The sequence below is a fragment of the Methylobacter psychrophilus genome, assembly GCF_025583945.1.
Lineage (GTDB): Bacteria > Pseudomonadota > Gammaproteobacteria > Methylococcales > Methylomonadaceae > Methylobacter_C > Methylobacter_C psychrophilus.
Genome location: NZ_JAOEGU010000029.1, coordinates 1 through 49772 on the forward strand (window position 1 = coordinate 1; position 49772 = coordinate 49772).

Consider the following 49772-nt stretch of genomic DNA (forward strand, 5'->3'; position numbering starts at 1 on the left):
TTGCACTTTTAGTTTTTACAGGATAAAAACCACACACAAAATAGTCGGCAAATAGTAACCCCAGAACTTGGCAGATAGCCTTATGAAGGCCATATTTTGCATAAATTGGAGTTTTCACACAGTCTGGACCCCAAGGAGACATTGGAGCCAGATTTCCTAATGGCAACTTTCTAACAAAAAGCGGCCAGTCAATTTTAGTGAGCAAACTGGCACTAATGACCAAGAATGACAATGAAAGGGTCGGTATTCTTAATGTGTTTTTAACATGTTTAAAATCGTCAACAGACTTTGGAATACTAAACCCACTTGTTTTTCAAGTTAGTGCTTATAGGTATTTATACGGATTGATTTTTTTGTTTTAAATATTATAATTTTCTAAAAAGTTTGTGGCACTTATGGATGTTTTAAATCTTCACATTGACCTTTGTTATCGTTTTGCAACCCCTTGCAGACACAACTGACCAAAAACAGTGGGTGAAATTAAGTTCTAAATTTTTTTAAAGTCGTCAAACCTTTAGGTTCTTAGATTATTTTAGAATTTTTCTCTGTGAAGTAATATATAAAATCGATCGATGTGTTTTTTGAGAGTCTACGTTATTTGCTTCTGATCTGATAGCCTAGGAGTCTGCCGGTCTTTCAGTGCTCCCATATTTATTGGGATAGAATAGCGTAGGATTAGCAATTACGGAAAAGGTAGCAAACCCATTAGCAATCTCTAATTAGATTTTTAAGTCCAAAAATATTAAGGAAAAAATATGAAATATTTCGCAGCTTTAATTATTCCATTTTTGTTTATTACGGGTTGCAATGGTATATCTGTAGAACCAGAAAAAGGATGCTATATTCCTGAACAAATCTCTGAGGAAGACAAGAATATGGCTATCGATTTAAGTGCAGAAATAAAAGATACAACACAAAAAATAGGCTCTGCAGGAATTAAAGCAGTTGTAACCGATAAGACTAAGTCTAAATTTGTTCGATCAGGAGATGTTAACTGTATTTATGCTATGACATACGCAGCTTGTTTAACCTGCAAGTTAACTAATGATAAAAAAGAATGTGCAGATGGATTCAGGGATGCTCGAACAAAATGCATAACTCACGAGTCAGGAAAAAAATCAGTAGTTCAAGCTATAGAATACAGTGACAAAATTCTAAATGACATAGAAAAATAATTACTAAATAAATGTGCCTCATAGTCGTTATCATATTTAGAAAAATTGAATGAAAAGTACCAGATAAATCTGCCAATTTCAAACCGGTTCAAAGTGACTATGAGGCACATTTAGAATATTCAAATTTGCATTCTGGAGGTTTAAGTGAATATGATAAGGTTCGTATTTTGTCTGTCTTTAATGATAATTTCTTATTCAACTTTAGCTGGTAGTTGCAATAACAATAAAAATGAATCTGCTCCACTTATCGAAAAGTCTATAACATTTTTAAGAGGGATGCATAGTGAAAACGCAGTAGAATTATTTAGTCAACTGTATAATTTAGAATTATTACCATGCAAGAGTTTAACTTTAAATGAAGATGAGTTATTGGCTGATGCTCTTGATAATCACCACATTTTTCCTCATTGGGGATACCCTCATGTCCCAGCAGACAAACTATTATGCTCTCTTAATCCCCAAGTCAAATGTAAAGATAATAAACTACCATACTATAAAAAAGGCAGTACTTTTATAGTACCGAATATCACCTTTCAAACAACCACTAGAATTCAACCAATTCCTGCTTCTAAAATGGCAGGTGCGACAGATTCAAACTTATTAAAAACTCTGGATAAAGCAGGGGCTATTGCGCTTAAGGCAACTGATGAAGAAAGAACCACTATTTTAAGAAAAACACGAGCGCGAAATAACAACTTTCAGGTTCCTTTTTATGCAGAGGACGGCACGGAAATTATTTTTGCATACTTCACCTCTGCAAGAACAACCCTAAAGCTGTCTAAAGAAAATTGGGAACGCGTAGAAGAAAAATTAAAAAAAGTAATAACACCAGAATTTATAATTATCAATTCTTTAAATATTACACCTCCAAATGGCACAGGATTACAGCAAGTATCACCTCAAAATCAGCAGACGTTAGAGCAGCTACATGTACGTTGGAAAGATGTTCTACAAGAAATTGGACTAGAGGAGACATGGATTAATGAGTGGAATACAAAATATCCCCAATCCCCTAATCCGTATGAAGTATTAGTTGTAGACAAGGGGTTTTCTCCTGAACATAAATTATTTAAAAAAAAACCAGACCCCAATTTAAAACTTAGTGCTCTAAATTCTTGTGATACACATGGAACTCATTTAGAAGGAATAATAAATTCTCCCCAAAATGAAGTATTCAAAGGCATTGCATATCCAACCAACTTAAATCATTGGGATTTTGAAAAAAATAATGTTACGCAGGAAAATTGTACCGACAAAGAAACGCATTGTGACTTGAGTCAATATCTTGAGTTACATGAAGAATTAGGGGTTGCGAACTTTAGTTTTGATTATGACCAAATAAAAAAATCTGCTTTTTTTGAAAGTCTTGAACGAAGTATTAAATTTTCACCTGCGACACTATATGTAATAGCCGCAGGAAATAATCGAGGGCCTTTAAAAAAAACAAATGATTTACTAAATAGCCCACCTTTGTCATTTTATGGAATGCAAAATACTATAGTAGTTACAGCATTCGATAAAAACAGACAACTCCTGGAACAGTCGAACTATAATTACAGTAATCTCGACTCAATAATAGATGTTGCAGCTCCGGGGGATACAATTCCAAGTACATGCAAGCAAACTGATATAGGTGTCATAAGTGGAACATCTCCAGCGGCAGCTTTAGTATCTGGAATTGCAAGTATTTTGAATAAAGAACAATTAACTGATGGGCGACTTGTGAAGTTGCGGCTATTGTATACAAGTGACTTAAATTCAAACTTGGTACCAAAAGCAACATATGGGATTATTAACGCAAAACATGCACTTTACCATAATCTAGATAAATATTGTTTAAATGGTGGGAAATGCAAATTTGCAAAAAGAATTACACTTGGATGGAAGGATGAAGCCGAAAATATACATCGCTCGCAAACTATCATTTTTTATACCTCTGACGCAAATTCTAGACCATATCCCATTAGGACTAAAACAATTAAACGAATAACTTGTAAAACACCACTTGGGAACAATGGAGTTGATTGCACACTAGCTTATCTTCAGCGGGACCAAAAAAATGTTTTAAACCTAATTGTTGTTTATGGGATAAATCGAATTGTAGATGACGCAGAAAAAAAACTACTGTCAGTAATTGTCGAGTCTACAGAGGGTAGGAGCACATTGTATCCATTAGGTAGGGATTTAGTAGATTATATAAAAAGAATAGATGGGGCTGAGCAATCAAGAAACTAAAAAATAAACTTATGTTTAAAATAAACTATTCGGCTTTGCTAATTTTTTTTTCATTCAATATCTGCGCTGAAAATTCAGCTAGTATAGCTATATCCAAACTCCATACAACCCTACCCAAAGAAGCAACCGTAATATCTAAAGAGGTTTTTCCTATTTATCATGATCCTGATGATAGGGGTGTTGTTTTTTTTCATAAGTTTACTGGCAAAAGTGAGTCTACTTTTATTGCTGTTCACTTTGTAATCAATCAACTTCCAGCTGATAAGCATTGGTCAATAATTTTAAGAAGCAATAACGGAGCCGAGTTGCAGCGAGTTGATGTAAATACAATAAATTCTAAAGGAAAATTGCCCTTAACTTTTTGGTCTAAAGACCTTGAAGATAATCAAGTAGCATTAGAAGTTATCTCAGATCATGTGCCGGATGATCTTAAATTCACAATTGATAAGTATTTATATGAAGATCGTGACATAGTTCCACTTCAAATTTTTGATAGAAGCCATCCCCACTTTGAATATATTACTAATTCTACGCCTGAGAAATATTTATTGCCTTCTAAAAATGTTGCTAGACTTTCTATTGTAGATAAAGACGAAAGATACCCATGCACTGGATTTCGAGTAGGTAGAGAATATATGTTAACAGCTGCACATTGCATGCCTGTAAATACTGTAGATGGAAATGATTGCAATGATAGTTTTAGTGTTTCTTTGAATCACACGTTCTATCCGTTTTCACCAGTTAGACAAGTTGAATGCAATAAAATTGTTCATGTTTCTCATGACTATGATTATGCGATTTTATCGATACATGTTAATAAAAAAAATAGCAATGAACATACACTTGAACTATCTGCCTCTAATTATAAAGATTTATCTAGGCTTTTTATAGTTCACCACCCTGCGGGCAGAGCCAAGACACTTACACAAGCTAAATGTGGTATTGCTAGTGCCCCGCCCAAGGCAGAATCGATTCCCTGCGGGGGCGAAAGCAATTTTCTTTATCACACTTGCGACACAGAAGGAGGTAGTTCCGGTGCCCCCATATTTGATTCGGATTCGGGAAAAATAGTAGGATTACATACAGATGGTTTTGTTCAAGGAGCAGATATTAAAGTTAACTGTGGCATCTTTATTAACAATATTTTGAACGAAGCCAAACAATTTATTGATTTACATTAGCGTTATCAAACTAAGACAAAGAAACAAATGATGTTAATTAATACGACAAGTGTACAACTTGAATTAGTTTGAGACCTAGCCAAAGAGTAATTGTCATACTTGGTATATAGCTATTCGTCAGTCGGGTCGCATACTCTGCTTAAAATTAATATCTTTATGCAACAACCTAAAATGTTAGTTATTTTTAGCTTTCCTTATTAATCGAATACAAATAGTTGTTAACATCCCTGCAACCCGCATTGCCTCTTAACTCGCTTCATTTGAAGCTAGATGAGCATAAATCTTAGTGGTTGTAATTGAAGCGTGGCCTAAACGTTTTGAAGCTTTTTAACCAACCGAGTTGCGAACGTTTGCCGTAAAGTGGATTGCCACCTTTTCCTTTTTTCAGCGACAAACTTCAGGTTCATTTACTTCAGAATGATCTATGGCCTTCTTGATAGCTTTGTAGATATAACACTCTTGAATTACCGCTATTGCCTTTAAGTATTTATCGTGATTTTTCAATGAGGTCTTGATAGTGAGGTTTTTGTGAAGACTCAATGACAGCTATGGGTAGTGGCTGCCGATCACTGGCGGTCACTGAATGACCGCTTTTCAATATTAAGCAGCCATATCGTGGAAATCTGCGTATGTCTCCTCCTGGCCGATAGTGACTATTCATTTCGTACCGGAAATAATTTCGGATAGCTACCGTTCAAAATCAGCTATACAAAAGTAAGTCCATCGGCTCCACCCGACCCATTGCTGACATTGGTATATGGATTTAGGCTTCTCTGAACCAGACATTCGTGGCGAATTGCAGTTCGGAAATAATACACCTTATCAATAAGTGTCGGAGCTTTCTTTAGCCAGTGACTGATAGTCCTTGTCTCGCCAATCCATGCCGATTCTTAATGTCAACACAAAAACAGTAACCTCTCAAGGTTCCGTGTTTGCGCAGACGTTGGAGCAGAGGACTGGAAATCCTCATGTCGAAAAAGTCAGTTATTACACCGGTCAACATGGTTCCTGAAGACTCCGCTCTGATCGGGGATTTTTTATGTTCGATGGTTTTGCTTTGCGGGGATATTCCTGTCTTCATTTTGACCTAAGTGGAATTATCGATAGGGGTTTTGGACATGAACTGATTACGAAGGATAGCATCTGACGCTATAAGGTCGGTAACTCAACATTCAATATCAGTTGACTTCCAACCAAGCACCACACTTCACTATACCATACTAACAGTAAAGTTTTCCCCAATCCCCCACCAATAGAAACAATACCCCAAAAAATAGAACAAACGTATATGAAAGTAACCAGTAAACGACAACTCATTTCAGCCATGCTTATGGCTCTGGTGCTAGCATCCCCGATGGCCATTGCGGCACCAGGAGCACCAGTACAGGATCCTGTTTCGTGGCTATTCGTTAAAGAGGCAGGCGGTGGGACACTAACAAATAACAGGGCCTGATGACAATTTCACCCTGACACTGGCGCATTGTGATGTCACCGCATTCACCGATCGCCCGATCCACTTCGACATGATCGAAAATTCAATACGATTAATACAAGGAAATTAGTTTACTATGTTGCACAAATTGGATGTTTAAATAGCTTAAAGAAAAACATGAACCTTAACCGTTACCTGTCTCCAGTGTTTCTAAATTTTACTGCAAGATTATTGATAATGCTGGTTTTATGGGGACTGCAAGGATGCCTTTCACCGATGGCACTAGATCATGCAGTCATCGAATACGACAAGACAACGACTGATATTTTGTCAAAATTGATACTGTTAAACATTGCCCGCTCCCACCAGCATCAACCCATGCATTTCACTGGCGTATCCAATATTGCCGCGACCTTTAACTTTCAATTAAACGCAGGGGCAACGCCTGCTTTTACTGGTGAGAATGGTTCATTATTAACGCCGGTGTTTGGTGGCACGATATCCGAGAATCCGACTATCAGCATTGTGCCGGTCGAAGGTGAGGAATTCACTCGTCGAATGCTGACGCCGTTTCAGGAAAACAAACTGACCATGCTACTGCGACAGGGCGCTGATGTGGATTTGATTCTGCGTCTTGTTGCTGGCGAGTTACGGATTAACGGAGGAAAGCAAGAAGGTATTTATTATAACAAGCCTAACGATGTCAAAGGCTATCGGATGTTCCGACAAGCCGTGCTACATATGTCGTCGATCCAGGATAGAAACAAGCTGTTTGTCGAACCGCTTATGTTCGAGCAGCACTGGACTATGCCGGCTGAATCATTGACGGCGGAACAAATGGCTGCATTGCAAAAAGACTTTAAAATTGACTATCAGACCCAAAGTAAGCAAGTCACGCTTGGGAAGCGAGTAACCGGGCGTATTGTTATAACTAATTACGATCCGGCAACTCTGAGCAATGACGAGCGCATTCGTTTGCAGGAAGAAGCCGATCAAGGTGCCGGCAATGATGTTATGGTGGATATTCGTCCCGGATATCCGGGTGGAGAGTGGCCGATACACGGTGTTTTCCGCTTGCGCAGTTTTCATAACATTCTGAATTTTATTGGTCAGTCTATCGGCGACAATCCGGAATACGATGTTGCCAAATATCTGCTAACCCCTAATGTCAGCCAGAACCCGGCAAACACCCTGGCTATGGTGATCAGTGATGACAAACCAGGTAATAGCGATATCAGCGTCCAGTATGGCGATGGGTATTACGCAATAAAGCCTGACGAAGGTTATCCTTGGAATCGCGAAGCCTTTCGATTGTTATGCCAACTTTTTCAAATGACTATGACCGATCTGGCTCGGCAAGGTGCACCGGAAATTACTATTTCTAAATAATAGGAAGCTATTTTGACAAAAATAATCGATAACCGCATGATTATGAAATGCGTAGCCTATCAAAATGGCGTCAGTATCGGCGATGTGACAATCGAGGATATCAGTGAAGTGCTTAAGCAGGAAAACACCTTCGTCTGGTTAGGTTTGCTTGAGGCCAATAGTGAGCTGTTGACCCAAATTCAGGAGGAATTCGGCTTACATGACTTGGCTATCGAAGATGCTTGCTCGGCGCATCAGCGTCCGAAGATTGATGAATTTGGCGAGTCGTTGTTTATGGTGTTGCATACCGCATATCTTGCAGGAGAACAGGTTAAGTTTGGGGAAACTCATATTTTTCTCGGTGCACGTTTTTTGGTGACGATCAGGCACGGCTATTCATGCAGTCACAGCAAAATTAGAGAGCGCTGTGAAGCCATGCCGAAGCAATTGGCTCAAGGGCCAGGATTTGCCTTGTATTCAATTATGGATTTTATCGTTGATAACTATATGCCGGTTATCGACGGTTTGCAGGCGCGTTTTGATAGCTTAGAGTCGGCGATTTTTAAATATCAACCTAGCCGGCAAACCATGGAGGGCCTCTACGAACTGAAGCGAGAGTTGATGTTACTGGAAGGAGCCATTACACCGGTGATAGATATCTGCAACGAGTTGATGCGTTTGCATAATGAGCTTATTCCCAAGGAGGTGCGGGTCTATTTTCGCGATATTGTGGATCACATCAAACGCATAGATCAGAAGATTCACGGTATGCGAGAAATGTTGGTAGCGGCAATGCAGGTGCATTTGACCTTTGAAACGGTGAGGCAGAACGAAGTTGTCAAACGATTGGCCGGTTGGGGCGCTATCTTGGCAATACCCACCATGGTTTTCAGTTGGTACGGTATGAACTTCAAATACATGCCTGAGTTGGATTGGCAATACAGTTATCCGGTGGTAGTGGTCGGTGTTGTTCTGGGTAGTCTTTTTCTGTATTGGCGACTGAAAAAATCTGACTGGCTGTAAGGCAAAATAAAGACATGAAAAATCAATAGCTACAGCTCAAATTGATGCCTTTGCTGGCATAACTGCGTAGCCACGTTAGCGGTGAGCGCCTTTTTTCGCGCTGGCTGGTTTTATGGTGCTTCAAAATAAGATTTTGACTAATGTTTTAACTACCCATTTAATGTACTAAATGACTAGACTGAAAAGAACTGTGATCAGACACAGCTACTAATAATCATACAAGAGAACATAATTTTTTTTGGGGATAAATGAATAGCAAATTATTAAAGTTTTTAACCTTTGTGTCATTGCTGCTTCCAGTTGGAGCATTTGCCGGCCAAGCTTTGGATACATTAAGTGCGACCCAATCATTAGATTTAACCCATCACATCATTGGCTATCTGTCTATCGGGGTTACCGTTATGGCCTACATAGCAGCAATGTCAGAAGAAGTCATTGCACTACGAAAATCCAAACCAATGGTCTTGGGTTCGGCGCTCGTCTGGTTTGCCATTTGTATTTACTACGCCTGGCACGGTGAAGCCAAAGTGGCAGCAGTCGCATTTGAAAGCAATTTACTGGCTTATATCGAATTATTTCTATTTATCCCGATCTTCCACCCGGCCAATGGCTGCTGTTAACCCTAACCCTCGGCGTAGGCGGTAGTTTGCTAGCCATAGGATCTGCACCGGGAGTCGCATTGCTGGGCCAGATCAAAGAAGGCTATACCTTCGCATTCCATATGCGTTGGATGCCGGTTATTTTGCTGGGCTATCTCGCCAGTATTGCGGTGCATTTTTGGATAAATGCGCGGTATTTTTAATACATGCAATTGTATCTTTCTTTATCGATTTATATAACTGGTCAGTCAGGACTTTTTTTTGTAAGCCGCAAATAAAAACTAAAAAGCCTTATATGAAGATGTGGGGCTTTTATATGCCCGAAAAAAAACCATGTTTATCATCTAAAACTACTATATTGATCGCCATAAAGCGGCCGTTGGCGAATGACTCTTTATGGCAGTTCTGAGACGACCAAGCAACATAAAATATACTACTTTTCAGGGATGCTGATGGCTTAATTAGCTTATGTTAGATTTTCAACAGGTATTGAGGAATAAGATAGTCGACCTAAGCAAATCGAGTACCTTCAGGCGACTCGATCACTTAGGCGTGTGTCGTTATCCATAACAATATCGTCGCTGCCAGGAGAGTGATACAAGCGGCGGCTATGTTCATTAGGCCAATACGGTTGGCGTCTTTAATAGGGTGGCTGATACGGTTTAATGAGGCGTTCACCTCTGCTTTGATCGTGGTGACCATCTCTTTTGCGCCAGCCTGCATCAACTGTTCCATTGCTGCCTTACTGGCATCGAGTGACGCATTTAAAATGCGTTCCGCCTTTTCCTTGGCATCAGTGCTCCACCGGAGTGAAATGTCTTCAAGTTCAGATTTGTACTGGTCAAGCAGGTCTTGTTGCGCTTTTTGGCTAGATTGAATCAGTCTGTTATTAAGAGTTTGTAGTATCAATATGGGGTCGTCGCGGCCCACGGCGATGCCGTGCTTTACCGCGATTTCCTTGATGATTTCTTCTATTTCTTGTTCATGGTTCATTACAGTACCGCTGCGCTATCCATTTGGGCAAACAACAGGTTTTTTATGATTTTAAGCCGTTGCCTGGTCATAATGGTGAGTGCCGGATTGGCGAGCGCGGCATTGAATGTTAAGCGCTCTTGCAGCAACTCTGCCAAATCTCGGCCATAGGTTTCTTCTTTAAGCGTCGGGATTTTTATAATCGCTGCAACCCGGCTTTTATTGGCGGTATAGGCCTTCATTTGTTCAAAGGTTTTGCCTTCGCTTTCTATGGCACCCCAATAGGGATTGAGCCAGACGATAAAGACGGTCTCCTGGGTGAATTGTGTGACAAGTTGTACGAACCCGTTCAAGGTATCCGTTAAAGCCTGACTCCCCGTTATAACCGTATGCACCACTAATTCATGGCCCATTTCTTGTAATAAAGCGGGGACCTGGTTGCTATTAAGGTAGTGCGAAAGCGGCACAAATGAACTGGCACCATTATCGATAATAACATCATCGGTTGTCGGAGCAATCAACTCGACCAGGGTGTCAAAGCGTCTCGGGTTAATTTCTTCATTCTCCATGATATGCAGGCGTTTAACAGCCAGCGCCTCGAAACCATGAAAGGTAGCGTTTACCGGATCAGTGTCGATACAGAGCGGCTGTTGGCCGGTGTGCATTTTGTATTGTGCGAGTAGGGCGGCTATCAGCGACTTGCCTACGCCACCTTTGCCTTGCAGAATCATATGTATTTTTGCCATTAGATTAAGTCCTCTTTTTTTGCTATGGGATCGAAGGTAAAACCAGGTAACTCATGCGACTTTTTTGTTATTGGTTCAGTGGTAGGGACGGTTTGTTCTTGTTCGTGGGGTTTATTGTTGCTTTCTTGTTTATTGGTTATCAGAGATTGTTTAGGCTTCAGGATTAAATTGTTCGCATAGTTAACAAAGGTCTGATAACTAAACGTTATTTTCTTTTGGGTGTGTAGTGTTCGGTAAATTTGTTTGAGCGCCCAGCCATCCGTCATCGCTTCCTTGATGTCTTCCCTCAGCACCAGAAAGACCGCCCGATTTTTTATGCCGGTGCCTTTCTGTTTTCGCTTCGTTTCTTCCTCGGCAATCAGTTCTGTCAGTTTTTTTGACATGGCTATTTTCTTGTTGGGTGATGAGAATTTAGATTGATTTTATCTTGATATTTCCTTTATTTTTCCATGACATAGCGATATTTTCTTTATTTATGGCGTTGTTGAATAGTCTAATAGAAAGTAGTAAAATAATCAATATATCGTAAAGTAAAAATAAATGCTATTATCTCTTTATACCGACTTTAGTCGGGGCAGGATAGGTGAAGTGCTAGCACCTGCGCAGCAGGTACTGGCACTTCACGTCAACTTATTCGCGCTACGCACTCAACGGGAATCCTGCTCTGCGAGGCCAGGCGGCTGCCGCCGCACTTTTGTTAACGGTGACTGTCATGACGGAAAAGAAACCAACCAGAAAGGGGAGTACACCCATTGTTGTTCGGGTGACGCCTGATGAAAAAGCGGTAATCGAATCGTTGGCAAAGCAAACCGGACATAGCATGTCAGCGTATTTGCGTCTGCTCGGTCAGGGTTATGTGCCGAAGAGCATTGTTGATCATGGCCAGGTGATGGAACTTGCGCGTATCAACGGTGACCTAGGGCGTTTGGGCGGATTATTAAAACTCTGGCTTAGCAATGATGCCAGGACGGCTCAGTTTGGTGAGAGCACCTTGCGGGCGGCGCTTGCGCGAATTGAGGATACTCAGAACAAAATGCTTGAGATTATGAAGGCCGTGGTGATGCCACGGGCTGATCGATAACTATAGCGGCTAAATTTTTTGGTTAAGATGATTGCGAAGCATGTCCCTATGAAGTCGGTTAAAAAAAGCGACTTCACCAGTCTGGTGAAATATCTGACAGACGATCAGGAAAAAAACGAGCGTGTTGTCTATGCGTCGGTAACCAATTGTGAATCGATCGATTTGAGTGCGGCAGTTATTGAAGTCACGGCCATTCAGGGCATGAATACTCGTGCCCAATCCGATAAAACCTATCACTTGATTTTAAGTTTCAGGGCTGGTGAACATCCCGATGACACCGTTTTAGAAGCACTTGAAAGCAGGATTTGTGAGGGGCTTGGCTACGGGGAGCATCAACGGGTGAGTGTTGCTCACGATGATACCGACAATTTTCACCTGCATATTGCCATCAACAAAATTCATCCGACACGTTTAACGATTCACAATCCCTTTAATGATCATAAGACCCTTGGTAAGTTATGTGCGGCGTTGGAGTTGCAATACGGGTTGGAGCCGGATAACCATCAAGCCGTGAAGGTTGGCAGTGAAAACCGTGCCTTGGATATGGAGCATCACGCCGGGGTGGAAAGCTTGTTAGGCTGGATCAAGCGTGAATGTCTTGAGCAATTACAGGCGGCATCTTCTTGGGCCGATCTGCACCGTGTTTTACAAGAACACGGACTGGCGTTGCAGGAACGGGGCAATGGTTTAGTTATTTCTGCTCAAGATGGCTTGATGGTGAAGGCAAGTTCTGTTGCTCGTGGGCTGTCAAAAGGTAAGCTGGTTGACCGATTCGGTGCGTTCACATCTCAGGCTCATTCTCCTATTAATACCGAAGGTTCAGCTAAGAAATATGAGGCCAAGCCAGTGCGCTCGCGTAGTGATACCACTTTATTATTTGCTCGTTACAAAAATGATCAGCAGGGAACAAGAGCAAATCGTACCCTGGAATGGCAGGCGATCAGGGCTAAAAGAGAGCGTTTAATTGCCGAGGTCAAGCGTAAGGCGAAGTTGAAACGGGCAACAACCAAGCTGGCAGGGGGTTCTAGGGTTGAAAAAAAATTGCTGTATTCAATGACTAGTCAACGCGTTAAACATGAACTGAATAAAATTAACGAACACTATAGCCGAGAGCGTGAGCGGCTAGTAAAACAGTATCAGCCCTTACAGTGGGCCGACTGGTTACGCCGGGAGGCAACCAAGGGCGACCGAGAGGCATTGGCCGCGCTACGTGCGCGTGAGGTTGCTCAAGGTCTTAAAGGTAACACGATTGGCGCACGTGGTGGTGCGCTAAACAGGACTGGGGTTAAAGCCGATCAGGATAGTGTCACCAAAAAAGGTACCATCATTTACCGCGTCGGAGCGTCGGCCATTCGCGATGATGGTGACCGGCTTAAGGTCTCTCGGGGTGCTACACGCGAGGGCTTGGAGGCGGCATTGCGCTTGGCAATGGAACGCTATGGAAGTAACATTACTGTGCACGGCACAGTCGACTTTAAGGCACAAATTGTCAGCGTCGCGGTCACCGCCAATCTGCAATTGATGTTTACTGATTCAACATTGGAACGTAAACGACTTGCCTTGGTAATCCATTCAACGACAACCAGACAGGAGAGTAATTATGTATCAACAGACAGAGGACGACGAACTGGAAGCGGCACTGGCGGCATTGGCTCATCCGGGCGACATGTTAACGCCGGACGTGATAGTGAACGCGAAGCCATTGGGGTCGGATTTACCGGTAAGTCCAACATTGGCAACGTTGCCGTTATCCCGCCGCCCGAAGCCCGTAACCGTTTGCGAAACTTGTCCGAACTCGGTGTGGTTCGCTTCGCCACAGGAAGTGAAATGTTATTGCCGGGTGCTGTTTCTGATCATCTGGAGCAGCCAGGAGCCCAGTCAGATTACGCATTGCGACGGCGTGTTTCTAGGGAAGGAGTAGCATCCTCGTCGTTTGCCGCGGCCGATCAGTATATTAAAGAGCGCGAACAAAAACGCCTTAAAATATTCGATATTATGGAACACAGGCGCTATAATGAAACGGACATTGGCGTTGCGTCTTTTGCCGGTGTACGACGGGTCGAGGGCGAATATCTGGCCTTATTAAAACGCAACCAGAGCATTTTGGTGATGCCAATTGATGAAAAGACCGCTAACCGTCTGAGCCGGTTAGCAATCGGTGATCCAGTCACCTGCACGAGGATTGGAGTAGTTAAGACCAAGGGCAGAAGTCAATGAAAGACAGATTTAATAATGCGGTCGGCCCGCAGGTGCGAATCGATAAGCCAAAGTCCGGAAAGATAATACCGGTTTTGGCGGTTGTTTCCCTGCTGGCCGGTTTGCAGTCGGCGACACAATTTTTTGCCAGTGAGTTTGGCTACCAGACTCAACTCGGGGCTCACTATCAGCATATTTATCCACCGTGGGGCATCCTGCTCTGGACCTATAAATGGGGCGGGCTGTTTCAGGCAAGTATGATGAAAGCTGGCGGGGTCGGCATAACGGTGACGGCTGCCGCTTTGTTAGGGTTAATGGTGGCTAAGATGGTGAAGGCGAACTCGGCAAAAATAAACCCGTATTTACACGGTTCCGCGCGTTGGGCTAATCAGCACGACATTGAAAGGGCCGGGTTATTGCCACGACCAATAACAGCCTGGCAACAACTGACCGGTAAAAAAAAATGTTCAAGTGACGGCGTCTACGTGGGCGCTTGGCTGGATAAAAAGGGCATTACCCGCTATTTGCGGCACAACGGTGCTGAACATGTTCTGTGTTATGCGCCTACCCGTTCCGGGAAAGGCGTGGGTTTGGTCATCCCTACGTTGTTGTCATGGCAACACAGTGCGGTCATCACTGATCTGAAAGGTGAATTATGGGAATTGACCTCAGGCTGGCGACAACGCTATGCGCGCAATAAAGTCTTGCGCTTTGAACCGGCTTCCTTAAGCGGCGGAGTCCACTGGAATGCGTTGGATGAGATACGCCTGGCTACCGAGTACGAGGTCGGCGATGTGCAAAATCTGGCGACCTTACTGGTTGATCCAGACGGGAAGGGCTTGGAAACCCATTGGCAAAAGACTGCCCAAGCGTTGCTGGTCGGCGTAATTTTACACGTCTTGTACAAAGCCCGGCAGGAAGGTACCGCCGCCACCTTACCCGCTGTCGATGCCATCTTGTCTAATCCAGACCGTGATATTGCCGAGTTATGGATGGAAATGGCTACCTACGTGCATGTACACGGCAAAAATCATCCGGCTGTCGGAACGGCTGCGCGGGACATGCTGGACAGACCGGATGAAGAAGCGGGTTCCGTGCTGTCCACTGCCAAGTCTTATCTTGCCTTATATCGCGATCCTGTGGTCCAGCGTAATGTCAGTCAATCGGAATTTCGGATTAGGGACTTGATGAATTTTGATGATCCTGTGAGTTTGTATATCGTCACCCATCCCAACGATAAGGCAAGGTTACGGCCGCTGGTGCGCGTCATGGTCAATATGATCGTACGGCTGTTGGCCGACAAGATGGTTTTTGTTAACGGGCAACCCCAAGCCAATTATAAACATCGTCTGCTCATGATGATGGATGAGTTTCCCAGTTTAGGCAAACTCGAAATATTGCAAGAGGCTTTAGCGTTTATTGCCGGTTACGGTATCAAGTGTTATCTGATTTGCCAAGACATTAACCAACTTAAAAGCCGTGAAGCGGGCTATGGTCATGATGAAAGTATTACCTCTAACTGCCATGTTCAGAGCGCTTTTCCCCCCAATCGTGTTGAGACGGCCGAGCATTTGTCTAAACTGACCGGTCAAACGACCGTCGCCAAGGAACAAATCACCACCAGCGGTCGGCGCACGTCGGCATTACTTGGGCAAGTGTCCCGAACTATCCAGGAAGTGCAAAGGCCGCTGTTAACGCCGGATGAGTGCTTACGGATGCCCGGTCCGGTTAAAAGTGCTGAGGGCTTGATTGAAAAGGCGGGTGATATGGTGGTTTATGTGGCGGGTTCCCCGGCCATTTATGGCGTACAGCCTTTGTTTTTCAAAGACCCGGTCTTTAAGGCCAGGGCGGCTATTCCGGCACCGATGCTTAGCGATAAGCTCATACCGATGGTTAGCAAAGAAGATAAAGACGCGGGCATTAAGTTATGAAGCGCTTCATTGTTTATGTCGGCGTGATGCTATCGATTTTTATGTTGTGCGGGCTTGCTTATGCGACCGGTGTCCGGCTAAACACAACGCCGAGCATTCCGGTTGGCGTCTATCGGCTAACAAACGAGCCCATAGTGAAAGGTGCTTATGTGCTGTTTTGCCCGCCGCCTGCGCCAGTATTTGCTATGGCAAAAGCACGCGGATATCTGGGTGCAGGCTTTTGTCCGGGCGGCTATGGACAGCTGATGAAAAAGATTTTAGCGGTTCAGGATGATGTGGTGACTATTGGCATTGATGGTGTCGAGGTTAATGGTCAACAGTTGCCTTTGAGCGAGCCCAGCAAATTTGATGGCGGCGGCCGACCACTGCCTGGCTATAAAGCTTCCCGGGTGTTGAATAGTACCGAAGTTCTGCTCATGTCTGACAGCAACAGGGGGTCGTTTGATGGACGTTATTTTGGCCCGATTCAGCGATCACAAATACAGGGCGTTATTCGTCCTATTTTTACCTGGTAAGCAAGCCGTTTTAAATTGCCAGATTAACCAATAAGGAGAAAGCGCATGACCATGAATGATAGAGAGATTGCCGCCGCAAATGCTCTTAATGAAAAATTGACTGACGCAGAAACGAGCCCAGGCTTTGCCGTAGCGTTTGATCCAGAGGAGGCCGAGCAAGCAGGCGCCTTTGAAGAGGACGCGCTCAGTGTAACCGATGCCTTGGAAAGCAGTATCGATTGGGCTGGACGATCAGCCTGACTCCGCAACTTACCCCATCGTCGCTAACCCGCAGGAGGTTATTTCAATGGCTAACAACAACAAACCGTTTCATGAAATCGTCGCCGAAAAGTTAATCAAGCAACTTGAGGAAGGTACTGCGCCGTGGCAAAGACCTTGGGACTCCGGCGAGTCCGGTGCTTTCCTGCCTTACAACCCGGTTACGGATAATCGCTACAAAGGGATTAACTCACTGTATCTATTAGCACAGGCGCGAGACGACCAACGTTGGATGACTTATAAGCAGGCTATCGAAGCAGGTGCTCAAGTCCGCAAAGGCGAGAAGGGTACCGGCATTCAATACTGGAAATTTGTCGACGAACACCTCAAGAAAGACGCCGCAGGTAAACCGTTAGTCGATAGCAATGGCAAGCCGGTTAAAGACGTCGTCAAACTGGAAAGACCGCAGGTATTTTTTGCGACAGTGTTTAATGCCGAACAAATCGATGGCTTGCCGCCTATCCAGCGTCAAGAGCAAACCTGGAATCCTATTGAACGGGCCGAAGGGATTTTAGCCGCTTGCGGTGTTGCTATTCATTACAATGGTAGCGGCCGGGCTTTTTATCGGCCATTGACCGATAGCATTCATTTGCCGGATAAGGGGCAGTTTCCCAGCGCTGAAAACTTTTATGCAACCGCCTTGCATGAGCTTGGACACAGTACCGGTCACCCTGATCGGCTCAACCGCGATCTGTCTCACCCCTTTGGCAGCGAAGGCTACGCCAGGGAAGAACTGCGCGCTGAAATTGCCAGCATGATTTTGGGGGACACCCTCGGCATTGGCCACGATCCAAGCCAACATGCGGCTTATGTCGGTTCATGGATCAAGGCACTGAAAGACGATCCCCTGGAAATTTTCCGGGCAGCGGCGGATGCAGAAAAAATTCAGAATTATGTCTTGGGGATAGCGCAAAGCCAAGTTCAGGAACACGCTACGCAGCAAGATCCGGAGGCGGTAGAGGCACATCGCCAACAACCAACCCAAGTCGATAGTTTGCAGGCCAGCGAGGTGACAACCATGACAGCAGCAACGATTAATCCAGAGCAGTTGGCCACGTCAGTTGTTGAAGGCATTGAACGCGTAAAGTCTGGACTGGCAAAGTGGAACCATTCAGTTGTTCAAGGAATAGGGGAGGGCGCAGCCGCTGTTGTTATTGATTTAGTGCAACAAGGCAAGTACGACGAGGCGCTTGCTCATTTACAGACAGTCGGGGCCATAGAAGCGACCCATTCGGATCAAGGGCATTTTGCTGAAATTGCCAACACGCTTGAACAAGGCTGGCGAGCTTGGCAGCAGGAAAACGGCCTAGGATCTGCTATTACGCCAGCAATGCAACGTGCGTTTGCGTCTATTCCAACTGAGCTGTCCCAGCTAGCCAGTGCGACGGCCGCTGACTATCAAAAAGCCGCAGCGTTAGCGCGGCTTGAGGAACAACGCGTTAAAAGCGATCCAAAGAGCACGGCTGAAGCTATTTCGGCAGCCAGGGAGCAGCGCAAAACTGCTGATTTAGCCGCCACCGTCCACGATAGCGATTTCCGGAAGAAAGTAATCGAAATTGAGCAGCAACAGTCGAAGACAAATGCTGTCCAGGCTACCAACAGCCCAAACCAGCAAGGGCATAATCAAGACGACAAAGTCTACATCAATGTGCCTTTTCGCGAAAAAAATGCCGCCAAAAGCCTCGGTGCCAGATGGGATAGAGGGCAACAGTCTTGGTATATCCCGGCGGGTGTTGAGCAAGCATTGTTCGCTACCTGGCAACCCTCAGCGGATGTAACCTTAAACGCTCAGGCTCAGACGACGATTATCAACACGACAACCGATGAAGTAAGGGCGGCCAGGCAATATCTTGCGGTTCCATACCGCGAACGGATGGCTGCCAAGGCTGAGGGCGCACTCTGGGATAAGCAGGCAAAGTCCTGGTACGCCTTGCCGACGGCGGATAGGGATAAATTACACCGCTGGTTACCGGAGAATGTGAAAAATCAACAAGCGCCTGCCATGACGCCGCGCGAGGAATTTGCCGAAGCTTTGCAGACAGCGGGTTGTGTCGTTACCGGCCAACACCCTGTTATGGACGGTAACAAGCACCGAATAAAAACCGTGGGTGATAAAACGGGTGAACGCGCGGGGTTTTATGTCGGGCACCTGGATAGTCATCCGGCGGGTTATATTCAGAACAACCGGACGGGCGAGGTTTTGAAATGGAAAGCCAAGGGTTACTCGTTAAGCGCAGAGGAAAAGGCAACATGGCAGGCCGATAGTGCCGCCAAGCTACAACAGCGTGAAGCCGCACAGAAAAGCCAACAAAATGCGGTGGCAGAAGCGCTTCGTGAGCTATTGGCTATTGCGCCTCCGGCGCCGGCAGACCATCAATATTTACAAACGAAGCAGGTCCGTCCCGGTGATTTGCGGATTGTACCGATGCATGGCGGTGCCTTGCCTGCCGATTCGGCGGTGATCATTGGCAAGACGTTGCAGGAGTCCACCGCATTACGTGCAACAAATCCGGATAAGCTGGTTTTTACGGCGGGTGATTTACTACTGACCGCTCAAGATGTGAACGGCGACATCCGGTCCGTGCAAGCCATTCAGAAAAATGGCAGGAAACGCTTTGCTGCCGGAGGTGCCAAGCAAGACACATTCCATGTTGTCGGTGGGCAAGGCTTGGATGCACTTGAAAAAGCGCCGGCTATTGTTATCGGCGAAGGTTACGCGACGGCGGATACCCTATCGCAAGCACTTGGCTATGCCACTGTCGCGGCATTTGACAGTGGCAACCTGCCGAACGTGGCCAAGCAGCTACGCGAAAAATTCCCTGATAAGCCATTGGTTATTGCGGGCGACAATGATGTCCATCTGGCGTTGACCGAAGGTAAAAACCCCGGTAAAGAAAAGGCGTTGGCAGCAGCTAAAGCCGTTGAGGGTACAGCAATATTTCCGATATTTTTCCCCAATGAGCAAAGCTACCCAGCGAATCTGGAACCAGTAACGTCGTCAAAAGCACGAACTGGCAATTTGACCGATGAGCAACAAGAGGCAATTGCCAAAATGAAGCGCTACACCGACTTTAACGACCTGGTAACCAACAGCGTATTAGGTCGTGAAGGTTTGGAACGTCAAGTAACCACTCGGCTGAACAGCATTATTGAAGGTCAGAGAAAACAGCTTATGACGCAACAGAAGCCAGAGCAGAAGCAAGCACAATCCGAAAAATTTAAGCAACAGCACCAACGTAAAGCTATAAAAATGTGATGTCCTGGCTATATGAGTTTACCCCTGAAACCAGGCAAAAACGGTTCATTAATACGCTGAAGCATGGACATAAATCGACTGGCTAGTTTTTAGTCAATTTGACCTCAGGCTAGATATATCGGGTGATAACAATGAAATATGACAAATTAAAGACAGAGTTATCCACAGATTTTGTGGATAACTCGTCGGTAATTTTAAGTTTAAATGGTGGATTGTTGGCGCGGGGTGAAAATTGAACAGCTATACAAGCTTTAATTTGATTATTAAAAAGGCATAAAATTTCTCAGTTATAAACAACCTAAATTTAGTACAAATGGTCAGTCAAATTTTGATCCCTGGGTAACGACATTGCGCTAACGCCAGTTTATTAACTTAAACGTTATGCTTAAGTAATGACGCTCCATTAATGCCTGAGCTGTTCGGGGACAAATACGACTTATCATTTCTTAAATAATTTATTAATAACGTCTTATTTTGTCGCTTATATCTTGCATAATAGTCTTTAATTTAAAGAGGATTATTTTATGCATAACCTTAGATTAATCAGCGTGGGAAGTTCTGCCGGAACTGTCGACCCGATTATCCGTTTATGGGTATTGCGACCTTTGGTCTCTTTAGAAGGTTGTTGTCAACTTATTGGCTTCCATTCGTTTGATAAAGAAGAAATAGCTCCGTTATCCGGTTGCTTCGCGTCATCCAGTATTTTTAATGCACACAAAGCTCGTCAAAAGTTGTACCGCTGTTATCAAGCCGCTGAAAAGCAGTCTCAGAAACAGGTGTCGGCACATTTTTCGTTGCCAATATTCAGAAACTGACTGATGTCGTTGGCTTATCCGAAGTCGAAGCACAGTTTCTGGTTTTCACTGCACTCCTGAGTAATAACGGTTGGCTTGATAAAGTGACTGTATGGCTGGGTAGAGAATTAAACTCCATCAGGAGCTTTCATGTCCTTTCTGTATTGTTGGCTGTTCCAGTGTCGGTTATTCGTAAGACCTTATCTCCCGGTTCAGTACTCTCTCAAACTGCATTGTTGACGCTGGATAGGGACATAATCAGCGACTTGAACAAAAACTAAAATTACTGTCTATGTTATTTGCCGATCGACTAATGATAGAAAGCGGCTCTTCTATGGATTGGCTTTACCTAAACTTACCTTATCCAACATAAACCACTAAGGATAGATTATGATTCCAGAATCTTTGATTGAAAAACTCCGTAACCGGTAACACACAGCACCTCGTTATCCTCACCGGAGCAGGCGTGTCTGCTGAATCCGGCATAGCTACGTTTCGAGATGCATTAACTGGCTTATGGGAAAATTATGATGCTGAAACCTTGGCCAGTGAGTTTGGTTTTCGTGCTGATCCAGCCTTGGTCTGGGGTTGGTATGAATGGCGACGTAACCGAGTATTACGCGCCCAGCCTAATCCAGCGCATTATGCGATTTCTCAACTAGAAAAGAAGCTGCCAAAACTCACGCTGATTACTCAAAACGTTGATGATCTGCATGAGCGTGCTGGTAGCCTTAAAGTCTCACATTTACATGGTAGTTTGAATAAGCCTCGTTGCCTAACGTGTGACGAATCCTATGCCTTTCCTGATGAAGTACTACCCAACGCCACATCGGATCGGGAAAGTCGTATTGACCCACCGCGCTGTGATCTCTGTGATGGACTCATTCGCCCTGGCGTTGTCTGGTTTGGGGAACAACTGCCAGCTAATGCTTGGAAATCGGCAGAGGACGCCTGCCGAGACTGTGATTTGATGCTGGTCATTGGTACTTCTGGAGTCGTCAGGCCTGTTGCTGATCTACCTTATCTCGCAGATAAAAAAGGCGCCAGCCTTGTGCAAATCAATCCGATCATAAGTGGCCTTAATGGCGTAGCAAATTTCAATTTAGCAGGTAAAGCTGGAGAGGTCTTACCTGAATTATATGCAGCGGCATTTCCAAACACGTAATTTACTTTAAATCATTCGGAGATAATCTCATGCCCATGTTAATCGATCATATTGATGCTATTGCCCGTAAAAAACAACGTGATGTCTTGTATGTCACCTTTAATCCAAAACATTCTGACGATGATGACTCATGTGACAATCTATTCTGGCACTGGGAAGGTGATCCAATGCGGAAGACGACCTGCAACTGGCTTACGGAACACCATATCAACTGGCAAATGTGCGGACATATTGCCAATGAAAACAGTATGGGTGGCTATTATGGACAAATTTATCTGGATGTTCCTTTTGATGAAAATGATCCGCAATATCAGCAGGTACGTGATTATCTGGAAAATCCTGATGGCACCCTACGCTTTGAGACAGTTGGTTTTTGGTATTTGACACTGGAATATGCCATGAAAAACGCTCATCACGACGAACCGGGCTTTTGGGAAAAATGGGCAGAGGATTTTTAGGTCTGAATACACCTCTAATGCTAAAAAATGCCGCCATGACATGACCACAAATCCACCTCATGTATCAGCGGACATTTGTCAGTAAGCATGTTAAGACAATTCACTATTGAACTTTACCAAGAGACGGCTAATGCCCATTAAACAAATACTCACCCAAGGTCTTTTTCCTGTCAAAGTCTGGACAGATGAACTTGAAGAACGCGCTCAACAGCAACTCAATAATATTGCCATGATGCCGTTTATTCATAAACATATTGCCGCCATGCCGGATGTGCACACGGGCATTGGTGCCACCATAGGTTCAGTCATCGCCTGTAACAAAGCCATTATCCCCGCAGCTGTCGGTGTCGATATTGGTTGTGGCATGATTGCTTGCCGCTTGTCTTTGACAGCCAATGATCTTGATGAAGCGTTGTTAAAGAAAATCTTTCATCAAATTAGCCGTGATGTGCCAGTGGGGCGTAACCAGCACAAACAGGATCGTGCCTTAATAAATCGAGCATTACCTTTTGAGCAGCAACTACTGGTGATGACGGAAAAACACCCACAGTTGTTAAAATCCATTGGCAAGCTTTCAAATTGGATCTGTCAGATGGGTACTTTAGGTGGCGGTAATCATTTTATCGAACTGTGTCTGGATGAGGCTCAACGAGTTTGGATTATGCTGCATTCCGGTAGTCGCGGTATTGGCAACGGCATGGGTACTTATTTTATAGATTTGGCCCGTAAAGACATGGAGCGTTGGTATATTCATTTGCCGGATCGTGATTTAGCTTATTTTCCTGAAGGTAGCCAACATTTTAACGATTACATTGAAGCAGTGGATTGGGCTCAACGTTATGCGTTTGCCAACCGCCAAGCTATGTTGGATTTAATTATTGCAGCATTGAAAAGTCTTATGCCACCCTTTGAAATCACCACAGAAGCCGTCAATTGTCATCATAACTATGTGGCACTTGAAAACCATTATGACGCCGATGTCTGGGTTACCCGCAAAGGTGCGATTCGTGCTCAAGAAGGCGATCTGGGTATTATACCGGGTAGTATGGGTGCCAAATCTTTCATTGTGCGCGGCAAAGGCAACCCAGAAAGTTTTAACTCTTGCTCCCATGGTGCCGGCCGTAAAATGAGTAGAACAGCCGCCGAGAAGCAATTCACCACCGACGATCTGAAACAACAAACGCAAGGGATTATCTGCCGTAAGGATAAAAGTGTCCTTGATGAAATCCCTGGCGCTTATAAAGACATTGATACGGTCATGGCGAATCAGAATGATTTAATTGAGATTGTGCATACCTTAAAGCAAGTATTGTGCATTAAGGGTTAATGTTTTGTAAATCAATACACTTTTAAAACTTATGCCCAACTTTACGAGGAAAAAACCATGAAAAAACTGCTAGTTAATAATTTTTATCAATCAAATACCGAAGGTTTATATGTTGCGTAAAGAATGGAAGTTTAGCTATACGGCTAGCAGATTAGCTGAGGCCTCAGACCTCAAACTTAAATTACATCAAGAACGTTTTGCCTGGTGGAAAGATAAAAAAGAACAGGTGATTACTCAAATCAGGTCGGATGGTCTTGAAATCGATGAAAACATTGCACTCAAAAACACAACACTAACAAAGAGCGGTGACTGGAATCGTGGCACTCAAGTGACCGTAAGAGATGACTTGAAAAAAGATCTTGATAAGTGCCTAAAAAAGCTATCGTATCATACCGGACAGATCAATGACTATAACGGCTGGCAGCAGGTATTAAACGCCAATTCCGAAGTCCGATTAAACTTGAATCATGACGATTGGTTATTTTTCTTTGGACAAGGCCAATAAAAGACAAATGGGCAGGTAAGGTAAACTCTAACGAGGGATACTGCACCTACCTTTAAACTTGATGATTCACCTGTACGATTAAAGAGGTTAACCATGCAGTTTGATGATAAATTAGTCATTCCGTTACGAGAAGCGCAGAGCATAGTATTTTTTACCGGCGCAGGCGCTTCAACGGAAAGTGGTGTCCCAACATTTCGGGATAGTAAGAATAGTTTTTGGGTGGACTTTGATGTCAAGACCTATGCGACAACAAGCGGTTTTTCTGCCAATCCAGCCCGAGTGTGGCAATGGTACGCGGAACGCTGTCAGCAATTACAAATCGTGGCACCCAATCCAGCGCATCGGGTGATAGCTGCTTGGCAGGCTAAGGCGCACAGCGTTTCTGTTGTTACGCAAAATATTGATGGCTTACATCAACGTGCTGGTAGCAAAAAAGTGATTGAGCTTCATGGTAACCTCGCGACATACAAATGCTTTGATTATGGACATCCTGCTGAGCATCAAGTTCGCTCCAGTAATGAGCTTCCACCTCATTGTAAATTTTGTGGAAGTTTGCTGCGGCCTGATATTGTGTAGTTTGGTGAAAAATTGTAGGAGGATGTTTACGATCGGGCAGAGCAAGCCAGTTTTAACACTGAAGTGTTTATTAGTATCGGCAGTTCGTTGGAAGTGTGTCCGGCAGCGTCTCTGCCGCTAAGTGCTTCGCGTAATGGTGCGTATCTGATTCAGATTAATTCGAAAGTCACAATGATAGATAGGTTTGCCGACTACAACCTGCGCGGTAAGGCGGGAGAGATAATGCCTTTGTTATGGGAAGCGGTTTGGCGGGAACAACTCCCATAAAGTTACCTTGATTTATAATACTTGCTCAAGGTTTAAACCAAGGCCGCTATCAGACACACTTGGTTGCGGTCTTGGCTTGGTAAAGGGCTTTATCATGCGATATTGCCGAGCCTATTTATTTGATTTCTATTTCAATTATCGAAAGTGAACCTGGGCTGTCGCAGGCTTATAACTCGTCATCTAGTTTATCAAGATTTGCATTTACATAAGCATCTAAGAATCTTCTCATTGCGGCATTAGGCTTTTTGCGTGATTCACAAAGAGAAATGATGTCGTAAAACAAGCTTTCAATTTTATCTTTTTCTTGTAAGTCATAAGGTAAGTCAAATACTTCATACTTACTGAAAATTCGCATTATTTTATATTCGTTATCGCGCAAATCTTGTATTTTTTTGTCGAATATTTCGATGGGGCTTGAATCGTCTTTTTCGACAACTCCTGCTGACATAAAATACTCCATGTCCTCATTGATCTGTTGTTTAATACTTAGATACTGCTCGTCAATAGCTGAAAATAGCTCAGTCTTAAATTCCTCTATACCTTTCTCTTTTAATAGTGATACCAAATCACTACGAGGCACCCAATGACCAAGAAAAGTTTCAATACCATAGTTTTTCCTTAAATTCTTAGTATCTTCAAGGTGCGGTGGTTTGTAATCTAAATGGAAATATCTCTTGCTTATGGTTGCAGTATCAATATTAAACCCTCTGTCTTTGAAAACAGGATCGCCGATTTTTTCCTTTCCACTATCATTTAATATGTATCTAACTGCGAAATATTGCGCAAGATCATCTGTCCACTTATGAATAAATGCACCACGTTGTAACAATGCATACTTAAAAGCATATGTATCTCTATCGGCTGGTTTAAATTTATCAATATCGTCTAAATTAATTAGCGTGAGGCTATCAAGTTGTGATACGAATTCCTTTAGCATTTCATCATCTTGTGTATCCAGTAAGCACTCGATATTACCTCCTCTGCTGGTTAGCCCATTACCAGTTAGATTTGCCGATCCCACAACTAAACTGCCGCAATATATTTCATTGGACTCATCATATGAAACGAGCGCATATGCTTTAGAATGAAACAAGATAGCAGAGTTAACGGCGAACAGTTCAATTTCCAAGCTATTATTCTTACAAAATCTGGTTAAAACTTTATTGCCGTGTAATGTAGCTGTTTTTCTATCGATATAAACCGTTACACCAGTCAAGCGAATTGACTCGCTTAATTTGCCAATAATGTTCTTAGCTGATTCTGGCGTGAAATAACAAGATGTTAAATAGAGATGATAACATCTTCTTTTATCCTGTACTTTAAGTAGTAAATTAACTAATTTTGTTTTTTTACATGCCCTGATGTGTAGTTGGTTCCCCATTATAAATCCTTATGATTTTTTCTGATTTTGGTATTCTTTCATATCTTAGCCCAATCTAAAACTCTATCCTTTACAATTTTTGTGAGATAGATATTCTTTAAACGTTCAGGTTTTCGATTTTTTTAGAAAACAATTTGAACTTCATAATCATTAAATATTGCATGTTAGACTTAAAGCTCTCGCCAAGGTCAGTAACGCAATTATCAATACTTTGCTTAAACAAATTGAACTTCTCATAGTATCTGCTTTAAAGCACTTGTTTTTTAATGAAATGCCATAGTCGTTCAATCAGATTGAGATTAGGTGAGTAAGGTGGTAGAAATCCGTTAGTTTGTCCACTATTTTTACCACATCTTTGATTAATAAAAAACCGAAAACTTGACCGTTTAAAGTATATAAATACTAGTCGTTAGCAAAGGAACTGCAGTTAGGACTTGACTGCCATCTATACACTTCAGCAATTGATGACGATTATCCAGAGTTATGCGACAAAATCAGGTTTTTATTAAATTACCGATACATTTTATTTAAAGCCCGTGCTTCCCGCGCAAATTCGGCTCGTAATTCCACTGGTTCCATAACTTCAATATTGGTTGAAAAGCTCCGTATCCACCACCGTAATTGATAGGTATCTTGTATGGAAGCTTCCAACAGATAAAGATCATCGTCCAATTCCGTAATGCGCTGATTTTGACTGAGCGGAGTTTCTATTAAATGTTTTCTCATAAACCCAGTAATTTCTAACTGTAGTGCAACTTCTTGTGGGCTGTCCGTAACGGGATAATCAAACTCGCCCTCAGCAATATATCCATCCAGAGTAAAGTCAGAGGGAATGGTCACTTTATTTGATCCTAATTTGGCGTATTGGAAACGATGCAGTGCAAACTGTTTGACGATTAAATAATCGCCTACGGTCGCAACCAAGTAAATGAGATTGTTTCGAAAGACCAAACCCAATGGATTCATTTCATAGATTTTTGCTGTACTGTTTTGCCCTTGATAGATGGCATCAAATCGACAGTTTTTTAATAATGCCTCATAAATCACTGGCAAAACTACAGGATTAATTTCAGGAGGTAATAAATTAAGCCCATTGGAAATAATGCGAACCTTATCAATCCAGCAAGCCAAAGGCGAAACCTTTAGTGTACTGTCAGCAAGTTGAAAATATTCCGACATGTGAGATTTGATTGCATGCGGTAACAATGGCTCTAAAAACATTTCGACCAGCTTTAAAGTCAAGGCTTCATCTGAGCTCATCATGGGTAACTGTAGTCGGTTAAAGCCGGCTGGCCAGAACCAATATATCGGTTTTGTATTTTCTGTACTTGAAATGGGAAAGAGATGTGAAGACGATAGTTTACTTAAATCCCTCTGCACAGTTCTTAAATCAATGTTATATCCAGAGCCTTGCAGTTTCGCTAAAATTTCTGGCGTTGAAATTGCCAGCGGAGCTTTGGGTATTAGACGCAGCATGTCAAAACAACGTAGTAACGAATCCATAATATTTTCCTTGAAAGGATCAAGTAGAATATTAAACCATAATTAAGCGACAAAATAATACGCTTACTCACTCTCAGTGAGTGATTTTATTCAACATACGGATATAAGGGTTGAAGTCCAACCCTTATATCTTGAATCTGATCCCTCAAAAGATCAGAATCTCCGATTGATCATCGGGAGAATGGTGAGGAAGTCGTGCCTGCATAACAACCAAAAGTTGGTTGCCTCGACAGGCTGCAGCCCAAAAGACCCATTCACTAATCGTCTGCTTTGTTCTACAGAAACAGTCAAGGGCGACAGAGCTTATAAATCTTACCAATATTAGATCTGAAATTTTCGTTACCCGGTTATTCTGGCTAATAGTATAGTGAAGCCATTAAAATGGAATGCCAATACAGCAACTGCGGCCAGCCAAAAATCGTACTTTGGGTTTTGTAGAATCAAATATATAAAGGCGTTAACAGGATGAAATTAAAAGAACAGGAGGTTGAAGCAGGATACTTATATTTAACCAGTGCCAATCAATATCGAGCAGTATTCGCAAGGTCATTATCCACGTCAGGACTTAACCCCGTCTCTACATACTGTTGATAACATGCCGACAATGATTCCTTGATTTGTTGTCTGAATTCTTCAGGTTCAAGTACTTCAATACGATCACCTTCGCCTAAAATCCACCAACGCAATTGCCAGGTTTGGGTAAGATCAGCCGTAAGTTCCCGAAATCCTGATTCATTAACCGGGCTTATGATTTGGTTCTCGCTTAAACGCGTTTCCTCCAGCATCAAGGCCAGATGGTCACAAACCCGTGCTTTAAAATGGATAGCCACAGCAGTACCAAAGTGGCCTTTTTCCCGGGCAAAATCAGCCAGATTAAATGCCGGTTTATGACGGCAACCCTGTTCCAGAACTTGCGCAGCTTGCATTCTATGTAATGCGTATAAATACACATCGTCATAATCATTGGTCATCGCTGCCAGATAAGTCACCGGGCCTCGCTGAATCAAACCCTGCGGATGCAAGCGGTATGCTTTGGGTTTGGCATCGGCCCGCATAGTGGCCAAATAAGTCACCTGTAATTGTTTTTCATTTAATAACGCCTCATGCACAATCACCAAAATGTCGTGCTTGAGTTCTGGAGGGATCAGGGGTTGACCCGGTTGGATAACACAAAACTTATCCGGCCACTGGGTGATCTGGCTTTTTTTATGTAGCTCCAGGGTTTGATGGGCTTTAGTAAAAATATCATGTAGTGACCGGGTCAGTAATACCGGCAAAGATTGACTCAGATAGCGTTCAACCATCACCAAAGACAAGGCTTCCGTTAAGGTTATGCCGCCATTGCCCTGATTGTCTTTACCGGTCCAACGGTAACCGTGTGCCAAACCATTGCCGGCTTCACCTGCCAAATTGCTATTGTCGTTACAGTCAAGTTGTTGACAGGTTTGCAATAAAGATTTCAGATCCCGGCGTATGCTGTGTACGGCAACCCTATAGCCCTGTTGCTGTAAATCTTTGACTACCTCGGTAACCGTCACCCAACGCTCAGAGCGGCCACTTAACCGACGTATAATTTCCAAAACCAGCATCCGTCGCTGAACAAGTACTTGTGATTGTTGATCAGACAAAATCCAACTCCATGATGATTAGGCAGTGTGCAGAAAATACTCCCCGGATCCGGTGAACTCCAAAGCTCCGGCGTGAGAACGATAGGGGGTTATGAATTGCATTATTTGTTATCAAGCATGCAGGTTAGCGTAATCAGTCGCAGATGGAATATGTAGCGGCAGATCATTACCGGTAGGACGAACAGCCTCCCAGCCCAAGCAGGCGAGCCAGATAGAACGAGGGACGGGTTTTTCGCCATCACGGTAATAAATCAACATTCTGCGTGAGATACCTAGCGCTTTGGCGGCTTGTTCCAAGGTAAGTCCGGTTTCATGTAACCAAACCCAAATTCGTTCATGACCAATTCGACCGCTCTGCTCTACACCGAGGTGGCGCAAGTTGTCAGAACCCAGATCCAGTTCATCTTCAATCCAGTCCACCGAGCGACCGGCGAAACCGATCTTCGCTTTAGCGAACAAAGAGGCATTCTTTAAAGGTGCCAGAAAAGCGGATGTGCCAATGAGATCAGTGAGATTAACATCAAAGGTTTGTTCATCGGCGTAAGTCAGGCGTAATTGGTATTTATCAAGCGTCCTGACGGCGGTAAGACGGAAGTGTTCTTTGCTCATCGTTGTAATTCCTCAAATTGGGTGGCCAGCCTGTCTCGATTTATTTTGGCCCATGCCAGTACGTCAGCAATTTCGCGTGTACTGACCCTCCCATGAACGATCTTCAGTTCTGCGATAGTGACCCAAGTCTCTCGCCCATCGTTCATAAGTACATGGAAATGGGGTGGCGGATGGTCATTAGCATTAAGCCTGACCCGAGATTGTGAAAAGCGTTGAATGACTGGCATGTATTTATTCTAATGCAATGATTGCACTTATACAATTTAAAAAGTAATGCCGGTTACTCTGCGGTTAACAAGCAAATTATGATCAATTAATTTTTTAACCCTTACACAGTTTGTAAGGGTTAAGCAGTAAACTATCTCCCAAGTCAGCATAAGATTACCGCTCGCAACATCAGTCACGGTCTTTTTGGAGGGTTATCATGTCAGCTATAGCATTTGAAATTGGTTTTGATCATTACCGGTTTGCTTTGCCCCTGGATATTGCACGTTTTGGCGACCAGCATCGTCAGCAAATCCGTTATGGCTATCAGGCTGCCAGTATGCAAAAGGTAACCCAAAAGAAACCGGATCGCTATGAAAATAAACTGCTCACGCTACGCGACCGTGCCTTAACCAAAGGCTTGGACGTAACCATTACCGTTAATGACTTGCGTGACAAATTACAACAAACCCAAGGCTGTTGCCCCATAACCGGCAACCCCTTTACCTTTGCCGAACATAACGCAACCGACTGGTCAGTGGACAGGGTCGATAATAGGCGCGGTTACTGCCTGGATAATATTGAAATTGTCTCCGTCATAGCCAATCAGGCAAAAAGTGACCTGGATTTGTCCGGGATTATTAAACAAGCCCTTGGCAAAAACAAGGCAGACAACTTGCTATCTGTGGCTGAATGGTTTCGCATGGCGCGGTTTTACTATAAAAGAATGACGCTGGTAAAACCGTTGAGCATCTGCCGAATCCTGGCTGATAGCCAACCTTTATATGATCAGGTGGTTTTTATGCAACTTTTTAATAAGGATGAAAAACGCGCCAAAACTTTCCTGCAACAATTACAAAAATACAGCAGCAAAGACGCCGTTATCAAAGCCGGAAAACTGACCCAAAAACGGGTTCACCGTCGGGCCGATATTTATGTGGATGTGCTATATGACAGCCCCAAGCTTTACCGCTGGGTGCAAGCTTTTATAAAAGCAATTAATGCCCACAGTACAGAATTTGATCTATTACTGATGGATTTGTATCTTTACCTGAAAATAGTAGCGCTATATGTTTTAGTTGCTAAGTACCAGTTAATCAATGCAAATAACTGGCAATTAAAATGATAAATATAATTAAATATAAAATATTTTTGTAGTGTTGTTGCCAAAAGTAACTATAATTATATTATATATTTTATTGTTTTTAATGAAACCTAATTAATAGTAATAGATATGACTTATTTTAAGAGTAGTATTTTGTGAAAAAATTTATTTTTTGCACAAATTAATTGAAATTAACGCTTTAATTATTTTAAAGCAATATATACAACTCTAAGGACGTTCAATGCATGTTTTTCGCTATTCAATTATTTTCACTATACTTTGTCTTGGGCTTGCTGCACTCTGGGGCTACCATTCTGGTGGAGGACTTTCCGGTGTATGGTCGGCGATTAGTATTGTTGCAATCCTCGGTGTGATGGAAGTCAGCCTTTCTTTCGATAATGCCGTTGTTAATGCATCTATTCTCAAAGAAATGGATGCTAAGTGGCGTCAGATATTTTTAACGATAGGTATTGTGGTTGCAGTGTTTGGTATGCGGCTATTGTTTCCAATTCTTGTTGTTGCTTTCGCCACCGGACAAGGTATGGTCGATGTATCACAGATGGCTCTAAATCATCCAGAAGTTTACTCAGAGCATCTCCATGCTAGTCATACAGCTATTGCAGCTTTTGGAGGAACATTTTTGTTTATGATTTTCCTGAACTTTTTGTTTGATGAAGGTAAAGAACTTCATTGGCTTGGTGTTATTGAAAAAAAATTAGCTCAGCTAGGAAAAGTTGAATCAATCGGAATCATTGTGACGCTGTTTGTCTTGATTGGCATTCAAGCATACTTGCCTTTGCCACCAGAACAAAAAATGTCCATGTTCCTTGCTGGCGTTAGTGGATTGATGTTGTATATCATTGTAGATAGTCTAGGGAGCTTCTTTGAAACCGAAGAGGAAGAAGAGGTTATCGTCAAAGCAGCAAAACGTAATGGTGTTATGGGATTCATATATCTTGAAATATTGGATGCATCTTTTTCGTTTGATGGTGTTATTGGTGCATTCGCTATAACTAGGGATATTGTAATTATCATGCTTGGCTTAGCTATTGGAGCAATGTTTATACGCTCTTTGACTGTGTATTTAGTTAATAAAGGAACTCTTGATGAATATGTTTTTCTTGAGCATGGTGCCCACTATGCTATCGGAGCACTTGCTTTAATTATGTTTTATTCGATTTATCAAGAAGTACCTGAGCTATTAACTGGACTAATTGGTGTGGCTTTCATTGTTACTGCGTTGATTTCATCGGTTAACTACAAGCGTAAACTTGAATCAACATGCTCTTGATTTCTTTATGGTGTAAGCAGAATGGCTAGTAATATCGAGATCATTTATTGCTTTCGGATAAAAGTCCTAAATTTATCTTCTTGCCTATGGAAATATCATGGCAGTTAATTTAAATCGTGAGGATAGTGGTGATCCACAGTCTGTTAATAATGATCCAATTAAAGAGTTTAGGAGCTTTGTCCAGCCTAGAGTTGTAGATGAATATTGCGACGAAGCATTATATTTGTCGTTTGTTCAACATGCTGTTTCTCAGCTGTCTATTAGCGCAGATAAGGCTCAAATCATATTAGATTTAGAGTTAGATCGGTTGTCTGTTGCAAATGAGAGAAAATTACTCAGGGATCTTGAAGATGCACTTCACCGATTTACTGATAGTGACAAAAAACTAGACAATAAAGAAGAGACTGATGCCATGCAAATGGTTTGCAAGGCAGGCTCTAGGTATAGACATGGCCTAAAATATGATATAGCTCAAAAAGCAATTAATGATTTTTGTAGAGCATATAGCGTAAAGAAAAAAAAAGGGTTGTTCTCATGGGCAATCCCGTAATAAGAACATACCTTAACTTTCAATAACACTAATATCCAATGGAGTCAAAACATGAACTCGTCTGATCAGAGTTGGTTGGAAAACCGTATCGGTGCAGCGGTAGCTGATGATTTTTATCTCGATCGAGATGAGGAGAAAGGAATAAAAGAGGAGTCTGCTTCTAAGGGATTCCTAATCGCTGATACAGAAGTGATCCTTCGAAGTGTTCTTGATGAATATGGTGCCGTCTCAGAGCGGCAATTGATCGACACCTTAGACCATTGGTTACATCAATTCACAGATGATGACCAAAAACTGGATCCCAAAGAGGAAAAAGATGCACTCGATAAAGTATTAAAGCCTGCTGCTGGAAAGAAAATGGGGCTTGATCCGAGGATTACTGAACAATATGTTGCAAGCTTTTGCAAAGTTAATGGAATTACGCGTAGTACTGATGGAAATAAACTAACTATTCCTCTAATTTCATTAGTGGCTTTGCTTGCCGTCGCCGGAATCGTTGTATCTATATGGTATTCGAATAAAACGGCAGAAGTCCGGTCAGAAACTAAAACAGAAATTAGAACAGTAATAGCCGCTGCTACTGAGGCCAAGTTATCTGATGCAGACCGATCTGAAATTGATGATCAACTTAGTAGAGCTGAGAAATATGTTGAAGCTGCTCAGTTTACTGATCCACCCGAGAAATCTGCTAAAGCTTGCTTAGATACTATCCGTCGTATAGATTCAAGCGGAAAATACCGAGTAGAAGAGATTAAAGGTTTGATTGCAAAAATTGTGACTGAATACATTGCTTTATCTGATAAAAGTTTTAATCAGGGTGATAAGAATGGGGCTCAGAAGTGGCTAGATAGGGCAAAGCTATTTCATGCTGAATCTGAGCTGATTCGGGAGAAAGAAAGAGCTTTCGGAATGCTTCCTGCTGAAGGCTAAAAGTGCACCTTAAGTCGGAATATAAAGCAGTTTCCCTCATTATTCCCTTAATCTTTTTGTTTAAAGGCCAATTTTGAGCAACAGGTCTTTTTTTATCACCATTTTAGCTCTGTTGCTCTTGATTTTCTTGGCGAAGGAGTTTTTTAGCCACCAAAAAAATCGTGTAGATTATAGTGAAGATAGTACTAATTTATTAATCACAGCTCTTCAAAACGAGCGATCTAGGTTGGAGAAAGCCGAAAAGCAAGGGTGTTCATCACCTCTTGTAAGAGAGTCTATTGATATTAAAGAGATGGGCGCTTCTGTTCCTTTTTCTAGGGGAAATATGGCTTTACCAAATTATGGGGATGGGAGTACGAAGCGATCGGAGGAGTTGACTAAGCTTCTCGACGCTGCAGTTGTTTTAATAGTAGGTAATCATTCACTCGGAAGCGGATTTTTTATTACTCCAAATCTCATAGTAACTAATAGGCATGTCGTGGATGGAAGCGAGAAAGATGGCCTGTGGGTTACTAGCCGATCTATGAAAAAGGTTGTTAAGTGTGAGTTATTGACGAAGACTAGATCTAATCAAATTATGCAGCCTGATTTTGCGGTACTCAGATTACCACAAGGTGTAACTGGTAGTGCTATTCTCGCTATTACAAATGATCCACCACGCCTTTTGCCTGTCATCGCAGCAGGTTTTCCTGGTGTAGTTGTCCAGACTGATTTTAGGCTAAAAAGTTTACTCAGTGGAGATCCGAGTCAGGCTCCTGAAACGGTACTAACCCCTGGTGAGGTTAGCGTCGTACAGCCTCAGCAAAATGGTATTAAACTGATTATTCATACCGCTGAAATATCACCAGGAAACTCTGGTGGGCCTCTGATTGATCGATGTGGGCGAGCAGTCGGCGTTAATACATTTGTCCGAAAAGCTTCCGCGGCAGATTCAAGAATCCTTTATGCTTTGAGTGGATACAATCTCCAAGAGTTTTTGCACTCGATTGGAATTAAATATACTGCCGCAACAGGGACATGTGGCAATTCAATTAATGAATAATTATGAAAAAGCTACCCTGTACTACGTTACGATCTAAAGTTGAAATTCGCGGGGTGTATGGACAGCCCGTATTCGATTTTTATCAGCAGGTTTGTCGTATTCTTGACCAGGAAACGCAAGATAAAACATTAAGCTGTTTTTTTGCTGAGCCACAATTAAACGCTTTTAAGGGCGAAATTCAATGGTACAGTAATTTAGAAGGCTCTATTAATCCGTATTCCCAGCTAGATCCTGTTGCAAAATCAGAAGCTCTGAAAAAAACTTTAAAAATTCGAGATAGTATTCATGTAATAGGGGAACGATTTGCTACTGACGGAGCGGGGGCAGAAGGTACAAGAGCAGAGATTTTTAAGGCAATATTATCTTCAACTGATTTTGAAAGGTGCCTATTTCTTGTGGGGGAGCAACCAGTTCTTTGTGAATGGGGCTGCAAACCTATTGTTGAAGGTCTGCCAATTGTAGATTTATGGTCTCTTGGAGTTGTTAGCGACAGCTCTCACAAGGTCGAGGTAGTTCCATCAAAAGTTGATGTGCCACAAAAAGTTGATGAACCTCAGAAGGATGATAAACCTCAGAAAATTGATGAACCTCAGAAAATTGATGAGTCTCAGAAGGATGATGAACCACAGAAATTTGATGAACATCAAGTGGTTAACGATCATCAGAAGGTTTCAGAAGTTGTAAATGTTATTCAGCATGAGCGAATCAACAGAAAGACTTGGCAAGCAGGGTCTAAATATACTCCTAATAATTTTAATGACTCAAATCGCCAAAGAGGTTCTAGTGGTTTTTTTTTGGGGGAGAGAGTAAAAAAAATTATTATAAGTTTACTTTTACTTCTATTGCTCCTTATGTTGCTCAGAGCCTGCTCTTTTGAGAACAATAGCTATTTTTACCCATTAAGTTTAAGAGAAAATACATTAGAAGTAGAAAATAGTCTTCGTGTGGAAATTAGCGATCTTAGAAAAAAAATTCATGCAGTTTCTCAATCATGCTCACCTGTTTTTAAGGATGGTTTATAGTCTTTCGTTATTCAGAAATGTCAGTTCTTGAATAAGTTTAGCGGAAAATAACAGATGAATTAATAATCAAATTTAAAATTAAGTATGAATAAATTAAATAGGTTGTTGAAAATTTTAATAATAAGTAGGTATAGCTAGCCCTCATGAGAACAAACAATCTTCCAAAATACTCCGATCTTGTGTCTTTAATACCTGGGGGAACCATCCAATTTCTTGATCTTGGGTTAGATACCAGGAAGCTCCCCAGATTAAAAACAGAATATTGGGAATGGAGAGATGAATCTTTTGATGGGGGCATTGATCATTGTTGGCATTTAATGTGTCTCAAAATTGATGATCGGACAGGTAAGTACATAGATCAGCACACCAGATGCATCGCTGTTGAACCAACCCATTTATCAAATCAGGCTGGGAAAGGTAAAGAGATCGTTCCGTCGTATTCATTGAATGTGGATAGGGCTTTAGAACCATTTCTTGGGCAGTGGACTCCATTACCATTCCTTCGTAAGGAAGTTATGGCGGGAGCTCAAGAAGCAAGCTATCGAAAAGGCCCTTGTGACTGGGCTCGAGTTTTAATTATAGCTCTTCCTGAAAATGAAGAAGGCCGCCCCACTCACAGTATAACTATCGCTTTCGATACAGTCGTCGAAAAACAGTACGACTTGGATGAAGATGAGGATTCTTTCGCTGCACTAAGGCTACAGGATGTTCGCGATGGTGCAGAGTTTTCTTTAGTTGCAGATATCCAGCACAACTCGTGGTTTATTGCTCAAGAATGGGTTTCTGAGTGGTTGAAAGAATTATTTATTCAAGCCCTTAGGAAAAAGCGCCCGGGGCGAATAATTGAAGAGCAGGATTTTGAACATCAAGTTGAGCACATGGCGAGGTATATATCGTTTCTCGAGGTTCTAAATATTGCAGAGATCCTACCATCAGTCAGATTGATTGATCCTGCGCGTAATGACGCAATTGATGTTGATCTTGTTCTAGATATTGGTAATTCACGCACGACTGGGATGCTCATAGAGCGAAGAATTGGGCAGTCGATGGGTTTAAGTAACAGCGCTATCTTGGAATTAAGGGATTTAACGAATCCGAATTTACGCCACAAAGATCCATTTGGTTCGAACGTTGCGTTTGTTCGAATGAAATTCGGTGATCCTAACGGATTTTCCAGAGGAAGTGGTCGAAGGAGAGGGGCACTTCAATGGCCTTCTGTTCTCCGCGTTGGGCCTGAAGCATCAAGAATTGCTCTACATTCAAGACGTGATGTAGGGCAGACAACTATGTCCAGTCCTAAACGATATCTGTGGGATCGAGCGAAGCGTGTTCAAGAATGGCGGTATTGTCCTGAGTCGGAAGAAGGAAGTGCAGAGGAGCCACCAGTAAATAGTGGGGCTTTTGTTGGATTTGTAAATAATTATGGAACGCCACTTCATGTACTAAGTGATCCGAGAATCATTCGGGATCCTATATATCGTGATCAGGATAAATATCCGGTGACAGAACCTATGTTCTCTCGTAGCTCCATCATGATGTTTCTATTGTGTGAGGTTATTTCTCACGCATTGGCGCAGATCAATGCCCCATCACAGAGAGGAGAGCGCCTAAATCCGGATTTAGCAAGACGACTCAGAAATATTATACTCACAGTCCCTCCTGCCATGACAATTGCAGAACGGCAAATTTTTGAGCGCTGGGCTAATTGGGCTGTAGAGACACTTTGGAAGACACTAGATTGGGCTAGTGAGTCCTACATCGGAACCTATTTTGAGTATCAGTCTCCTCCGGTAGTCCGATGCCAATGGGATGAGGCAAGCACCACACAAATGGTTTATGTTTACAATGAGATAGCAGAAAGGTTTGCTGGCGATGCTACTGAATATTTTTCTGCATTTGGAAGAATTCGACCTGATAGAGGAACCAGAAAGTCATATAGGGTAGCAAGCATTGATATTGGTGGTGGCACAACTGACTTAATGGTCACTACTTATATAGATGAGTCCCAAGGTTCCACAGCGATACTTGAACCTATCCAGGAGTTTCGAGAAGGATTCAACCTCGCTGGGGACGACATTTTAAAGGCGGTAATTGAACGCCACTTGCTAAAACCGCTTGTTCAAGAACTTAAGAGTCTGGGAATGAGAGATGCCGAAGAATTTATGACGCGGCGCGTTGGGAGTGACTATGCTGGATTGCCTGAGCGTGATAGAAACCTAAGAGCACAATTTGCTCAGCAATATGCTGTTTCCGTCGGTTTACATATTTTGAAATTGGCAGAGCAAGTACCTATAACAAACACATCAGGTACCGTAGAGCAAATTGAGTACCTTGATGTTTTTAGTTCAAATAATCTTCCTCGTGCTGAAGTATTAGCATATATAGATGATGAGGTGTCCAATAAAGGAGTTAAAAACTTTTCGTTGGTTTCATGGATTAATCATATAGATTTAGGTGAAGTATCTGTAACTATCAACAGCGTTGTCTCACCTATTCTGAAAGATCTCTGTGAATCAGTCGCTGCTTGGAATTGCGATGTATTGCTTCTTTCAGGAAGACCATCTTGCTTACCAGCAGTTAAGGCTGCTGTATTACGACACCCTCCGGTACCATCCTCCAGAATTATCGCGATGAATTCATACCGGATTGAAAGTTGGTACCCATTTTGGAGTCTAGGTGGTGTTATTTCAGACCCCAAAACTACTAATGTGGTTGGTGCAATGCTTTGTGCGCTCTCAGAAGGTGATCTTCTGAATTTTCATTGCAATACATCTAAATTGAAGCCTGCATCAACAGTTAAATATGTTGGCGAAATGCAATCGACCGGCCAGATTAGGAATGAAAACCTGTTTTTTTCGGGCATTGATCTTGACGCGAATGCATCAGAGGAACAGAAGGCAACTTTCAAATTTGGAGCTCCAATGTTTATTGGTTTTCGACAACTACCTCTTGAACGTTGGACAGCAACACCTTTTTACTTTTTGAGTTTCTCTACTCAGGAAGCAAAAGAAAATGCCCGGAAAAAAGGACTGCCTTACACAATTTCATTGTTATATAAACGTACGGCAATACAATCGGGCGATTCAATGGAAGAAGCCATTTATGATGAAGGGGCTTTTAAAATCGAAGAGATTATTTCGTCTGATGGCTCAAGTATTCGCCCAGATGATCTACATCTCGAATTAAGGACTTTACGCGACGAGTATGGCCATTGGTTAGATACTGGCCTATTTGACATTCAGTAGGTAGTGAGACAATGTTATGGTAACCGCAGAACAATTAACAAAGCGCGCTAATCAAATTGCGTATGCTTGCAAGGATGCACTATCCTGGTGTGCTTCTTCTTCTGAAGATGTTATAAGGAGCGATAAGGCACTTGTGAAGGAGCTACGAACCTCTGTAGTATCAGCCGAGCGCTTAGCTTTTGCTGCAAATTCAAAAATGGCTGTTGGCGTATTTGGTCCCAGTCAAGCAGGGAAATCATATTTGATATCCGCGCTCGCACGTTCGGCCGATGGTTCCCTCATGTCTCGTATTGGCGACCGAAAAGAAGATTTCATTGCCAAAATAAATCCAGAAGGAGGTAAAGAGTCAACTGGTTTAGTGACCCGCTTTATTTTCGGGAGTTCTCCCGAAATCGCTCCTCCGGGGATGCCGATTCAGGTTGGGTTATTGACTGAGATTGACCTCATAAAAATTCTGGCAAATTCCTTTGTTGAAGATGTTATACCTCTTACTGATGATGAGCCTGCCAACCATCAAGTGGCGATTGAGGATCTAATAGAGCAAACAAAAAATAACCCTAGAGGTTCTGGGAGTCTTCAAGTTGAGGATATATATGACTTGGAGAACTATTGTCAGCAGAACTTAATGAAGAGCTCTAGAATTAAGGCTTTGAAAACGTATGGGTTCTGGCAAGCTGCAATTGATATGGCTTCAACTCTATCGGCGGAAGCTAGAGTAGATTTTTTTTCAACGATCTGGGAAGGTCTTCCTGCATACACTGAAATCTATCGGCGCTTACAAAAGCAACTTATACGCCTGAATTATGCAAAAAAAATTTACTGCGAGCCTTCGGCACTATTCGAGGTTCAAGGGGATAGTTGGATGCGTCAAAAAAGTAGTATTATTGACGTTGCTACTCTTGATAATTTGTGTACTGACGTTAGTGATACCGTTAGGGTTTCTGAACTAAACGGCAGCCCCATTCAAATCGAACGAGCGGAACTAACGGCTTTGGTTTCAGAGTTGGTAATACAGTTGGTTGAAAAACCTCACCCATTTTTTGATCATACCGATCTTCTAGACTTTCCAGGTGCAAGGTCAAGACAACCTTATACACGGGATAGATTAAATAGTAACGACGTTAGGTCAAATAATTTCTTGCGAGGCAAGGTCGCGTATTTGTTTGAGCGATATTCTGCAGAACGAGAATTATCAGCAATGTTGCTTTGTGTAGGCCCGTCTAACCAAAATGTAGTAGGTTTAGGTGAAATGATAGAGAGATGGGTGGAAGTGACTCATGGCGGAACACCTGCTGAGAGGGGAAAAGTTCCATGTACTCTATTTTTTATACTAACAAAATTTGACACGTCATTTGAGCAAGGCGCGGGTAAATCAGTTGATGGGACGCGATGGTCTAATCGGCTTGAGGCCTCATTATTAAAGCCTTTTGGAGCGCATTCCCATAAAACTAAGTGGGTGTCAGATTGGAATGGAAACGGAAAATTTAACAATATTTATTGGCTAAGAAATCCCAACCTTAGATATGATGCCCTCTTTGACTTTGAATCTCCATCGTCGTTTGTTGAAAAAAATATACGACAAGATAAAGTAGACTTTGTAAGTAAGTTAAAAAATGCATTCTTAGCAAATCAAATTGTTAAAGACCATTTCACTGATCCTGCTCATGCATGGGATAGTGCATGGGTATTGAATGATGGAGGGATTACGAGAATTGTTAAAGGTTTGGAGCCGATTTGCCGACCAGAAGTTAAATTGAATCAAATCGAGTTGCAAATTGATTTATTGGCTAAACAAGTGATTTCTCTTTTGGCCAGCTATTATATTAGTACTGATACTAATGAGCTTCGTAATGAAAAGAAGAAACTGGCCACGGAACTTGTAAATGCACTTGGTATTTCTTTTCAAAAAGGGCGTCTTGGCGAATTTATTTCAACACTGAAATTAGCTGACGACAGCGCACGTGATGCTTATTATCAAACAGAGCGAGAGATTACGTTTACCGGTGGTGGACAAGGTAGTAATGGTGTTTATGAGGAACCTGAAGAAGTAATAGAAGACGCTATGGCTGCGATGCTAGGTCTTGCTCCTACGCCCCAATCAAATAACACCGAGTCAAATAATAAAGTAGATCCAATCAAAGATTTTGCCTCTGTATTTGCTTCAAATGTGATCCAAATTTGGGCAGCAGATTTAGTAGAGCAGAGTAAAGACGTGAGTGCATCCTCATATTACGGAATTTCTACACAATTACTGTTGAATATAGTGAAGGAATTTGAAATATCAGCGCATAAAACAGGGTTGTACAACATCATTGTCGAAGAGGTTCGAAAGAGTCGATCTTTCAAAACTGAACGCAGATCGGTGTGGATGTGGAAGCAAGTTGCTCGCGTGACTGGATATTTTAATGATTTTATCGATCATGCAGGAAATATTTCAAATGATATTTCGGGGATACAGATACAGGCTTTGGACGATAGAAGGGTCAATATATTTGTATCTGAATACAAGTCACGGCCTTTAGATGCTTTGTTTGAAGATTCAAAAAATTTTGAACAAAAATATCTGATTGATTGGATACACGGGTTTCAATACTCGGTAAGAACAAATGCAGATTTTCAATCCGGGTTTTCTGGAGATATTGAAGCTAATTCTCGTCTTGGAAAAATATTAAGTGATCTGAGAACAGATCAAGTGCGATAATTGTTTTACAAAGTAAACTTGATCATTTTTTTATAATTAATAATGCGAGACATATCAATTTCTCTCTATTCAGAGTCTAGGCACGGTAGGGGGTGGGTTGGAGTTTTGATTACGGGATGGGAAGCACCTCAGGGAGATACCAGAGCCTGTTTTAAACGGTGGGGACATAAAAAGCCATTTTTAGGTATATCCGGATGGCAAGTTGCCGAAGATTGGGTGAAGGTAGAGAGACGAACTTCTGATGCTAGTGTTACTAATTTAACTTTCTCCCCGGAGGTGACTACTTGGTTAGAGGAAGGAAGTAACTATATCCTTTTTTTAGAGGTGGAAGGGATAAATGTATTTGAAATTCCGGTTAGGTGGGGAGGTATTGTGGCTAATAATCTTCTGCTTGTTTCGAAAAAACATACTTCGAACCATGAATTAGTTGATTCAGGTTTATTAGTAGTAGATAGTTTTATGTGTGATGAAGCTTCCGATAAAATATCTCAAGAGGATGAGGCCGCTTGGATTACTGCCAAGCAACTTGATACGAAAACTGGATACAAAGAATATTTGGATAGATTTCCATCAGGTAATTTTTTGGAAGCTGCTGAAAAGGCCTTTTGGCAATTTATGCCATCCAGTGTAATAGTATGCGTTTTGTCTAATATTTCTGAAACTAATAAGGTCAATTGCAGTATAGACACTAGTGTCTTTTTGTTATCCTCTGCGGGTAAGGTTCGTGGTGATCTCGATTTTGTTTCTTCTTTTGCATCTGGAGGAGATTCAGGGCAGATTCTTTCGAGATCTCCTTGTGGATCTGTCCGACATTTGGGCAAAGGTAATGGTTTGCTAAATAGCTCCCCCATGGAGTCGGTTGTTATAGATTTTAGTAATTTACCTTCGCAAATTAATTCAATAGCTATTACTGTGTCTATTTATACCAAGTCAAGAATAGTAGGACTTGAATCTGTTATTAGCGGTACAGTAGAGATTCTTCAATGTGAACCGAAGATTTTAATTGATGAAATACCTATGCAAAAGGGATTGTCAGGAATTAAAGGAATTTTTTTGGTCGAGTTTATTCGACGGGGAGATGATTGGGTGATTCTTAAGAAAAACAAAACATTTGCCGATGGTCTTAATGACATCTGCAAATATTTCGGGCTTGAGGTATGCTGAACAGTATGACTATAAGTGTGCAATGCTGCCCACAGAGAACCGTTATTTAATGAAAGTAGTTCGCTTATTACCAAACTTGGGCTTGATAATAAGCAAGTAGGGCTTTATCACTTAATGTCTAAATTCTATGAAATAGAACCAAATCTGGAAAACTACTGGCGTTCAATTATTCTGTTTGGCCGTAATGTCGCATCATATAAATTTGCCTTAGCCAAAGCGTTATATGATTTAAAAGATAGCGGTGATTCTGTTATTAGCCTGGAACAATTGGCGGTGCCGTTTTCCAGACATATTGCCGAGCATTTGGTTGTGTGTGATAAACAAATTACCTCGGCAAGCAGCAAGTTTCTGGATGGCTGTCGGGATTTTAATGCCAAGCAAATCAACCAGGATGCCTTGATTGATTTAACGGTTCAGTTGGGTTTTAACAATGTGCTGGATGCCTTTCACAATGTCCATGAACAAGAGCTTCCAGTCCGTTTTTTTATGGATGAAAGAAAAACCAAAGGCGGCATTACTTTAACGGATAATTTTTATCGTTTGGGCGAGCAATATCAGTATGATAATTTGGCCGCAGAAACTGAATCACGCTGGCGCTTGGTTGAAACCGCTTGGGAATTAAATTTACCCAAGCATTTAATTCAAGTGGATTATAAAGAAGAAACCCGCGAATTTTTTGCGGACAATAAATTGCGGCGTGTCGCTGTCACCGCCGCCAGTCCGTCTTTAAACGGTTACCAAAAAGGCCGGTGTTTTTATTGTTTCAGGGATATTTCCCTGGATAATAATCACGCTGATTTTGCCGATGTGGATCATTTCTTTCCGCATGATTTACGAAAATGTGATGCCGAAAAACCCATTAACGGTGTCGCAAATTTGGTGTTGTCCTGTGTTGATTGCAACAGGGGCGTGAGCGGAAAATTTGCCAACTTACCGGCGTTGCCATTGCTGCAACGTCTGCATGATCGCAATGAGTATTTAATCACCAGTCATCATCCGCTCAGGGAAACGTTAATTGTACAAACGGGGTGCTCTACCGAGAAACGTCAACAGTTTTTGCAGGATGCTTATAATTGTTCAATCACTCATTATGGCTTTAATCAAAAATGGCAACCACCACAACAAGGTATTGCTATTTTTTAAGGGGAAAATGCTGACCAGCTGATAAGTTTCGCTGGCTCCCAATTTTCAGTTTGGGAACCAGTAATCGTATCTATTGGGCTTTTCCTGCTTGATGCACTGCTGATTTAATCGCCACATCACCGTCTTTACGGTTATTGGCTAGTAGTGTTAACGTGTCTCCATTTTGGGTCATGTGAAAATACTTTAAGGTATTCATACCAATTAATACTTCATCCAAATACTGATTGATGTTGGCATTGAGGTTTATTATTTCGGCACCCCCAATTTTTAGGTTATTTATTCGGGTCAGATGATCACTGACTTGACCCCCTGCCGTATTTGACTTTATCTCATTACCGAAAGGTAAATTTGCCGTTATAGCCATTTTTGCAGGAATTGAGGTTTTGGTTGCCCCCGTATCGATTAGAAAAGGCATAGGAATATTATTAATCAATGCTGTGCCTCTGAAATGTCCTTGACGGTCGGCTTTTAAAACAACTCCGCCCTGCAATGTTTCAGAAGGGTTCTGATTCTGTAAAATCACAGTTTCATTGGTCTTGCTCAAAAAAGTATCCGCGCCATACCAAAGCCCTGAAAGCGTAATAAGCGGATATAAGAGATAAATGATTCTCTTGTTATTACTTGGTGGCTTTTTAGGGGTTAAATTTGGTGATTGGCGTGGCGTTTTATTCCTGTCACGGTAATAATCGCGATCCTGTAAGCCCATTATTTTCTCCAGAAAATTTATTTTTATGTTTGTAGTATTCTCAATCGCTGGCTAATTATAACCATGACTACATAAGTCCAATTTAGTAAGATAAGACCTTTTGTCCGGCGTCAATTACCCTGTCCGGTCGGACAAGGTAATTGACGCCGGACAGCAAATACTTGCCGAGCGGCATTACCGGTGTTTAACCGATTTTTTGGAAAAAGCTTATTAATATTTACAAAACAGCTAAATATCCACCATTATTTTTTAATGACAAAATTATGCCAAGTCAAATTTCTTGACGCTTCTGTTTCACTTTCCTGTACCAGGATCGTGCATTGATTTTCTGCAAAGAATTTTAAAAAATCAGTCATATTGATCGTTTCATAGAGCTTGCCTTTTTCTCGGTTATCGGTTTCATGGGTGCCGCGAAAGGAGATGATTAAGCAACCCGAATCGTTAAGTAATTGCAGTAAACGCAGACAGGCAGTGTTTAAGGCAAGGGGATTTAAATGCATCAATACGGCAGAGCACAGAATATTCTGAAACTGCGATTTACCCAGATGGTTTAGCTCAGGCAAGGCATCTTGAAAAAAATGCTCGGTAGGGTACAACGCTTGAGCCTGTTGTAACATCTGTTCCGAGGCATCCACACCGGTTGCCGGAAATCCCTGTTGGGTTAACCAATGGGTATCACGGCCAATGCCACAACCCACATCAAGCGTTGTACCATTTTTGATAAAATAGTGGTCAATTAAGGCATAAATGCGCTGCGGCGTTAACGTTACATGTAACTGTGCAATGCTTGCTGCTTCGCGGTTGTAAGTGTCTATGGTTTGTTTATCCATGGCTGGTTTTTTATAGCAGTGAGTTAAGATTAATTGCCATGTAATTGCCAAAAGTCAGCTGGCTTGATAATTGAGTAAACAGTGGACAGAACAATTAAATCCTTGTCACCGGTAACAAGATATTTGGCGTTTGAAGCCAGAAATGTTCCAAGGACAGATTGGTCTGCGGCATCATGAAGCTGGGGATCTTCTATTGGTTCAGGTTCAACCAGATCAGCGAGAAAAGCCAAACTATTCACAAAATCGCGCATTTCAGAATTGGACCAACCCAAGCGATGATTAAGTCTTGGAAAGACGCGTAGCAATTTATCTAAAATATATTGGGAAAGTATCACATCTAAGCTACCACTTTGCCAGGCAGCGACAATTTTTCTTGGTATGGAATTTGGATAAGCCGTACCGGAAAGTTAAACATGGGTATCCAAAACGATGCAAACATTAGCCATAATCAGTGTTAAGAATGCCTGATTTCGGAAACAATAGTATCGATTTCATCCAGGTCGTCTTCTTCTGGAATAGTCGAATAAGCTTTGGCAAGACGCTGGCTTAGTATCTCAAAGCGATCTTTAAATCGGCGTATCCGCTCAAATAGTTGTGTATCAACCAAGGCAGCCACAGGTTTTCCGTCTTTTTTAATCACTATGGAGTCATGGCGGTATTGCACCTGATTGATCATTTCACCCAGATTTTTCCGGAATACAGCCGCATTTACTTCGTTAATCATGTTAATTCTCTATTGTAGACATTTGATCGTATTGATTAATATGAGTAATGTCAATCATGGATTTTAAGACATTGACGCCAATAGAATTTAACTGATGATCAAAAAGATCGGTGTAAATGTGTTGGGTTATAAGGCACCCTTCGTTTTTGCAGGATGCTTATAATTGTTCAATCACCATTGTGGCTTTAATCAAAAATGGCAGCCACCACAACAAGGTATTGCTATTTTTTAAGGGTTATGTGAGATTTAATAATCCAAAGGTTATAAGCTGTATTCGAGCAATAACGTAATCCCGGCATTTAAAGCATCAAAACGCCGAGGTTCGCTTTATTTATCGCAGTCTGTATACTCTTTGTTTTTTGTAAAAAATTATCCAAGGAGCGAATCATGTATGTATATCGTACTATTCAACGGCTTAATAACTTACATGTTCAATTTGATCTACCGCCTGAATTTGCGGGCTGCACTGAAGCTGAAATCATCGTGTTGCCTGTGTCTTCTTAACCTGAATCTACAACTTGGGAAGAGCGTGTATTAGCTTTTGCTGGGACATTAAGTGACGATTTTTCCGATAATATTAATTAAATCATTGTTCATGCTCTTGCTATGATACGTGTTCAGCGCTATAAAAGCCGTAGCACAGTTGATTATTCAGAATTAATTAAAGGCGGTCAATGTTGATTCAGTATCATTCACCGAGTTGTGTATACCCGACAAAACGTTACGGTTACTCCGTCAAGAAGGTCAGGGTACTTGGTTATTAACTTACCGTTATATTAAAACGCACTGGAGCCAGTACAATGAATTTATCAGTCCAAGACATTACTGCAGAAATCTTGACCTTGCCAGAACAAGAACAACAAGAAGTAGCCGACTTTATTGAATTTTTAAAAACCAAATTAGCGCGGCGACAAGCTAAACGGTTTGAATCACGTCAACAAACTCCACCAAATCAACTAACCGAAGGAGCACGAGTGTTACAAGTGTTGGAAGAAGTCGGGCTTTTAGGGTGCATGGAAGGCGGTGATGGTAAATTATCAGAGGATTACAAACAGCACCTATGGGAAGATGAATGATTATTGCTGATACCGGTTTTTGGGTAGCATTATTTGACCCACGAGACAATCATCATCAAACAGTACGCGCTTACGCGCTAACAATTAACGAGCCGTTAATTACAACACTGCCCGTTGTAACCGAAGTTTGTTATTTGCTACAAAAAAGATGTAATCCGCTTAAAGCTGCTATTTTCTTAAAAACTCAACAAACTGCCCACTTGTTTAGTTTATTCGCAATTAAAGAGGCGCATTTGCCACGCATCGTAGAACTCATGATTCAGTACGCCGATTTACCGATGGATTTAGCGGATGCTTCTTTGGTGCTATTAGCCGAAGAATTAGGTCACGGGCGCATTATCTCTACAGATAGACGCGATTTTCATACCTATCGTTGGAAAAATCACCAGCCGTTTTGTAATTTGTTGGAGGTTGCGTTGTGTCAATGATTTTTCGCTTTAGCCAAAGCACCCTACGATTTAAAAGGTAGTGTTAATATTAATATCGAGTAGTTTTTAAACTGTTGAGCGCCGTTTATTAAAATCAAGATGATTCGAGGAGTATTTAATGATGAATTTAAATCCGATAAAACAATACGCTGACGTTGTGAATGGTGTCATACATACTAAACGTGTCGAATTAACCATTGTGCCTTTAGATGATGACATCTCGTTACGCACTGCATTTCAACAATTTTTACTTGATAGTCCGGAAATGTCGGATGATGAATATATTGCTATTGAAGAAAAAAGACGGCATTTGCAACAATGGAAATAATTTGCCTCGACACGAATGTACTGATTGCTCATAAACGCGCCAAGAAAGCTGATATAGATACAACGTTTTTGTATCAGTTAACGATAAAACCATACTAATTTGCTGTATCCAGTATTACGGTATATGAATTATTACGCGGTGATAATCAGGACGAAGATGCTTATTGGAAAGCCATGTTTAGCAACATGACCGTACCGGATTTTGATAGTCATTGTGTACTTTGAGATAATTGACAAGGTACAAACATGTTTAATTTGTTTTTGAGATAGGGTAATGGAACGCTGCAAAATCCGAGTTGTAATTTTCGTTTATTTCGTTTATCTTGCGTCACATAATTAATAATAATTTGGAGTAAGCAGTGTGACGTTATCTAATGTGGTTCATTTGCCCACAGCGCAAGAAGCAGAAGAAGCTAAAATAACCAGCCGCGCTTTATCAAAATATGTCCATAACGAAAGGCTTCATTTAAAAATAGCCAGTAATAATAATGAATCAGAAGATTTAATTTTACCGGGCTATGCTATAAATTTGTTACTCACCATGTTGACGGAAATGTCCAAAGGCAATGCCATAACGGTTATGCCAATACATGCAGAATTGTCTACTCAGGAAACGGCAGAATTATTAAATGTAAGTCGGCCACATTTAGTTTATTTGTTGGAGCAGGGCAAAATTCCATTTAGAAAAGTGGGTACGCACCGACGCGTTTTGGCTAAGGATGTGTTCGAATATAAGCAACGAATTGATGAAGCTCGACTCAAAGCTCTCGATGACTTGGCTACCCAAGCTCAAGAGCTGGGCATGGGTTATGAATAGTGGCAAAGTTTTCAGTTATTTATTTATTTTCTTAACTTCTTATTAATAGGCTACTTTATGCGTTTATCTGATTTTCAAAGACATACTATTTGCGAAAGTGCCAAACATAATTTTGGTCAAGAGACACAAGTCTGGTTATTTGGCTCCAGAGTTAATGATGATGCCAAGGGAGGCGACATTGATCTGTATATTGAGCCGCAAACGCAAAAAATCGCCGATTTAATTATTGCGAAATTACATTTTCTCAAGGATTTACATAAAAAAATCGGCGAGCAAAAGATTGATG

Annotated in this window: 48 protein-coding genes; 35 read left to right on the forward strand and 13 right to left on the reverse strand. The window is 42.0% G+C overall.

The features are described 5' to 3' along the window. The first annotated feature begins 755 nt into the window (after window positions 1-755). The 7 genes from N7974_RS13415 (at window position 756) to N7974_RS13445 (ending at window position 9216) form a co-directional block, all read left to right on the forward strand. On the forward strand, window positions 756-1175 hold the full coding sequence (locus N7974_RS13415) for a hypothetical protein (RefSeq protein WP_262966107.1): 420 nt from the start codon (window positions 756-758) through the stop codon (window positions 1173-1175). Between the two features lie 150 nt (window positions 1176-1325). Beyond that, window positions 1326-3410 (forward strand): S8 family serine peptidase, encoded by a 2085-nt coding sequence (locus N7974_RS13420; protein WP_262966150.1) that lies wholly within the window; start codon window positions 1326-1328, stop codon window positions 3408-3410. An 11-nt stretch (window positions 3411-3421) separates the two neighbouring features. Continuing rightward, on the forward strand, window positions 3422-4591 hold the full coding sequence (locus N7974_RS13425; protein ID WP_262966108.1) for a trypsin-like serine peptidase: 1170 nt from the start codon (window positions 3422-3424) through the stop codon (window positions 4589-4591). A gap of 1609 nt (window positions 4592-6200) precedes the next feature. Next, complete coding sequence (locus N7974_RS13430; protein WP_262966109.1) at window positions 6201-7412, forward strand: hypothetical protein; 1212 nt, start codon at window positions 6201-6203, stop codon at window positions 7410-7412. 12 nt (window positions 7413-7424) lie between these two features. Beyond that, window positions 7425-8414: a magnesium/cobalt transporter CorA gene (gene corA / locus N7974_RS13435; protein ID WP_262966110.1), complete on the forward strand. Its 990-nt coding sequence runs from the start codon at window positions 7425-7427 to the stop codon at window positions 8412-8414. Window positions 8415-8662: 248 nt separating this feature from the next. Next, window positions 8663-9034: a hypothetical protein gene (locus N7974_RS13440; protein ID WP_262966111.1), complete on the forward strand. Its 372-nt coding sequence runs from the start codon at window positions 8663-8665 to the stop codon at window positions 9032-9034. Then, a complete protein-coding gene (locus N7974_RS13445) occupies window positions 9028-9216 on the forward strand; it encodes a hypothetical protein (RefSeq protein ID WP_317451610.1) in 189 nt (62 codons plus the stop codon). Before N7974_RS13440 ends, N7974_RS13445 begins: the two co-directional genes overlap by 7 nt. Window positions 9217-9559: 343 nt before the next feature. Here the strand turns inward: N7974_RS13445 and N7974_RS13450 are convergent, their stop codons facing one another. Genes N7974_RS13450 through N7974_RS13460 form a run of 3 tightly spaced genes read right to left on the reverse strand, consistent with a single transcriptional unit; the run spans window position 9560 to window position 11114 of the window. After that, complete coding sequence (locus N7974_RS13450) at window positions 9560-10006, reverse strand: conjugal transfer protein TraM (RefSeq protein ID WP_262966113.1); 447 nt, start codon at window positions 10004-10006, stop codon at window positions 9560-9562. Then, the gene (locus N7974_RS13455) at window positions 10006-10731 is read right to left on the reverse strand and encodes a nucleotide-binding protein (RefSeq protein WP_262966114.1); all 726 of its coding nucleotides are present in this window, start codon (window positions 10729-10731) and stop codon (window positions 10006-10008) included. The genes N7974_RS13450 and N7974_RS13455 overlap by 1 nt, the downstream gene beginning before the upstream one ends. Next, window positions 10731-11114, reverse strand: a complete 384-nt coding sequence (locus N7974_RS13460; protein ID WP_262966115.1) for a TraK family protein — start codon at window positions 11112-11114, stop codon at window positions 10731-10733. The genes N7974_RS13455 and N7974_RS13460 overlap by 1 nt, the downstream gene beginning before the upstream one ends. A 329-nt stretch (window positions 11115-11443) precedes the next feature. Here N7974_RS13460 and traJ point away from each other — a divergent pair, with 329 nt between their 5' ends. The 13 genes from traJ (at window position 11444) to N7974_RS13525 (ending at window position 25060) form a co-directional block, all read left to right on the forward strand. After that, window positions 11444-11812 (forward strand): conjugal transfer transcriptional regulator TraJ, encoded by a 369-nt coding sequence (traJ, locus tag N7974_RS13465; RefSeq protein ID WP_262966151.1) that lies wholly within the window; start codon window positions 11444-11446, stop codon window positions 11810-11812. A 27-nt stretch (window positions 11813-11839) separates the two neighbouring features. Then, window positions 11840-14029 carry a TraI/MobA(P) family conjugative relaxase gene (traI, locus tag N7974_RS13470; RefSeq protein ID WP_317451611.1) on the forward strand — a complete coding sequence of 730 codons (2190 nt, stop codon included), beginning with the start codon at window positions 11840-11842 and terminating at the stop codon, window positions 14027-14029. Then, on the forward strand, window positions 14026-15939 hold the full coding sequence (locus N7974_RS13475) for a type IV secretory system conjugative DNA transfer family protein (protein ID WP_262966117.1): 1914 nt from the start codon (window positions 14026-14028) through the stop codon (window positions 15937-15939). The genes traI and N7974_RS13475 overlap by 4 nt, the downstream gene beginning before the upstream one ends. Beyond that, window positions 15936-16454, forward strand: coding sequence for a conjugative transfer signal peptidase TraF (gene traF, locus N7974_RS13480; protein ID WP_262966118.1), 519 nt, complete (start codon window positions 15936-15938; stop codon window positions 16452-16454). Before N7974_RS13475 ends, traF begins: the two co-directional genes overlap by 4 nt. A 45-nt stretch (window positions 16455-16499) precedes the next feature. Beyond that, window positions 16500-16694: a conjugal transfer protein TraD gene (locus tag N7974_RS13485; protein ID WP_262966119.1), complete on the forward strand. Its 195-nt coding sequence runs from the start codon at window positions 16500-16502 to the stop codon at window positions 16692-16694. A gap of 46 nt (window positions 16695-16740) precedes the next feature. Continuing rightward, window positions 16741-19968, forward strand: coding sequence for a zincin-like metallopeptidase domain-containing protein (locus tag N7974_RS13490; protein WP_449566810.1), 3228 nt, complete (start codon window positions 16741-16743; stop codon window positions 19966-19968). Between the two features lie 524 nt (window positions 19969-20492). Then, window positions 20493-20783 (forward strand): hypothetical protein, encoded by a 291-nt coding sequence (locus N7974_RS13495; RefSeq protein WP_262966120.1) that lies wholly within the window; start codon window positions 20493-20495, stop codon window positions 20781-20783. A 388-nt stretch (window positions 20784-21171) separates the two neighbouring features. Then, window positions 21172-21927 (forward strand): SIR2 family NAD-dependent protein deacylase, encoded by a 756-nt coding sequence (locus tag N7974_RS13500; RefSeq protein WP_262966121.1) that lies wholly within the window; start codon window positions 21172-21174, stop codon window positions 21925-21927. A 29-nt stretch (window positions 21928-21956) separates the two neighbouring features. Then, window positions 21957-22385, forward strand: a complete 429-nt coding sequence (locus tag N7974_RS13505; protein ID WP_262966122.1) for a hypothetical protein — start codon at window positions 21957-21959, stop codon at window positions 22383-22385. 130 nt (window positions 22386-22515) lie between these two features. Continuing rightward, window positions 22516-23712 carry an RtcB family protein gene (locus N7974_RS13510; RefSeq protein ID WP_262966123.1) on the forward strand — a complete coding sequence of 399 codons (1197 nt, stop codon included), beginning with the start codon at window positions 22516-22518 and terminating at the stop codon, window positions 23710-23712. Between the two features lie 109 nt (window positions 23713-23821). Continuing rightward, window positions 23822-24217: a hypothetical protein gene (locus N7974_RS13515; RefSeq protein ID WP_262966124.1), complete on the forward strand. Its 396-nt coding sequence runs from the start codon at window positions 23822-23824 to the stop codon at window positions 24215-24217. A gap of 93 nt (window positions 24218-24310) precedes the next feature. After that, a complete protein-coding gene (locus tag N7974_RS13520; RefSeq protein ID WP_262966125.1) occupies window positions 24311-24793 on the forward strand; it encodes an SIR2 family NAD-dependent protein deacylase in 483 nt (160 codons plus the stop codon). Window positions 24794-24856: 63 nt separating this feature from the next. Further along, window positions 24857-25060: an SIR2 family NAD-dependent protein deacylase gene (locus N7974_RS13525; RefSeq protein WP_262966126.1), complete on the forward strand. Its 204-nt coding sequence runs from the start codon at window positions 24857-24859 to the stop codon at window positions 25058-25060. Window positions 25061-25226: 166 nt separating this feature from the next. On the opposite strand, the gene N7974_RS13530 is transcribed toward N7974_RS13525, so the two are convergent. The 6 genes from N7974_RS13530 to N7974_RS13550 all read right to left on the reverse strand — a co-directional run bounded on the left by N7974_RS13530 (window position 25227) and on the right by N7974_RS13550 (window position 30408). Continuing rightward, the gene (locus tag N7974_RS13530; RefSeq protein WP_262966127.1) at window positions 25227-26441 is read right to left on the reverse strand and encodes a restriction endonuclease PLD domain-containing protein; all 1215 of its coding nucleotides are present in this window, start codon (window positions 26439-26441) and stop codon (window positions 25227-25229) included. A gap of 247 nt (window positions 26442-26688) precedes the next feature. Beyond that, on the reverse strand, window positions 26689-26838 hold the full coding sequence (locus tag N7974_RS20785; protein WP_394813120.1) for a transposase: 150 nt from the start codon (window positions 26836-26838) through the stop codon (window positions 26689-26691). Between the two features lie 113 nt (window positions 26839-26951). After that, window positions 26952-27944: a helix-turn-helix transcriptional regulator gene (locus N7974_RS13535; RefSeq protein ID WP_262966128.1), complete on the reverse strand. Its 993-nt coding sequence runs from the start codon at window positions 27942-27944 to the stop codon at window positions 26952-26954. A gap of 521 nt (window positions 27945-28465) precedes the next feature. Beyond that, on the reverse strand, window positions 28466-29572 hold the full coding sequence (locus N7974_RS13540) for a helix-turn-helix transcriptional regulator (RefSeq protein ID WP_262966129.1): 1107 nt from the start codon (window positions 29570-29572) through the stop codon (window positions 28466-28468). A gap of 111 nt (window positions 29573-29683) precedes the next feature. Then, window positions 29684-30181, reverse strand: a complete 498-nt coding sequence (locus N7974_RS13545; protein WP_262966130.1) for a DUF2442 domain-containing protein — start codon at window positions 30179-30181, stop codon at window positions 29684-29686. Next, entirely contained in the window at window positions 30178-30408 is a 231-nt protein-coding gene (locus N7974_RS13550) for a DUF4160 domain-containing protein (RefSeq protein ID WP_262966131.1), read from the reverse strand. The genes N7974_RS13545 and N7974_RS13550 overlap by 4 nt, the downstream gene beginning before the upstream one ends. A 197-nt stretch (window positions 30409-30605) precedes the next feature. Between N7974_RS13550 and N7974_RS13555 the strand changes: the two genes are divergently transcribed. The 10 genes from N7974_RS13555 (at window position 30606) to N7974_RS13600 (ending at window position 44578) form a co-directional block, all read left to right on the forward strand. Continuing rightward, a complete protein-coding gene (locus N7974_RS13555; protein ID WP_262966132.1) occupies window positions 30606-31511 on the forward strand; it encodes a hypothetical protein in 906 nt (301 codons plus the stop codon). 220 nt (window positions 31512-31731) lie between these two features. Continuing rightward, window positions 31732-32781, forward strand: a complete 1050-nt coding sequence (locus N7974_RS13560) for a DUF475 domain-containing protein (RefSeq protein ID WP_262966133.1) — start codon at window positions 31732-31734, stop codon at window positions 32779-32781. Window positions 32782-32878: 97 nt separating this feature from the next. After that, a complete protein-coding gene (locus N7974_RS13565) occupies window positions 32879-33331 on the forward strand; it encodes a hypothetical protein (protein WP_262966134.1) in 453 nt (150 codons plus the stop codon). A 51-nt stretch (window positions 33332-33382) separates the two neighbouring features. Beyond that, complete coding sequence (locus N7974_RS13570) at window positions 33383-34261, forward strand: hypothetical protein (RefSeq protein ID WP_262966135.1); 879 nt, start codon at window positions 33383-33385, stop codon at window positions 34259-34261. Window positions 34262-34334: 73 nt separating this feature from the next. Then, window positions 34335-35303, forward strand: a complete 969-nt coding sequence (locus N7974_RS13575) for a S1 family peptidase (protein WP_262966136.1) — start codon at window positions 34335-34337, stop codon at window positions 35301-35303. Window positions 35304-35305: 2 nt separating this feature from the next. Next, window positions 35306-36325, forward strand: a complete 1020-nt coding sequence (locus N7974_RS13580) for a hypothetical protein (protein ID WP_262966137.1) — start codon at window positions 35306-35308, stop codon at window positions 36323-36325. A 143-nt stretch (window positions 36326-36468) separates the two neighbouring features. After that, window positions 36469-39570, forward strand: coding sequence for a virulence factor SrfB (locus tag N7974_RS13585; RefSeq protein WP_262966138.1), 3102 nt, complete (start codon window positions 36469-36471; stop codon window positions 39568-39570). Window positions 39571-39586: 16 nt separating this feature from the next. Beyond that, the gene (locus N7974_RS13590; protein WP_262966139.1) at window positions 39587-42271 is read left to right on the forward strand and encodes a putative virulence factor; all 2685 of its coding nucleotides are present in this window, start codon (window positions 39587-39589) and stop codon (window positions 42269-42271) included. Window positions 42272-42376: 105 nt separating this feature from the next. After that, on the forward strand, window positions 42377-43435 hold the full coding sequence (locus tag N7974_RS13595) for a TerD family protein (protein WP_262966140.1): 1059 nt from the start codon (window positions 42377-42379) through the stop codon (window positions 43433-43435). 114 nt (window positions 43436-43549) lie between these two features. Next, window positions 43550-44578 (forward strand): HNH endonuclease family protein, encoded by a 1029-nt coding sequence (locus tag N7974_RS13600; protein WP_262966141.1) that lies wholly within the window; start codon window positions 43550-43552, stop codon window positions 44576-44578. A 70-nt stretch (window positions 44579-44648) separates the two neighbouring features. On the opposite strand, the gene N7974_RS13605 is transcribed toward N7974_RS13600, so the two are convergent. From N7974_RS13605 to N7974_RS13620, 4 genes are all read right to left on the reverse strand, one after another. Then, window positions 44649-45284, reverse strand: coding sequence for a retropepsin-like aspartic protease family protein (locus N7974_RS13605; RefSeq protein ID WP_262966142.1), 636 nt, complete (start codon window positions 45282-45284; stop codon window positions 44649-44651). Window positions 45285-45526: 242 nt separating this feature from the next. Beyond that, window positions 45527-46114: a class I SAM-dependent methyltransferase gene (locus N7974_RS13610; protein ID WP_262966143.1), complete on the reverse strand. Its 588-nt coding sequence runs from the start codon at window positions 46112-46114 to the stop codon at window positions 45527-45529. Between the two features lie 29 nt (window positions 46115-46143). Then, window positions 46144-46494 carry a putative toxin-antitoxin system toxin component, PIN family gene (locus N7974_RS13615; RefSeq protein ID WP_262966153.1) on the reverse strand — a complete coding sequence of 117 codons (351 nt, stop codon included), beginning with the start codon at window positions 46492-46494 and terminating at the stop codon, window positions 46144-46146. 74 nt (window positions 46495-46568) lie between these two features. Then, window positions 46569-46838, reverse strand: a complete 270-nt coding sequence (locus N7974_RS13620; protein WP_262966144.1) for a type II toxin-antitoxin system Phd/YefM family antitoxin — start codon at window positions 46836-46838, stop codon at window positions 46569-46571. An 800-nt stretch (window positions 46839-47638) separates the two neighbouring features. On the opposite strand from N7974_RS13620, the gene N7974_RS13625 reads away from it, so the two are divergent. From N7974_RS13625 to N7974_RS13645, 5 genes are all read left to right on the forward strand, one after another. Continuing rightward, a complete protein-coding gene (locus tag N7974_RS13625; RefSeq protein WP_262966145.1) occupies window positions 47639-47914 on the forward strand; it encodes a DUF2281 domain-containing protein in 276 nt (91 codons plus the stop codon). After that, window positions 47911-48342, forward strand: coding sequence for a type II toxin-antitoxin system VapC family toxin (locus N7974_RS13630; protein WP_262966146.1), 432 nt, complete (start codon window positions 47911-47913; stop codon window positions 48340-48342). The genes N7974_RS13625 and N7974_RS13630 overlap by 4 nt, the downstream gene beginning before the upstream one ends. A 118-nt stretch (window positions 48343-48460) precedes the next feature. Further along, window positions 48461-48670 carry a hypothetical protein gene (locus N7974_RS13635; RefSeq protein ID WP_262966147.1) on the forward strand — a complete coding sequence of 70 codons (210 nt, stop codon included), beginning with the start codon at window positions 48461-48463 and terminating at the stop codon, window positions 48668-48670. Window positions 48671-49030: 360 nt separating this feature from the next. Continuing rightward, on the forward strand, window positions 49031-49486 hold the full coding sequence (locus N7974_RS13640; protein ID WP_262966148.1) for a helix-turn-helix domain-containing protein: 456 nt from the start codon (window positions 49031-49033) through the stop codon (window positions 49484-49486). A 57-nt stretch (window positions 49487-49543) separates the two neighbouring features. Then, window positions 49544-49772 (forward strand): nucleotidyltransferase family protein (locus N7974_RS13645; protein ID WP_262966149.1); only part of this gene is annotated, 229 nt, incomplete at its 3' end.

What these genes read in the sequence shown, in the direction of transcription:
- N7974_RS13565 (WP_262966134.1), top strand. Translation starts at nt 32,879, where the DNA reads ATGGCAGTTAATTTAAATCGTGAGGATAGTGGTGATCCACAGTCTGTT.
- N7974_RS13625 (WP_262966145.1), top strand. Translation starts at nt 47,639, where the DNA reads ATGAATTTATCAGTCCAAGACATTACTGCAGAAATCTTGACCTTGCCA.
- N7974_RS13560 (WP_262966133.1), top strand. Translation starts at nt 31,732, where the DNA reads ATGCATGTTTTTCGCTATTCAATTATTTTCACTATACTTTGTCTTGGG.
- traF (WP_262966118.1), top strand. Translation starts at nt 15,936, where the DNA reads ATGAAGCGCTTCATTGTTTATGTCGGCGTGATGCTATCGATTTTTATG.
- N7974_RS13635 (WP_262966147.1), top strand. Translation starts at nt 48,461, where the DNA reads ATGATGAATTTAAATCCGATAAAACAATACGCTGACGTTGTGAATGGT.
- N7974_RS13460 (WP_262966115.1), bottom strand. Translation starts at nt 11,114, where the DNA reads ATGTCAAAAAAACTGACAGAACTGATTGCCGAGGAAGAAACGAAGCGA.
- N7974_RS13605 (WP_262966142.1), bottom strand. Translation starts at nt 45,284, where the DNA reads ATGGGCTTACAGGATCGCGATTATTACCGTGACAGGAATAAAACGCCA.
- N7974_RS13520 (WP_262966125.1), top strand. Translation starts at nt 24,311, where the DNA reads ATGCAGTTTGATGATAAATTAGTCATTCCGTTACGAGAAGCGCAGAGC.
- N7974_RS13455 (WP_262966114.1), bottom strand. Translation starts at nt 10,731, where the DNA reads ATGGCAAAAATACATATGATTCTGCAAGGCAAAGGTGGCGTAGGCAAG.
- traI (WP_317451611.1), top strand. Translation starts at nt 11,840, where the DNA reads ATGATTGCGAAGCATGTCCCTATGAAGTCGGTTAAAAAAAGCGACTTC.
- N7974_RS13485 (WP_262966119.1), top strand. Translation starts at nt 16,500, where the DNA reads ATGACCATGAATGATAGAGAGATTGCCGCCGCAAATGCTCTTAATGAA.
- N7974_RS13585 (WP_262966138.1), top strand. Translation starts at nt 36,469, where the DNA reads ATGAGAACAAACAATCTTCCAAAATACTCCGATCTTGTGTCTTTAATA.
- N7974_RS13505 (WP_262966122.1), top strand. Translation starts at nt 21,957, where the DNA reads ATGCCCATGTTAATCGATCATATTGATGCTATTGCCCGTAAAAAACAA.
- N7974_RS13580 (WP_262966137.1), top strand. Translation starts at nt 35,306, where the DNA reads ATGAAAAAGCTACCCTGTACTACGTTACGATCTAAAGTTGAAATTCGC.
- N7974_RS13515 (WP_262966124.1), top strand. Translation starts at nt 23,822, where the DNA reads ATGTTGCGTAAAGAATGGAAGTTTAGCTATACGGCTAGCAGATTAGCT.
- N7974_RS13610 (WP_262966143.1), bottom strand. Translation starts at nt 46,114, where the DNA reads ATGGATAAACAAACCATAGACACTTACAACCGCGAAGCAGCAAGCATT.
- N7974_RS13450 (WP_262966113.1), bottom strand. Translation starts at nt 10,006, where the DNA reads ATGAACCATGAACAAGAAATAGAAGAAATCATCAAGGAAATCGCGGTA.
- N7974_RS13620 (WP_262966144.1), bottom strand. Translation starts at nt 46,838, where the DNA reads ATGATTAACGAAGTAAATGCGGCTGTATTCCGGAAAAATCTGGGTGAA.
- N7974_RS13630 (WP_262966146.1), top strand. Translation starts at nt 47,911, where the DNA reads ATGATTATTGCTGATACCGGTTTTTGGGTAGCATTATTTGACCCACGA.
- N7974_RS13490 (WP_449566810.1), top strand. Translation starts at nt 16,741, where the DNA reads ATGGCTAACAACAACAAACCGTTTCATGAAATCGTCGCCGAAAAGTTA.
- N7974_RS13425 (WP_262966108.1), top strand. Translation starts at nt 3,422, where the DNA reads ATGTTTAAAATAAACTATTCGGCTTTGCTAATTTTTTTTTCATTCAAT.
- N7974_RS13430 (WP_262966109.1), top strand. Translation starts at nt 6,201, where the DNA reads ATGAACCTTAACCGTTACCTGTCTCCAGTGTTTCTAAATTTTACTGCA.
- N7974_RS13550 (WP_262966131.1), bottom strand. Translation starts at nt 30,408, where the DNA reads ATGCCAGTCATTCAACGCTTTTCACAATCTCGGGTCAGGCTTAATGCT.
- N7974_RS13475 (WP_262966117.1), top strand. Translation starts at nt 14,026, where the DNA reads ATGAAAGACAGATTTAATAATGCGGTCGGCCCGCAGGTGCGAATCGAT.
- traJ (WP_262966151.1), top strand. Translation starts at nt 11,444, where the DNA reads ATGACGGAAAAGAAACCAACCAGAAAGGGGAGTACACCCATTGTTGTT.
- N7974_RS13440 (WP_262966111.1), top strand. Translation starts at nt 8,663, where the DNA reads ATGAATAGCAAATTATTAAAGTTTTTAACCTTTGTGTCATTGCTGCTT.
- N7974_RS13415 (WP_262966107.1), top strand. Translation starts at nt 756, where the DNA reads ATGAAATATTTCGCAGCTTTAATTATTCCATTTTTGTTTATTACGGGT.
- N7974_RS13555 (WP_262966132.1), top strand. Translation starts at nt 30,606, where the DNA reads ATGTCAGCTATAGCATTTGAAATTGGTTTTGATCATTACCGGTTTGCT.
- N7974_RS13420 (WP_262966150.1), top strand. Translation starts at nt 1,326, where the DNA reads ATGATAAGGTTCGTATTTTGTCTGTCTTTAATGATAATTTCTTATTCA.
- N7974_RS13495 (WP_262966120.1), top strand. Translation starts at nt 20,493, where the DNA reads ATGCATAACCTTAGATTAATCAGCGTGGGAAGTTCTGCCGGAACTGTC.
- N7974_RS13570 (WP_262966135.1), top strand. Translation starts at nt 33,383, where the DNA reads ATGAACTCGTCTGATCAGAGTTGGTTGGAAAACCGTATCGGTGCAGCG.
- N7974_RS13530 (WP_262966127.1), bottom strand. Translation starts at nt 26,441, where the DNA reads ATGGGGAACCAACTACACATCAGGGCATGTAAAAAAACAAAATTAGTT.
- N7974_RS13600 (WP_262966141.1), top strand. Translation starts at nt 43,550, where the DNA reads ATGTCTAAATTCTATGAAATAGAACCAAATCTGGAAAACTACTGGCGT.
- N7974_RS13535 (WP_262966128.1), bottom strand. Translation starts at nt 27,944, where the DNA reads ATGGATTCGTTACTACGTTGTTTTGACATGCTGCGTCTAATACCCAAA.
- N7974_RS13545 (WP_262966130.1), bottom strand. Translation starts at nt 30,181, where the DNA reads ATGAGCAAAGAACACTTCCGTCTTACCGCCGTCAGGACGCTTGATAAA.
- N7974_RS13590 (WP_262966139.1), top strand. Translation starts at nt 39,587, where the DNA reads ATGGTAACCGCAGAACAATTAACAAAGCGCGCTAATCAAATTGCGTAT.
- N7974_RS13510 (WP_262966123.1), top strand. Translation starts at nt 22,516, where the DNA reads ATGCCCATTAAACAAATACTCACCCAAGGTCTTTTTCCTGTCAAAGTC.